This window comes from Pseudoclavibacter sp. RFBJ3 (assembly GCF_002931375.1).
GTDB lineage: Bacteria > Actinomycetota > Actinomycetes > Actinomycetales > Microbacteriaceae > Pseudoclavibacter.
Window position 1 is genome coordinate 1 of record NZ_PSXZ01000006.1, and the last position, 57,671, is coordinate 57,671.

Below are 57,671 nucleotides of genomic sequence, written 5' to 3' on the forward strand. Positions count from 1 at the left end.
CGCGCTCATGCTCTCCGGCGAGACCAGCGTCGGCGCGTTCCCGATCGAGGCGGTGCGCACCATGGCGCGCATCATCGAGTCGACCGAGGCGCACGGCCTGGACCGCATCCCGCCGCTGGGCACGAAGCCCTTCACGCAGGGCGGCGCGATCACCCTCGCCGCGTCCGAGGTTGGCGAGTTCCTCAAGGCGAAGTACTACTGCGTGTTCACGGAGTCCGGTGACTCGGTGCGGCGCATGGCGCGCCTGCGCACCGAGATCCCCGTGCTCGGGTTCACCCCGTCGCCGCACATCGCTCGTCGCATGAACCTCTACTGGGGCGTCAAGGCCGCCATCGTGGAGCGCGTCACGCACACCGACGAGATGATCGGGCAGGTCGACAAGTACCTCATGGAGAACGGCCTCGCCCAGGCGGGCGACGTCGTCGTGGTCGTCGCCGGCATGCCCCCGGGCCGTGCGGGCACCACCAACGACCTCCGCGTGCACCGCGTGGGCGTCGATGACGACCGCGTCGTCCCCGCGTACGAGGGCAAGCACACCCGCTAGCCGCACGCCGCCGAGAGGCCGGTGAGGACCCAACGGTTCTCACCGGCCTCTTGTCGTCGGTGAGAACCCGCGGCGGCCCCACGTTGGGTATCGTTTCACCATGTCGATCGTCGAGGCGCGGAGCGAGTCGTGAGTCCGGTGCAGGGGTCCACCGCGCTGGACGTCAGAGATGCGCTTGTCGCCGCCACGGAATGGCGACCGGATATCCTCGGTTCCGGCTTCTCGGCCCTCGACCTGCCGCTCAAGCCCGACCATGAGGGCCAGGTCGTCGCGACGCTCGTTCGCGGGCCGCGGGCGGACCGCTTCGCGCGGGGCCCAGCACGTGGAGCTGACATCCTCTACGTGCACGGCTGGTCCGACTACTTCTTCCAGAAGCACCACGCGCACTACTGGGCGAACGAGGGCGCACGCTTCTTCGCGCTCGACCTGCGCAAGTACGGGCGCAGCCTCCGCGACTACCAGACCCCCGGATTCGTCACCGACCTCGCGACCTACGACGAGGAGCTGGAACGCGCCCTCGAGGTCATGGGGCATGGGCCAGGTGGGCACCGCCGGGGCAGGCATCCGCTCATCCTGATCGGCCACTCCACGGGTGGCCTCACGCTGAGTCTCTGGGCGGACCGGAACCCCGGTCGCGTGGATGCGCTCATCCTGAACAGCCCGTGGCTCGAGCTGCAGACCAGGGCCGCAGTGCGCACGGCGCTGACTCCGCTCATGACGCTCGCGGCCCAGCTGCGCCCCACGGACACGTTCAACAACATCGACTTCGGCTTCTACACGCGGGCGGTGAAGAAGGAGCTGGGTGGCGAGTGGGAGTTCGACGACCGCTGGCGGCCGACGCCGAGCTTCACGGTGCGAGCTGGCTGGCTCCACGCGATCCTCGCCGGCCACGCGGCAGTCGCCGTGGGGCTCGACATCCGGGCCCCCGTCCTGACGCTCCTGTCATCGCGGAGCACACTGTCGCCGATCTGGCATGAGTCGATGCGCACCTCCGATTCCGTGCTGCGCGTCGACGACATCGCGCGGCGCTCGCTCAATCTCGGCGACACGGTCACGGTTCGTCGCCTGGACGGCGCGCTGCACGACGTGCTGCTCTCCGCCCCGCCGGTGCGGGCTGAGGCGTTCGCGGCCATGACTCGGTGGCTCAAGGCGTACCTCCACTGATCCGCAGCGGGAACAACAGCGGCCGAATCGCTGTTGGACCGCGTGTGCCCCAACGTCGAAAGGTCAGCATGAGCCGTCTTCTGTCACCCGTCACCCTGCCGAGCATGGAAGGTGGCGGCCTGCCGTTGCGCAACGCCACGTTCCTCGCACCGATGTGCCAGTACTCGGTGACGCGCCGGGACGGTCTTCCCACGTCCTGGCAGCTCGTGCACCTGGGTGCGCGCGCGAGCGGCGGGTTCGGGCTGGTCTGGACGGAGGCGACAGCGATCGTCCCCGAGGGCCGCATCTCGCCGGAGGACACGGGAATCTGGAGCGACGAGCACACGGAGGCGTGGCGCCCCATCGTCGACTTCCTGCATGAGCAGGGCGCTGCTGCCGGCATCCAGCTCGGCCATGCCGGCGGCAAGGCATCCGCCTACCCGGCTCTGCCGGAGACGGCACGAGGCACCGTTCCCGCGGACGAGGGCGGTTGGAGTGCGCAGGCCCCGTCGAGCACCGATGCCTTCGGGCTCGCGGCGCCTGCCGAACTCACCGTCACGCAGATCTCGGACCTCGTGACCGACTGGGGCAGGGCGGCCCGCCGCTCCGACGACGCGGGTTTCGACGCACTGCAGATCCACGCGGCTCACGGCTACCTGCTGCACGAGTTCCTCTCACCGCTCTCGAACGAGCGGACCGACGAGTACGGCGGCTCGTTCGAGAACCGCACTCGCTTCGTCCTCGAGGTCGTCGCCGAGGTGCGGCGCAACTGGCCAGCCGAGAAGCCTCTCGCGATCCGCTTCTCCGGCGAGGACTGGGTGGAGGGCGGCTGGACCATCGCCGAGACCGTCGACCTCGCGAAGCTCGTGCACGAGCTGGGCGTCACCGTGTTCGACCTCTCCAGCGGCGGCATCGGCGCCTTCACCGGCCCGGTCGGCCCCGGCTACCAGGTGTCGCTCGCCCGGGCGGTCCGCGAGGCGCTCCCCGCGGAGACCGCATTTGTGACGGCGGTCGGCCAGATCACGGAAGCGCGCCACGCCGAGGCGATCCTGGTGGGCGGCGATGCCGACGGGATCACGATCGGCCGAGCCGCGCTCGCCAACCCGAACTGGCCGGTGCACGCCGCGGTGCAGCTGGGAGACGGGCAAGTCGGTCTCGTCGCGCCCCAGTACTGGCGCGCGACCATGGGCTAGCTGTACTGCTAGCGGCGCTGACCCGCATCACGCCGTTCCGTTCTTCATCCGCGCCGACGTGGCGGCGGAGGTCGGTACGCCAACGCCCCCAGTGCTCGCATGCATCCATTGACCGTCCGAGCCAAGGGCGTCACGGGAGGCGACGCACGTGAGTACGAAGCACTTCGGCGGCGAATCGTGCGGCTTCCTCGCTTCCGAAACTCACGTGAAAATCCGGATTCGACTCGTACTGGTCCGCGATGCCGAGCACCATTGCGGTAGACCTCTCCGTGTCGCCAGCATGCGTTGGTGTTCCAGGGATCTGGGCGAACCAGTCCAGGTGAGCGGTCGCCTGCGTCCGGGCCGCTGCGGAATCGGGCTCGTGACCTGCTTCCTGCAGTTCTCGCCAGCGCGCCAGAAGAGCCTCCGTGTCAGCTTTCCACGCGCGTTGTTCGCGAACGGACTTGCCGTGCCACCACTGATGAGAGGCGTCGAACGCGTCGCGCCCCCAGCGCTCGACGACCTCGGCTTCGTAGGCGTCGTTGAAGCCCTGAAGCATGACGTCCATGCGAGGCTCACGGCCTTCCTGGCGCATCGCCAACGTGTGCTGAACCGCGGCAATGCGCCGCTCAAGCGTCGCCTTGTCCGCATTCAGCTGCTCCAGGTGAGTCTGCAGCGCTTCTCGCTCTGCGAGCGGTGTCTCGGGCGCATCCAGCACTGCAGCGATCTCAGTCAAGGCCATCCCCGTCTCGCGAAGCAGAAGGAGACGTTGCAGTCGAGCGACCGAAGTGGGCCCGTAGTAGCGGTAGCCGTTCGACCCGACGCGGTCCGGATGGAGCAACCCGATGCGATGGTAGTGGCGCAATGCAGCGCCGCTTATGCCCGCTCTCTCGGCGAGCTCCTTGACCGTCCATTCCATACGCACTCCTCAGAGTCTCTCGACCGTCAGCTCCGCTCGGAACCTGCAAGACCGAGGCGAGGCAGAGCCCGCAGCAAGATCTCCGCCGCAGGGGTCCGCACGTTCTGCGCCGCCGTCGTGCCTGTGGCCTCGACGTACGCTGCAACGATTCGTGCTCCAGCGGCGTAGCCCGCTCCAGTGGGCAGACCCACCGGGGAACCCCCCATCAGTCTCGCCGTGGCATCACCGAGAACCCAACCGGCAAACTCCTGCATTCCGGTGATTTCAAGCCCGGTCGCGACCTTTGCGAGCACTTGGTCATCAGAGCGAGTCGCGTCGGTGACGAAATGGGTGTGTCCAGCGCCGCCGTAGAGTTCCGTCGCGAAGGTGTCCGCGAGTCCTTCGGAGATGACGTGCTCTCCTACCGTCACCGTGGCAGGGTTCCAGGCAATGCCGCCTGGCGAGTAGCGGATATTGTGATGGAGCTCATGGACGGCGATGGCTTCGAGTCGGTCGAGGACACGCTGAGTGGGCCACACGGTGATAGCTATGAAGCCGCTGATCCCGCCGAACCCTGACAAGCCCTGAACCTCGTTGAGGAAATGCTCGCTGGTGGGATCGCCGAGCAGGAGCAGCACCGTGAGATCCGGCACGAACACGCTCGGGTCCGCGGCCTTCAGCGCGGCTGCTCCCGCCTCCAGGGCCTCGGCCACACGGGTCCACGCAGCGGCGTCCACCAGCATCTGCAACCCCTCACGCAGCTGGTCCGAGGACTTCTCCCAGTCGAAGCCGAAGTTCTGACGGTGAATCGACGCCATATCCAGTTGGTCGGGAATGAAGTGGTACATGCCCGCCATCGGCGCCCACATCTTGCGCACGAGGTCCGCGCGCTTATGAGGGGTCTCATCCAGAACCCGCGCCATCGCAGAGGCGCTGTCAATCAGTGAAATGGTCATGGCATTCGACTGTAGACATTGACCTAGGTGCAAGGTCAACCATCGCGTCGATGCGTGTCCCCGGCCGGTGCTCCTCGGCCGTGTCTGAGGTGTCGAGCTAGCTGCGGGGCTCGCGCGCCCCCTCGGCCCTGGCTGTGGTCGAGTCGTCGAGAAGTCGGGTGAGCGTGTCTTTGAGCGCCTCGAGTTCGGGGAGGGTCCACCCGAGCTCCGCGACGACCTTGACCGGCACCTCCTCGGCCTTGGCCCGCAGCTCGAGGCCCGGGGGAGTGAGTCGAATCTCGACGGCTCTCTCGTCGTCTGGTCGCCGGCTGCGGGTGACCAGGCCAGAGGTCTCGAGTCGTTTCACGAGCGGGCTGAGCGTGGCGGGTTCAAGATGCAGGGCCCTCGCGAGCTGACCGAGTGTCTGTCCGTCGTTCTCCCAGAGCCCGAGCATCACCAGGTACTGCGGATGCGTGAGACCGAGCGGCTCGAGGATGGGTCGGTAGAGCGAGATGACGCTCCGGCTGGCCGCGGCCAGGGCGAAGCAGAGCTGCTTGTCGAGTGCGAGGAGATCCACGGGTCCAGACTAGTCGCGCACACAGACCGCGAATAGTTCGTACACTAACGATCATGGCCAGCGACAGACTCCCGAACCCCTACAAGGGTCAGCCCGGATGGTGGAATCGGCTCAACCAGCTGCTGTTCCCGTTCATGGGGCCGGCACAGGTGGGCACCGGGGGAGTCGCGCGAACGGATCCCGTCCGAGCACCCGCGTCCTGCCGGGACTGCGGACACCCGTACTCCGAGCACGAGATCAGGCGAGGCATCGGCGCCAATCAGCCGAGCAGCATCCTCTGCCCGAGCGACGAGCGACGCGAGCCAGGTTCGAAGCGGACCTCCGCGTAGCTACTCCGGGCAGGCGCAGATCGCGCCGAAGGCACCTCGGACGTCGGCGGAGAGCGCTTCGGGGTCGGAGGTGCCACCCGCGGCCGCCGTGAAGAGCAGCCCGACGAACGCGAAGTACAGCGCCCCCGCTCGCGCGGCGGCGTCTTCCTCGGCGGTGCACCCGCGCTCGGTGATCACGGTGCGGAACCTCTCGGTGAGGCCGGTCGCCAGATCCGAGAAGAGCCCCGCTTCACGCCCGCCCGAGATGAGGATGGACGCGTAGGCGCGCGCAAGCTCGTCATGGCGCGTGAACAGCGCGACGAGCGGTGCCGTGAGACCCACGAGCCTGTCCGGGCAATTGCCCCCGGCGTCCGTCCCGGCGATATCGGCGAACGCGGGGCGCTGAGTTCCTGCGGGACGAGCCTGATCGACGACAGCAGACCGCTCGGCGACTTCCGCCTCGACGAGGAGATCGAAGACACGCACCAGCAGCGCGCTCTTGTCGCCCACGGACATGACCGTGCCGACACTCACGCCCGCCGCCTGCGCGATTCGGCGGATGCTCGTACCAGCGAACCCCTTCTCGACGAAGAGGTGTGCGGCCACATCGACCACGCGGGAGTGCGTGAGCCGCTTGACCTCTGCGCGTGGTGTCGACATGCCCGAAGGCTACCTCGAACAAGTTCAGTGAACGCGTTCACACACGCCGACGTCCCGGCTGGAGAGAATACTGCTGACGCGGCATGGCGACTCTGGGGACGGGACTACCGGAGAATGCGGTCGACGAACTCGTCTATGGCGGCATCGACGGACAATCCAGTATCGATCGGTGCGGTGAGGTGGTCGAGCATCAATCCGTCGATGGCGTAGTGGAACAGGGCGATCTCCGTCTGCCCTCCTGGCAGGCCAGAGTCTTCGTTGAACGCGACATCATCCCGGAAGGCTCCCTGCCGCCACGCTCCGAGCGCCTTGGCGACGGCAGGACGCCGTCCGGCTTCTAGCCGCAGCTCGAAGAGGGCGAGCGACACATGTGGGTCAATACCGAGGCGCCTGACGACGTCACGCAGGTAGTCGGCGAAGAGCTCCCGGTCGGGTGGCCGAGCGCTACGCGAGGAAACAGCCTCGGGATCGGGTGTCAGCCTCTCTCCGATGCGGTCGACGAGCGCGGAGATGAGATCGTCCCGGGTCGGGAAGTAGTTCGAGGCTGTGCCGCGGGGCGTGCCTGCGGCGGCGTCCACGGCGCGGTGGGTGAGACCACGGGCGCCTTCTTCGGCCAGCACGCGAATCCCGGCGTCGGCAAGTGCTGTGCGTCGTTCTTCGTTGCGGGCCATGCCGCCCATGGTAGCTAGACCACGACTCCTGTTGTACTTTAACTACGACACTTGTCGTGATTGGAGATGCTGTGAGGAACCTCGTCTACTACGTCGCCGTCAGCATCGACGGATACATTGCTGACCCAACCGGCGGGTTCGATGCGTTCCTCGTCGATGGCGACCACGCATCTGTGGTGTTCGGTGAGTATGCGGACGCGCTGCCCGCGCACGCGCAGGCCGCACTGGGAATCGAACCGCCCAAGACGCGATTCGACACGGTGATCATGGGGTGGAACACGCTGGCCCCCGCGCTCGATATCGGAATCGACAGTCCCTACCCCCATCTGCGTCAGATCGTTGCGAGCCGCCGGGCACACGACCTCGACCCGGAGATCACCGTCACTCACGATCCGCTCGCCACGATCCGCGGCCTGAAACGGGAAGACGGCTTGGACGTCTGGCTCTGCGGTGGTGGGGAGCTCGCCGGCGCACTCCTCCCGGAGATCGACCGCCTCGTCTTGAAGCGCAATCCCGTCATCTTCGGCTCCGGCATCCCCATCTTCGGGAGTGCCCCCTACGAGCCGCGTGCGTTCACCTTGACCGGAACCCACTCCTTCGAGTCGGGTGTCGTGGTCGAGGAATACGTCTCCAGCGGCAGAGCGTGAGCATCGTGATCGCGCGGACGTCGCCCCCACCGCTGTGTCAACGACGTCCTGGTTTCAGACCCCCAGCGCGACCGGCCAAGTCTCCCGAGTCCCTGTCGACGACCTCACGCAGCGGGCAGCGACTCCAGCATGTGCTCCCAGGCACGATGCACATCGGCCGAGACCAGCCCGAGCTGCGTCACCACGGCCACGCAGCGAGCGCGCTCATCATAGAGCTCCAGCGTCGACGTGCGACCCAGCGGCCCCCAGGCCGTCACGAGCAGACACGAGCGCACCGCGCCGAGATCGAGCTCGATGACGCCGTCCCCGAGCGAGACGACCAGGAGCGCGCCGACACGTTCCACGAGGTGCACCAACCCCGCGCCCAGCTGCAGCACAGCACTCGACGGAACACCCACGCAGACCGGCAACCCGACCGAGCTCAGGTGCTCGAACACCGCGGGGAGCAGCGAGGGATCCACGGCGCGGCTGTTGCCGACGCCACCGACACCGCAGCCAGAGCCAGCAGCGTTCCCGCGCACCAGCGCGGCGTGTCGATCGAACCCACCCGCATCGAGGATCGCATCCAGCTGCGCGAGCTGATCGCCGTCGCGCCAGTTCGCCGCGGCCTCCCCAGCCAGCTGCAGGATGCGCAGCTGCGCCTCGCTCGGCGGCCGAGAACGTCCGAGGCGCGCGAGCAGCCGGGCGTCCTGGGCAGAGTGGACAAGCACCCGGTGCACGAGGCGCCCGTCGATGGAATAGACGTACAGACTGGGGAGCGCCCCCTGCACGCCCTCCTCGTGGGCGATCACCGCGACGCCGAGCGACGCCGGACGAACCCGCAACGTGATCCAGGCGGACGGCGCGCGCAGCGCCCGACCGCAAGCCGTCGGCAGGTCGTAGCTGCCGATCTGGTGGATCGTGCACGCGCCATTGCTGGTGGTCGCCGTCGCTGTGCCGAACCCGACAAGACCGTAGGCGAAGGCCTCCGGCGACAGCGTCACCTTGCGGAGCATGGTGTGCGGCGACGACAGCAGCCGATCGAGCGTCCCAGCGTTGAGCGCGCTCACCTGCCGGGAGTGGGCCGCGCCGACTGCGCCATCCCGCCCGAGACCTCGGAGCCCACCGCCGCGACGCCGCGCGCACGGGCAGTCCCCGTTCGCCCCGCAGACCTCATCCCTGCCCGCGGTGTCCTCCGGCAGCATGGCTCAGTACACGTCCCTCACGTAGCGCTTCTGGCGCTTCAACGCGGCAACGTACTCTGCCGCGCCTTCAGCCGTCACTCCTCGCTCCTGCGCGACCACCGCGTGGAGGGCGTCGTCGACGTCTCTCGCCATGCGCGATGCGTCACCGCAGACGTAGAAGTGCCCACCCTCCTCGAGCCAGGCGTAGAGCTCGGCGCTGTGCTCGAGCATCCGCGTCTGCACATAGATCTTCTCCGCCTGGTCGCGCGAGAATGCCAGGTCGAGGCGTTCGAGGACCCCGCGCTCGGTGAGCCCCGCGAGTTCCTCCTCGTAGATGAAGTCGCTGTCGCGGTGCTGGTCGCCGAAGAGCAGCCAGTTGCGTCCGGATGCGCCGCGCGCCTCACGCTCGTGCAGGAAGCCGCGGAACGGGGCGATCCCCGTGCCTGGGCCGACCATGATCATGGGGGCGTCGTCATCCTCAGGCACGCGGAACGCCGCGTTCGGCTGCAGGAACAGGTGCACGGGGTCGAGGTCGCCGACACGGTCGGCGAGGAACGTGGAGCACACGCCGCCGTACCGGCGCGCCTCGCTTCCGTACCGCACCGAGGCGACGGTGAGGTGGATGCGGTCCGGGCTGGCGAGCGGGCTCGACGAGATCGAGTAGGCACGGTGCTGCATGGGCCGCAGCAGCGACGCGAACTCATCTGCGGTGAAGCTCACTCCCTGCGCAGCCCGGAGCACGTCGAGCGTGTCCCGGCCCCACAGCCAGCTGTCCAGCTGGGCTTTGTCGCCGCGCTGCACGAGCTCCGCGACGGCTCCGCTCGGCTCCCGAGCGGAAAGCTCCGCGAGCAGGTCCTTCGAGGGGGCCGTGATGTCGAGCTCTCGCTCGAACGCCGTGCGCAGCGTCGAGCCGCTCTCGAGCGCTTCGTCACCGGAGAAGCCGAGGTGCCCGAGCAGCTCGTCGACGAGACCGGGCTCGTTGACCGGCACGACCGCGAGGGCGTCGCCCGCCGCGTACGTGATGCCGCTGTCGCCGAGATCGAACTCGTAGTGGCGGATCTCCTTCGAGCTTCGTGGCCCGGAGAGGACGCGGTTGACGGCGAGGCGCGACGGGTACGGCGTCTTCTTGTTCCACGGCGAGCGCACTCGGGCCGGCGCAGCGGCAGCGGCTGGCGCCGGAGCGGCGGTGTTCGGCTGGAGGGCCGCGAAGTGCTCGACCACCTCCGCGATCCACTCGGCGGCCGCATCCTCGTAGTCGACGTCGCAGTCCACGCGCGGCACGACACGCGTCGCCCCGAGCTGCTCGAGGCGCGTGTCGATGAGCTTCCCGGCCTGGCAGTAGTCGTCGTAGCTGCTGTCTCCGAGCGCGAGGACCGCGAACTTCGCCGACTCGAGGCGCGGAGCACCGTCAGCGGACAGCTCCTCCCAGAAGAGCTCGGCGTTGTCCGGCATCTCACCCTCGCCGTACGTGGACGTGACGACGACGATGTTGCGTTCGCCGTTCAACGCCTCGGGGGAGACCGAGTCGAGCGGGGCGAGCGTCGCCGCGAGGCCTGCGGCTCGGGCCGCAGCCGCGAGGTCCTCGGCCACGAACTCGCAGTTCCCGGTCTGCGTGCCGATGAGGATCTCGAGCGTCAGCGTCGCGGCCTGCACCTCCTTGTCGGCGGTGGGGATCGCGGCGAGTCCCGCCATGAACCCGGAGAGCCATGCCTGCTGCTCCCTGGTGAAGGGGGCGTCGACGGGGATGAACGGCGCGCTCATGCGAGGCCACCCGCCGTCGGAGCGAGACCAGCGGCCGCGGCCGTCGGCTGCTGGCGCTTCTCGGTGACGACGAGCTCGCGGGCGATGTCGACCATCGCCGCGGTCGCGAGGATCTCGTCCGTGCCCACCGACTGGAGGAGCCGGCGGTTCTTCACGTTCTGGTGCATGATCCACCCCGTCGTTCCTGGCGCGTCGATGCTGCGCACGTTGCGCAGGCGGAGGGCGTCCTTGTAGTCCTCGAGGCGCTTCGCGGCGATGAGGGCCGCGAGCTCCGCGTCCTCGAACCGGTCGAGTTCACCGCGCAGGTACTTGTTCACGCGCTGCATGACGAAGAAGTCCTCGGTGAGGATGAGCTTCCGGACCGCGTCGACCACCCTGGGGTCGTCGGGCCCGCTGGCGTCTGGCACTCGGGTGAGGGCGATGTCCTGCGAGATGTTGAGCACCGCGTAGGAGGCGAGCAGGGCGAACCTGTCGTCACGGTCGGACTCCGAGCCGCCGGGGGTGCGCCCGCCGATCACCGGGTGACCGCCACGGTAGGCCTCCTTGAAGAGGCGGATGCGCTGGGTTGCGATGGAGGTGGAGAGCTCGTCGAGCAGCTCTTTGCGTCCCTTCGCGGCGAGGATCTTGTCGGCGTCCTGGTAGAGCAGGAGCGCCCGCGGCATACCGCAGAAGAACCTGCTGCGCTCGGACTCCCAGTCGCGGAGGATCTGCGCCGCGAGGGGCGAACCGGTCGCGTCGAGGTGCCACTGCAGGAGGAGCTTGACCGCGGCCTCGTGGAAGTCGCCGTGGCTGGTGTCGGTGATGGGGAACACGAGCAGGGAGTCGGCGCTCACATTCTCGCGCGTCGAGCCGTCGGCGTCGTACTGGTAGACGAACCCGCCGCTCATGCCGTTGCCGAGGCCCTTGCCCGCGCTGCCGAGATTGAGGACGGCCCCGTTGGTCATGTACTCGCAGCCGAAGTCGCCGATGCCCTCGACGACCGCTGTTGCGCCGGAGTTGCGCACTGCGAAGCGATCGCCCGCCTCGCCCTGCACGAACGTGCGTCCGCCCGTCGCACCGAAGAGCGCGAAGTTGCCGATGAGCACGTTCTCGCCTGGCTCCGAGCCACCGCCGCCGGGGGAGAGCACGACGATGGTTCCGCCGCCTTGGCTCTTGCCGACGCCGTCGTTCGCGGTTCCCGTGTGCACGAGGCGCATGCCGTCGTTGCTGAAGGCCCCGTAGGACTGTCCGGCGGATCCCTGCGTCGTGACGATGATGCTGCCGTCCACGAGCGAGCGCCTGCCTCGCTCGTCCTCGACGACTGCGGGGAGCCCTGCGACCGTCTCGGCATCGAGCTCGTAGTTGAGCATCCGCTCGATGTCGATCGACAGCTGACCGCCGACCGACTTGAAGCGGTTGCCCATCTCGACGCCTTCGATGAGGATCGACGGCTCTGCTCGGTCGACGAGGGCGGCCCGGATCTGCTCGACGAGGGAGTCGTCGATGCTGAAGTCCTTCTCGAGGTAGATGGGGTTGGCGACGATCTTCTCGGGAACCTTCGCAAGCATGTCGCGAACGTCGAGGTCCCCGACGCTCGCGGGGTGCGCGAGGAGCTGCAGCAGGTCGCCGCGCCCTCGTGCCTCCCCGAGCGAGCGCAGCCCCAGCGAGGCGAGAATCTCCCGCACCTCGTGCGAGATGTTGAGGAGGTACTGGGCGAGGGCGCGCGGGTCGCCGTCGAACACCTCGGGGTTGGTCGTGAGTCCTGCGGGGCACTTGATGTTGCAGTTCTTCGCCATGACGCAGCCGAGCATCATGAGCGCTGTCGTGCCGAATTCGAAGCTGTCCCCGCCGAGGAGCGCGGAGGTCACGACGTCGCTTGCCATCTGGTGGGCACCGGAGCAGCGCAGGACGACCTTCTGCCTGAGTCCGTTCGCGAGGAGCGCCTGGTGGACTTCAGCGACGCCGATCTCCGCCGAGCGTCCCGCGTACTTGAGGCTCGTGACGGCGGCCGCCCCCGTGCCTCCCGTGTTGCCGGCGACGTTGATCACGTCGGCGCCCGCCTTGGCGACGCCGACGGCGATCGTGCCGATGCCCTCCGACGAGACGAGCTTCACGACGACCCGCACCCGGGCGGCCTTGCAGTCGTGGATGAGCTGCGCGAGGTCCTCGATGGAGTAGGTGTCGTGGTGCGGCGGCGGCGAGACGAGCTCGACGCCTGGCGTCCCGCCTCGGGCCGCAGCGATGTCGACCGTGACCTTCGGCGCCGGCAGCTGGCCGCCTTCGCCGGGCTTCGCGCCCTGCCCGATCTTGATCTCGAGCTCCTGCAGCATCGGGTCGGCGAGGTAGCCAGCCCAGATGCCGAAGCGGCCGGACGCGAACTGCTTGATGCGCGAGCCCCGGATCGTGTTGTAGCGGGTGATGTGCTCGCCGCCCTCGCCGCAGTTCGACATGCCGCCGACCATGTTCGTGCCGTGCGCGACGGACTCGTGGGCGGTCGCGACGAGCGCCCCGTGGCTCATGGCGCCGGATGCGAGGGTGCGGGCGATCTCGTGCGCGGGCTGCACCTCGTCGAGCGAGATGCTGTCCGGCGCCGTCCTGAGCAGGCTCAGGATGCTCGGTGCGCCCGGGGTGACGCGCACCTCGAGCTTCGAATCCGTCGCGGTCGTCTCGGTGATGGCGTCGCCGTCGAGGGCCGTGAGGACCTGCGCGAGCGCGTCGTATCGCGTCGATTCGTCGTCGAGGGGCCCGGTGAGCTTCAGCTCGTAGGTGGAGTTCTCCGTGTGCTCGATCTCGAGGCCGCGCACGCGAACGTCGCTGTTGCCCTCGAGCGAGAAGCGGCTGAGCTCCCGCGCGAACTCGGAGGGCGTCGAGGCGAGGCGGACGTCTGCGGGCAGCGAGAGCACGTCGCGGAGCGCCGAGGGGCGCCGTGTGCGCTCCTGGATGGTGTTGGTGACGAAGTCCCGGTAGCCGGGGGTGATCTCGAACGCGTCGATCTGCTCCGGCGTGAGCGCGCCGTATCCGCTGTACGTGTACGCCTTGTCGTCGAGTCCGAACGCGTCGCCGAGCTGGCCGAGGGTGAGGAGTCGCAGCGAGTCGTGCCCTGGGTGCGGCTCGTCGCTCGCGGCGGGCGTTTCCGGCGCCTTCGTGGCCTCGAGGATGCGCGGCTCCTCGGTCATGTCGATGAACCCGCGCACCGCGGTGGTGCCGAACGAGTGGCCGGCTCCTTCCTGGCGCTCCTTGAAGAGGCCGAGGAGGGGGATCTGCTTCTCGTCGGCGACCGCGACGGCCCGCTCGTGCCACTCGGCGACCGCGAGGGCGATGCGCTCGAAGCGCACGCCGCCGACCGGGGCGGCGAGGTGGGGGAAGTAGTCGGCGAGGACCGGGTCCTTCGTGTCGAGGTAGTTGGGCTCGAAGAACTCGCCGCCGATGTAGCTCTCGACGGTGCACAGGCCGACACGGCCCATGGTCTTCATGAGCGACTTCTCGGCGGCCTTCGCGAAGCGGGCCACGGCGAGGTCCGTGTCCGTGATCGTGTCGATCGAGGCGGCGCCGCTCGGGTAGCGCTCCTCGGCGCGCAGGCGCACGCAGAGCGGGTAGACCGCGGCGGCGCCGAAGCCGAGCGCGGCGGCGATGTGGTGCGAGGAGGGCAGCTGGCCGCTCTCCGCGATGATCGACACCCGCAGGCGCAGGCCCTCGCGGATGAGCCGCTGGTTGACGGCCGCGATGACCAGGATGAGGGGGATCGCGGCCAGCTCGCGCGACACGTTGCGGTCGGTGAGCACTGCGATGCCGCCCTGGGCGCGCGCGAACGTGGTCACGGCGTCGCACACGCGCTCGACGGCGTCGCGCAGCGAGGCGGCGTTGGCGGGGGCGTCGCCCTGCACGGGCGCGTAGAGGATCTCGAAGCGCTCGAGCGGCGCGAGGCGCTGCTCGCGGAGCGCGACCATGTTGAGGTGGCTGAGGATGGGCGAGGGCACGACGATCTGCCGCGTCTGGTTGCCGCCGTCGGGCTTGGCGCCGAGTGCGACGCGCAGCGTCATGCCGTCGGCCTCCCGGATGCTGTCGAGCGGCGGGTTCGTGACCTGCGCGAAGCGCTGCGAGAAGTACTTCGCGAGCCCGCCTTCCTGGTCGGAGAGCGCGTTGATGGCGTTGCCGTAGCCCATGGCGGAGATGCGCTCGGTGCCGTTGGCGAGCATCGGGTCCATCATGAACTTGAAGCTCTCCTGGTTCAGCGAGTACGCGACGTACCTGCCGGCGGGGGAGAGGTCCCCGTCGTAGCCGAGCGTGTTGCTTCCCCGGTCGATCTCGGGCAGCTCGATGTCCTCGATGTTGACGCGCGCGGCTTCGAGGTCCGCGCTGTAGTCGCGCCGGAGGGCGAGCTGCTCGAGCGCCTCCCACGTGCGGAAGCTGCGCCCCTGCGTGTGGTCGAAGTAGAGCATCCCGCCCGCTTCGATGCGACCGCGGCGCACGATGCTGCCCGGTGCGAACTGGATCTGCCCGGCCTCTGAGCTCACGACGAGGTAGTCGTCGGTCTCGACGGTGCGCAACGGGCGCAGCCCGAGGCGGTCGAGGCGCGCGCCGATGATGTCGCCGTTGCTGAAGACGAGTGCTGCCGGTCCGTCGTTCTTCTCCTCGTAGAGGGAGAAGAACTCGAGCATGTCCCGGACCTCCGGGGTGAGCGTGCGGTCGTTCTCCCACGCAGGCGGCATGGTCGAGACGACGGCCTCGACGAGCTCGAGCCCGTCGTCGAAGACGCGGCTCTGCAGGGTCTGGTCGAAGCGGCTGCTGTCCGACTGTCCAGGTGGATGCACGATGACGCGTCCCCGCGCGGTCGCGAGCGCGTTCTCGGAGAGGCGGTTCTTGCGGTCGGTGTTGAGCTCTCCGTTGTGCGCGAGCATGCGGAATGGCTGCGCCATGCTCGGGTGCGGCTCCGTGTTGGTCGAGAAGCGCGTGTGGAAGAAAAGCGTGCGAACCGACTGGCGCTCGTCGAGCAAGTCGGTGAAGTAGGGGATGACCTCGTTCGAGTTGAGGCGGCCCTTGAGCGTCTGCGTGCGGGCGCTCAGCGACAGCGGGTAGAGGCCCTGAAGCGGGGCGTTCGAGTAGGCGATGCCCTCGATGTCGAGCAGCGCGGCGTTGGCCGCGGCGTCCATCTCGGCGCGGCTCCACCCCTCGGCCGCGACGAAGATCCACTGGACGATGGGCAGCTGGTAGTGCGACGCCGCAGGGCGTGCGACGGTGGCGTCGACGGGCACGTCGCGGACGAGGATCGGCTCGATGCCGTGCGCGCGCAGCGTGCTGGAGATGAGCTCGTGCGCCACGTCGAGCTGCTCGACGTCGCTCGGCATGAAGAAGTTGCCCACGCCGAAGAGGCCCGACTCGAGCGCGCGCCCGACGAGCGAGCTGAAGAACTCGACCGACAGGTCGACGTTGATACCGGCGCCGTCGCCGACACCTTCGGCGGACATGCCTCCGCGGTGGGGAATCGCGCAGAGCGCCTCGTTTCCGAGCCGGATCACATCATGGTGCTGCACGCCGTCCTTGCGCGTGATGAAGCCGACGCCGCAGTCGCTCTTCTCGAGCTCGGGACGGTACAGACCAACGGTTTTTTGCGACACGAAGATGCCTCCAAGGGACAGCAGCGAGGGGAAAGGCGACGCGAACACTGCAACATTGGAGGTTTCGTCTGCGGGAGTCGTCACTTGGTGCGGTGCGGGGTTCCCAGCGGCATAGCGGTATACGTACGGTAAGGGTTGCCTAAAGCTGGCGCAAGGCCACGCGCCGATGATCGATCGACGGATTTCGCGGTCACGGCACTCGGACAGGTGGTTCCGACTGCCCACGTCCTCCCCTGCATCCGCGTCCTCGTTCTCCGGCTGAGATGATGGAGGCATGAGCGACGTCAAGACATACATGCGAACTGCCTCCGCGGAGGCCGACGCCGGCGAGGACACCCTCGCGGAGGTCACCGACAGGCTCGTGCAGCGCCTCGTGGAGGCCGCTGCCGCCGACGGCATCACGATCCCGGAGGGCGAAGTCGAGGTCGACGTGCTCGTCGACGACACGTTGAACCTGTGGGACGCGACCGCGACCTGGTCCGGATCCGGTGCAAGCGCCGCGGATGCTGAGGCGACGGTCACCGACATCGGCTAGCGCCGAACACGACACACGCGCGAAGCCCCGGTTCGGCCAGTGAATCACTCGCCGAACCGGGGCTTCCCTCTGTGCACGGACTGCGGACTTCGGACTCCCGTCGAAGGACGGTTGCCGGCTCGTCTCGGCGACGCGCCGTCACCGAGACTCGATCACCGGCCGGATACGGCCCGGGAATCGAGCACGGACGACGCGATCACTCGCCGTGGCTGCGCCTCCGCCTGAGGAGCAGCATGGCTCCCAGCCCGAGGAGTGCCGTCGCGCCGAGAAGCCCCGGCGCGAGGGTGTCGGAACCCGTCGACGCCAGCTTTCCCTGATCTCCGGCCTCGGGCGGAGTGCCGTCTTCGACGGTGACCACGGTGGGGGTTCCGACCGGCGTCTGCGTCGGCGCGTCTGTCGCGCCTGGAGAGGACATCGGCGGTGTGGCTGACGGCGCCAGCGATGTCGTGGACGTTGGAGTCGGGGTTGGGGCCTGCGTGGGAGGAGCGACGGACTGCGTGGGGACAGGCAGCCCAGTCGAAGGATCGGTGGGTCCGGCCGTGGACGTGGCTGTCGGCGCAGGTGTCGGTGCGACGGTCTCCGTCGGCGACGGGCTCGCCGTCGGAGAAGGCGCCGTGCTCTCCGTTGGTGAGGGCGTCGCGGTCGCGGTCGGCGGGGTCGCAGTCGGGGTCGCGGTCGCGGTCGCAGTGGGGGTCTCGCTCGCAGTCGGCGTCGCGGTCGCAGTCGGCGTCGCGGTCGGCGACGGGGGCGCGGTCACCGTCGGCGAGGGTGACCGCGTTGGAATGGGTGCGCTCTGGTCGAGGACGATCATCGGTGGCAGCCCGGCAATGATGGGATGGTCTGATGACAGCGTCGTGACGTTGCCGGACTCGTCCGTGAACGAAGCTCCGACAACTCGGTACTCGCCTGTCGACCACGCAGGAGACCCGGGACTGAGGGGAGGCATAGGCTGATACACCTTCGCACCGGCGGACCCGTAGATGATGTCGCCCAGCCGGTCGCGGTCGTTGCCAGCGATCTCATAGCGCTTTCCCCACTCGGCGTCCAGGTAGAACGTGGCGTCCACGAGCGCGCTCTCATCGCGGATCGTCCAGTTGATGAGCTCGACCTCGTCGCCCATTCGTATTGTTGACTGCTCGAATCCAGCCGAGAGCAGCTCCGGTGCGGTGACGTCTGGTCCGCCAGCGTCGACAACCGTGAAACTCGCCGCAGAAGCCAGTGCGTCGCTGTTGGCCGCCGTGGCGACAGGGCTGGCGCTCCCATGCTCGTCTTCCGAGAACACGCTGAGCACGCGGTACTCCCCAAGCGCCCAGGTGGAGTTGTTGACGGTGAGTCGCAGCGACCCGGAGACGAGGTCTCCGTCCCTGGAAGTGGTGTTTCGGTCGAAACCTCGAGCCTCGTATTCGCGCCCGTCGGGGCCGACGATGGTCATTATCAGCCTGACGACTCGGCTCGATTCACGCATCGTCCAGTTGAACCAGATGACGTCGCTCTGGCGGACTTCGTCCGGCGCGACCACCTCGAGGGCGACGAGCTCGGGGTATTCCTGGTCCCCGTCCGTGCCGACGTCGATCTGGAGCCTGGGCAGGGCCTGGATGATGGGACTGAAGTCCTCGGACGCGTATCCGAATACGCCCAGCACATCAAAGAAATAGAGTTCGCTTACCCGCCATTCGCCTGCCGCCCACTCTGAACCGCCAGTCGTGCACGTTGTCGTGCCGCTGACGATGTCTCCGTCTCGCACCGCGACGACAGCATCGAACTGTCCACATGACTTACTTTCCCGAGACGAAGTCCCCTCCCCGGTCTCAAGAGCGATGCCGCCTATTCCGATGTCGTGGGGATGGCGCACGCTCCAGTTGATCCGGATCTCGTCCCCGCCTCCGACAGTCGTGGGTGTGACGAGCTCGGCGGATATGAGTTCGGGTCTGATGTCGAACTCGTTGCCTTGGTCCGCAGCCGCCGGAAGGGGTGGCAGCAAGACCACAGAGAACAGCAGCGCGGCGAGGCAGGCGCAGAGGAGGGCAGAGAGCTTCTTCATGTGTCTCCGTCGACAGAGGGCGGGGGTCCGCAAAGACTAGTGCGGATGTGCAAACGCTCGGGGCCGCGCTCTCCGCTGAACCTCGCTCACATCTCTGCGACTGTGGGCAAAGTGTGGGCAGAGCACGCATCCGGGGAATGACGAAGGCCCCCAGTTGCCAGTGAATCACTGGGAAGTGGGGGCCTTCAGAACCGTGCCGGCTGTGGGATTCGAACCCACACGCCCTCTCGGACAGAGCATTTTGAGTGCACCGCGTCTGCCATTCCGCCAAGCCGGCGCTTCACCTCGGACACAGTATCGTAAGCTCACTACGTGACTGAACAGGAAACCTCTCAAGCCCCGCGACGTGTTGTCGTCGCCGAAGACGAGTCGCTCATCCGGCTCGACATCGTGGAGATCCTTCGCGACAACGGCTTCGACGTTGTCGGAGAGGCCGGCGACGGTGAGACCGCGGTCGCCCTCGCGAAGGAGCTTCGCCCCGACCTCGTCATCATGGACGTCAAGATGCCGCAGCTCGACGGCATCTCTGCCGCCGAGCAGCTGTCGAAGGACAGCATCGCCCCGGTTGTGCTCCTCACCGCGTTCAGCCAGAAGGAACTGGTCGAGCGCGCGACGGAGGCGGGCGCCCTCGCGTACGTCGTGAAGCCGTTCACGCAGAACGATCTGCTCCCGGCCATCGAGATCGCACTGGCTCGCCACGCGCAGCTCATCGCGCTCGAAGCCGAGATCTCCGACCTCAACGAGCGCTTCGAGACGCGCAAGCAGGTCGACCGCGCCAAGGGCCTCCTCACGCAGAAGATGGGCCTCAGCGAGCCAGAGGCGTTCCGCTGGATCCAGAAGGCATCCATGGACCGTCGCCTCACGATGCAGGAGGTCGCGCAGGCGGTCATCCAGCAGCTCTCGGCGAAGAAGTAGCCGAGCCCCGATCAGCAGAAGCCCTCACCGCGTTGACGCGGTGAGGGCTTCTTCGCATTCGCCTGACGCTATTTGGCGGTGCGGATGAGGTTCGTGATGCGGACCGTCGAGCAGCGCTTGCCCGCCTCGTCGGTGATGACGATCTCGTGCACCGTCATCGATCCGCCGAGGTGCACGGCCGTGCACTCGCCCGTGACCCAGCCGCTCACGGCGGAGCCCGTGTGGGTCGCGTTGATGTCGATGCCGACCGCGAACCTTCCCGGGCCGGCGTGCACGTTCGCGGCCATGGACCCGAGCGACTCGCCGAGCACGCAGTAGGCGCCACCGTGCAGGAGGCCGATCGGCTGCGTGTTCCCCTCGACCGGCATGACGGCCACGGCACGCTCGGGGCTCAGCTCGACGCAGAGGATGCCCATGCGCTCGGCGAGCGCCCCGAAGCCTCGGCCGTAGGTCACCTCGTGCTGGTCGGGGATGCTGAGCCCGTTGACCGTCGTCGGCGTTTCCAGGTGCGTCATCAGGCTTCCTCCTCGAAGAACGCCCCACAACACGCGCGCATCGGCGCAGTGTCTGGGGCGGCAAGTAGGCTGACCGTGTGTCAGCGCAAAATCAGCCTACCCTCATGGTCATCGACGGCCACTCGCTTGCCTTCAGGGCGTTCTTCGCCCTGCCGGTCGACAGCTTCGTGAACGCCGAGGGGCAGCACACGAATGCCATCCACGGCTTCGTCTCGATGCTCCTCAACCTGCTGCAGAACGAGAATCCGAGCCACATCGCCGTGGCGTTCGACATCTCCCGCAGCTCGTTCCGCACCCGCGAGTACCCGGAGTACAAGGCGGGTCGGGAAGCGACTCCCGTCGAGTTCAAGGGCCAGGTCCCGCTGCTCCGCGACGCACTGCACGCCATGGGCATCACGACGATCGTGAAGGAGGACTTCGAGGCCGACGACATCCTCGCGACCCTCGCCAGGCAGGGGCGCGAGCAGGGCTTCAAGGTCCTCGTCGTCTCTGGCGACCGCGACTCGATCCAGCTCGTCACCGACGACGTCACGCTGCTCTACCCGTCCACGCAGGGCGTGACGAAGCTCACGCGCTACGACCCGGCCAAGGTCGAGGAGCGCTACAGCGTCCGCCCGGAGCAGTATCCAGACGTGGCGGCCCTCGTCGGCGAGAAGAGCGACAACCTGCCCGGCGTGCCGAAGGTCGGCGAGAAGACCGCGGCCAAGTGGCTCGCCCAGTACGGCTCCCTTCAGGGCATCCTCGACCACGCGGACGAGATCGGCGGCAAGGTCGGCGAGTCGTTCCGCGAGCACCGGGAGAACGCGGTGCGCAACCGGAAGCTCAACCGCCTCGTCGACGACGTCGAGCTGCCCGTCGCCCCCGAGCAGCTGTCCCGCGGGGCGATCGACGCGGATGCGGTTCGCGAGATCTTCACGAAGCTCCAGTTCCGCACGCTCCAAGACCGCGTCCTGAAGCTCGCCGACGAAGCTGGCGACGACATCACGCCAGCGGAGGCCGTCGCGGCGCCCGTGCGCCCCGAGCTCCTCGATGAGGAACTCGAGCAGTGGCTCGCGAAGGCGGTCGAGGCGACTCCGGAGGGTCTCGGACTCACGGTCTCCCACGGCACCGACGGCACCGTCGTCGCGGTCGGCATCTCCACCGCCGCCGAGGCGACCGAGCTGCACTGGATTCCGGAGCGCCTCGACTACGCCCCGTTCGAGGCGTGGCTCGCAAGCGACGCCCCCAAGCTGATGTTCGACGCCAAGCCGCAGCTGAAGGCGCTCACCATCGCGGGGCTCGACGTCGGCGGCCAGGTCAAGGACGGCCAGCTCGCCGCCTGGCTCTACCGCCCGCAGAACGCGCCGAAGCGTCTCGCCGAGCTCGTGCAGATGCGTCTCGACGAGCAGCTGCCCGAGTCCGACCCGAACCAGCTCCAGCTCGAGGACGAGTCCTCGCTGGTCGCAAGCGACGCCTGGTACACGCAGCGCGCGACGACCGCGGCGCTCGAGATGCTCGAACCGGGCACCCTCGACGTGTTCACGAGCATCGAGACGCCCCTGCTCGCGACTCTCTCCAGCATGGAGCTGCAGGGTGTCGCCATCGACCGGGAGTTCCTCCAGGGCCTCGCCGACGACCTGTCCGAGCGCATCCGCACGTACGAGCAGGAGGCGTTCGACGCCATCGGCGGCACCGAGATCAACCTCGGATCGCCCAAGCAGCTGCAGGTCGTGCTGTTCGAGACCCTCGAGATGCCGAAGACGCGCAAGACGAAGACCGGCTTCTCCACCGACGCAGAGTCGCTCGCCGATCTCGAGCGGAACAGCCCGCACCCCTTCCTCGGCGCGCTCCGCAAGCACCGCGACTCGGTCAAGCTGCGGCAGATCATGGAGTCGCTGCTCAAGGCGGTCGACGACAGCTCGCGCATCCACACGAGCTACCACCAGATCGGCTCGGCGACCGGCCGTCTCTCGTCGAACGACCCCAACCTGCAGAACATCCCGATCCGGTCCGACGAGGGACGCCGCATCCGTCGCGCGTTCGTGCACGGGCCCGAGTTCGAGTCGCTCCTCACCGCCGACTACTCGCAGATCGAGATGCGCATCATGGCGCACCTCTCCGGCGACGCCGCGCTCATCGAAGCGTTCAACGCGGGGGAGGACCTCCACCGCTTCGTCGGCTCTCGCGTGTTCGGCGTGGAGCCGGCCGACGTCACGCCGGCCATGCGCTCCAAGGTGAAGGCGATGTCGTACGGCCTCGCCTACGGACTATCGGCGTTCGGCCTCTCGAAGCAGCTCCAGATCGAGGTCGCCGAGGCCAAGAAGCTGATGATCGACTACTTCGAGCGCTTCGGCAAGGTGCGCGATTACCTCCGCAACGTCGTCGTGCAGGCGAAGGAGGACGGCTACACCGAGACGATCTTCGGCCGCAGGCGCCCGTTCCCCGACCTGCACTCGACGAACCGCATCGCCCGCGAGAACGCCGAGCGTCAGGCGCTCAACTCGCCTATCCAGGGGTCGGCCGCAGACATCATCAAGCGGGCGATGAACTCCATCGAGGAGCGCATCGGCGCCGAGAAGCTCTCATCGCGGATGCTCCTGCAGGTGCACGACGAGCTCGTGTTCGAGGTTGCCGCTGGTGAGGGGGAGACGTTGGAGGCGATCGTGCGCGAGGAGATGGCCGGCGCAGCCGACCTCACCGTGCCGCTCGAGGTGCAGATCGGCCGGGGACCGAACTGGGACGACGCCGGCCACTAGCCGCCACCGTCCGCCCCATCCGCGGCTCCCTGTAGCAGGCACACGGGGCTCGCCTCTCGGTGATTCTTTCGAGGGGCGAGCTTAGGCTTGGGGGATGACGACTTCCGCTCAGCACCACCAGAACACCAGTCAGACACGACCGCAGACCGACATCGACCGGCTCGCGGAGGCCTGGGTCGCCACAGAGATCGAGCTCTCTCCCGAGCGTCGCGTGGAACTCGGCGCAGACGGCGACAAGGCCGAGTACGGCGACTACTCCTCGGCCGCGGCGCCCCGCAAGCGCGCCGCGATCGTCGATGTGCTCAGCAAGCTCGACACGCTGACCGAAGCCGACGAGGTCGACCGGGTCACCGCGCTCGAGCTCCGCCGCAGCCTTGGCCTCGAGATCGAGATGATCGATGCCAGACTCCACCTGCGCGAGCTCTCGAACATCGCGTCTCCGGCGCAGGACATCCGCATGGTGTTCGACCTCATGCCGCGTGAGACCGTGAGCGACTTCGAGGACATCGCGCGGCGCTTCGAGAACCTCCCCGCCGCGGTCGAGGGCTACACGGAGCGTCTCAGCGCGGGCATCGACGCCGGCGTCGTGCCAGCGAAGCGCCAGGTCCGCGAAGTTGCGATGCAGACAGACGAGTACGCGGCCAGCGGCAACTTCTTCGAGCAGCTCGCGGCATCGAGCCCGGCGACCGGCGAGGTCTCGGACGAGCTCCGCCAGCAGCTTCGTCACGGTGCGCAGCTCGCTTCCGCGGCGTACGGCACGTTCACGACGTTCCTCCACGAGGAGCTCCTCCCCGCTGCGAGCAACACGGACGCCGTCGGACGCGAGCACTACGCGCTGGCCTCGCGAGGCTTCCTCGGCGCGGCAGTCGACCTCGACGAGACCTACGAGTGGGGTCTCGCCGAGCTGGCGCGCATGAAGGCCGAGCAGGAGGCCATCGCCAACGAGATCCTTCCTGGTGCGACGGTCGCAGAGGCCATCGCCCACCTCGAGCTCGACCCCGCCCGCAAGCTGCACGGCACGCCCGCCCTGCAGGCGTGGATGCAGGAGACGAGCGACCGCGCGGTCGCCGAGCTGGCCGAGAGCCACTTCGACATCCCCGAGCCGATGCGTCGACTCGAGTGCATGATCGCCCCGACCGAAGAGGGCGGCATCTACTACACGGGCCCATCTGAGGACTTCACGCGTCCGGGACGCATGTGGTGGTCGGTCACCCCCGGCGTGACGGAGTTCGACACGTGGCGCGAGCTCACGACGGTCTACCACGAGGGCGTCCCGGGTCACCACCTGCAGATCGCCCGTGCGACCCTCAACCGCGACCAGCTCAACACCTGGCGTCGCAACAACTGGACCTCCGGGCACGGCGAGGGCTGGGCGCTCTACGCCGAGCGCCTCATGGAGCAGCTCGGGTACCTCGACGAGCCGGCAGACCGCCTCGGCATGCTCGACGGGCAGCGGATGCGCGCGGCTCGTGTCGTCCTCGACATCGGAGTGCACCTCGGCAAGACGGTGCCGGAGGGCGACAAGGTCTGGGACTACGAGTACGCGCTCGATTTCATGCGTCAGCACGTGAACATGCCTGACGGCTTCGTGAAGTTCGAGGTGAACCGCTACTTCGGCTGGCCGGGCCAGGCGCCGTCCTACAAGATCGGGCAGCGGATCTGGGAGGAGCTCCGTGCAGATGCCGAGGCTCGTGCCGGTGACGACTTCGACCTCAAGGCGTGGCATTCGCGTGCCCTCGACCTCGGTGGACTCGGCCTCGACACGCTCCGCGAGGTGCTGAGCACCGACTGATCGGAGCTCCCGTCGGCCGGCCGCTGCTTGCCACGGGAGAACTCAGGCGGAGTCGCCTAGGCTCGCGGCAGCGGGTGCATCGACGCACTCGCTGCCGCGAATCCGAGGAGGCTGCGAGGTGCATCCGCAGAGTGGCGAGATAGCCGGCCTTGACCAGGCTGCCGCAGCATCCGCACACACCCTGATCGACGCGCATGGCAGTCTGGGCGCCTCCGCTGAGCTCCGCTCGGCGGTCGCCGGACTCCGCAGCGTGGTCCGCGACTCCTGGCTGAGATCGCTGCAGCTGCTCGGCAGCCCTGCGAACGCACGGGCCCGGGATCTCGACCAGTTCGAGCCGCTTGCCGCGGCGCGGGAGCGCAGCCCCCTGCAGCGTGTCCTTCCCGTGCTCGATCGTCTCCTCGTGGAGCCGGCGCGCGACACTGGCTTGATCGTCGCGATCACGAACGAGCAGGGGCGACTGCTCTGGGTGCGGGGTGACAGCGCCACACTCCGTCGGGCCGAGCGCATGGACTTCGTCGAGGGCGCCGACTGGTCGGAGGCCGCCGTCGGGACGAGCGCCCCAGGGACAGCGCTCGCCTCGGGTCGGGACGTCCAGATCGCAGGCGCTGAGCACTTCGCGCCAGCCGTGCAGCTGCTCAGCTGCACCGCAGTGCCCATCCGCGACCCGTTCTCCGGCATCGCGGTCGGTGCCATCGACCTCACCGGTGATGAACGAGCCGTCGGCCCGCACTCGCTTGCCCTCATGCGCGCCGCCGTCGCGGCCGCGGAGGCGGAGATGCGGCTCGCCGTGCTGCTCTCGCGCCACTCGACGCAGCCGGGAGTTCACCCAGAGACACCCGCGACGGCGAGCACCGTCGCGGCGGGCAGGATCAGCACGCTCGGCGTCCACCGCGCCAGGCTCACCACCGTCGATGGTGCACCGGTCGAACTGAGCGGTCGGCACGCTGAGATCCTGACGCTCCTCGCCGCACGGCCCTCGGGTCTCACCTCGGGCGAGCTCGCGCTCCGAATCTACGGCGAGAGCGCCAAGGAGGTCACGCTCAGGGCGGAGATCGCGCGGCTGCGGCCGGTGCTCGCTGAGCGCGGTCTCGACCTCGTGCCCCGCCCCTACCGGGTGGCGCAGGGCCTTGCGAGCGATGCCGTCGACGTGCTGGACCTGCTGGAGGCAGGTGACGTGGCCGCGGCCGTCGAGTCCTACCGCGGGGAGCTGCTGCCCACGTCGGAGGCCCCCGGTATCCGCGAGCTGCGCGCGGAGCTTTCGGCGACCCTCCGAGATCAGGTCCTCAGCTCCGCGGAGCCGGCCACGCTCCTCAGGTATCTCGAGCTGCCGGAAGTCGCGCAGGACGCGCAGGCCTTCCGCACGGCGCTCACGGTCCTCCCACCCCACGCGCCCGCCCGGTCGAGGCTCGTGGCGAAGATCGAGGCCCTCGAGTCCTGAGTGCCCTGCGCGGAATCGCGGCCGCCTCGAGTGCAACCCGATTGCAACGTCGGGGCTCCTACGCTTCCAGGGAAGAGTTCCCTCGGACAAAGGAGTCCTCATGACTGTTTACGCGAAGCCGGGCACAGACGGGTCCCTCGTCTCGTTCAAGCCCCGCTACGAGCACTACATCGGCGGAGAGTGGGTGCCGCCTGTCAAGGGCGAGTACTTCGAGAACATCACACCGGTCACGGGTCAGCCGTTCACCGAAGTGGCGCGGGGAACCGCCGAGGACATCGAGGCTGCACTGGATGCGGCCCACGCGGCGGCCCCTGGCTGGGGCAAGACCAGCCCTGCGGAACGTGCCATCATCCTGAACAAGATCGCCGACCGCATCGAGGAGAACCTCGAGTACATCGCCGTCGCCGAGACCTGGGACAACGGGAAGCCGATCCGCGAATGCCTGGCGGCCGACATCCCGCTCGCCATCGACCACTTCCGGTACTTCGCCGGCGCCATCCGGGCCCAGGAGGGCACGCTGAGCCAGCTCGACGAGAACACCACGTCCTACCATTTCCACGAGCCGCTCGGCGTCGTCGGCCAGATCATCCCGTGGAACTTCCCGATCCTCATGGCGGTCTGGAAGCTGGCCCCCGCGCTCGCCGCCGGCAACGCGATCGTCCTCAAGCCCGCTGAGCAGACGCCGACCTCGATCCTCGTGCTCTTCGAGCTCATCGGAGACCTCCTGCCCCCCGGAGTCGTCAACATCGTCAACGGCTTCGGCGCGGAGGCGGGCAAGCCGCTCGCCTCGAGCTCCCGCATCCGCAAGATCGCGTTCACGGGGGAGACCACGACTGGGCGCCTCATCATGCAGTACGCCTCGCAGAACATCATCCCCGTCACGCTCGAGCTGGGCGGCAAGAGCCCGAACATCTTCTTCGAGGACATCGCGCTCCGCGACGATGCCTACTACGACAAGGCGCAGGAGGGCTTCACGCTGTTCGCCCTCAACCAGGGTGAGGTCTGCACCTGCCCCTCGCGTGCCCTCATCCAGGACTCCATCTACGACCGCTTCCTCGAGGACGTGACGGAGCGCACGCGCAAGATCGTCCAGGGCAACCCGCTCGACACCGATACCCAGGTCGGGGCTCAGGCGTCGAACGACCAGCTCGAGAAGATCCTCAGCTACCTCGAGATCGGCCGCCAGGAAGGTGCGAAGGTGCGCATCGGCGGCGCTCGGGCCGAACTCGAGGGCGACCTGGCCGGCGGCTACTACGTGCAGCCGACGATCTTCGAGGGCCAGAACAGCATGCGCATCTTCCAGGAGGAGATCTTCGGCCCGGTTGTGGCCGTCACCAAGTTCTCCGACTACGACGATGCGATCTCGATCGCGAACGACACCCTCTACGGGCTCGGCGCCGGCGTCTGGTCGCGCATGGGGAACACCGCCTACCGCGCCGGCCGCGACATCCAGGCCGGACGAGTCTGGGTGAACCAGTACCACGCCTACCCGGCGCACTCCGCGTTCGGCGGGTACAAGTCCTCCGGCATCGGCCGCGAGAACCACCTCATGATGCTCGATCACTACCAGCAGACGAAGAACCTGCTGGTGAGCTACAGCGAGGACAAGCTGGGCTTCTTCTGATTCGCCGCGCGCTGATGCCGCGCGCCTGACTCAGACTGCACGCACAGAGCGCTGACCCGCGGGGATCACTCCTCGCGGGTCAGCCATGCGACGATGACGTCGCCGATCAGGCCCCGCTGGTGGTCCTGACGCGACGGGTCCTGCAGCTGCACGTCGAAGAGGTACCCGAACGTGTACTGGTTCGCGAGCAGGAAGACGCAGTACGAGCTGATGAGCAGGTGCACGTCGAGCGCGTCGACGTCTGCCCGGAACACCTGCGCCTCCCGCCCCCGTTCCAGCAGCCCGTCCAGGAGCGTGAGGGCGGGGGTGCCGAGCTCTCGCAGCGAGTCGAGCTGCCGGATGAACCGACCCCGGTGGATGTTCTCGATCGCGACGAGGCGGATGAAGTCCGCGTGCTCTCGGTGGTGGTCGTAGGTGATCTCGGCGAGCTTCCGCACCGCTTCCAAGGGGGCGAGTCCATCGACCTGCAGCTTCTGCTCGGCCACGCGGATGCCACGGTAGGCCTCCTCGAGCACCGCAAGGTAGAGCTGCTCCTTGCTGCCGAAGTAGTAGTAGATCATCCGCTTGGTCGTGCTGCTGCGCTTCGCGATCTCGTCGACGCTCGTGCCCGAGTAGCCCGTCTCCGCGAACGCCGATGTCGCTTCAGCGAGCAGCTCGGCCCGGGTTCGCTCAGCGTCTCGCTGCTTCACCCTGTTCTCGGTCATCTGTGTATCTTCCCGCGTGGTGCAGCTGAGCCGCAAACCGGACCGGGGTACTGGCTGCGCCGTATCCGTCGTAGGCGCCGCGGCGCTCGACGATCTCGAAGAAGAGCCCGTCGATGGTGGGGGTGTAGAAGTGGACGAACGCGCCCTGCTCATCGCGGTCGTAGAGGAGGTCGAGTTCTCGCAGCTCGTCGAGGGCCACGTGCTCGAGGCCGAAGCGCGCCTGGAGGTCGTCGTAGTAGTTGCTGGGTATGGGCAGGAAGGGCAGGCCGCGCCCCCGCGCAGCTCTGGCAGCGGCGACGGCGTCGTCGACGCGGATCGCGATGTGTCGGGGCTGGAGGGGCGCAGTCGGCGGGGCCAGGTTCATGGCGAGGCGAACCGCCCCGTCCGGTGTGCGCATGACCTGGCTGCGCACGAGACCCCGTGGGCCAGGAAGCTCCGCAACGGGCTCCGCGTCGAGCGCGAGGACGCTCCGGAAGAAGAGCACTGCCTCATCGAACTCCTGCCACGGGTAGGCGATGTTGAGATGGTCGACGACCCCGTGCAGGGACGAGGCCGTGCTGTCGTCTTCGGCGCCGCCCACGAATTCCGGCAGCCAGGAGTCGCCCGCCGACCGTGAGTTCCAGGCGACCTCGGTCCCGTCGGGGGCCTCCACACCGCGCAGCTCGTACTCGCCGGCGGAGCTGCGTCGGAAGACGGCGGGCGCGCCGATGGCGTGGGCACGCCCGGCTGCCGCACCGGCGTCTGCGACCTCGACGCCGAGCCCCGAGAGCCGCGCGTCCTTGGTCCGCCGCTGCTCGTTGAGGATGATGCGCGCGGCACCCGCCTGCCAGAGTCGCACGGGCTTGGTGCGGTGTCTGCCACCGAAGGCGAAGCCCAGCTGCTGGAGGGTCGCCTCGACCGCGGAGAGGTCCTCACCGGCGATCTCGACGAAGTCGATGGCCCGTGGAGGCTGGGGTGGGGCGAGCTGCTGGTCGTCCCAGCCGTTGAGCGCCGCCGAGCGGTCGAACAGCCACCGGAGCGACCTGAGCGCATGAGCGGCGGTGCGCTTGGCATCCGTCTGGCGGAACGTGTCGTTGAAGACCTCGAGGGAGAGGGGGCCGCGGTACCCGGCGCGGAGCATGTGCGAGAGGAACCGGGTGAGGTCGAAGTCGCCCTCGCCTGGGAAGAGCCGGTGGTGGCGGCTCCAGGACAGGACGTCGAGGTCCATGTCCGGTGCATCGGCGAGCTGCAGGAAGAAGAGCTTGTCTGCATCGATGCGCTCGATAGCGGCCGGATCGTGTCCTCGCGACAGCACGTGGAAGCTGTCAAGGCAGACGCCGAGGTTCGGTCGATCCGCGAGGCGCACGAGTTCCCACGCGTCTCGGTAGTCGTCGACGTAGCGGCCCCAGGCAAGCGCCTCATAGGCGATGTCGATGCTGTACTCGGCGGCGAGATCTGCGAGCATTCCGAGCTGGTTGGCGGTGGTGGTGCGGTCCGAGATGGTCGCGGTGCCGACGTTGCTGCAGAGCAGGATCATGGAGGCTCCGAGGCGTCGCATGACCTCGAACTTGGCCTTCGCGCGCCGGAGGTTGTCCGCGAGGGTCGCATCGTCGACGCCCTCGAAGTCGCGCAGTGGCTGGAACAGGTCGATGGTCAGGCCGAGGCGGTCGCAGAGCGCGCGGATCTCCTCGGGCGATTCGTAGGCGGCGGTGAGGTCTGCATCCATGATCTCGATGCCGTCGAAGCCTGCTTCGGCGCAGGCGTGCAGCTTCTCGACGAGAGTTCCGGCCAGACAGACGGTGGCTATGGAGGTACGCATACCGCAATGTACCAAATGGTTAATTAAGTCACCAGACGCCCTGCAGCGCACTTGACAGGCGTGTGCGACAACGTGAACGATGTACTCACCGTTTAGTACATTAGGCGGTCTGGGACAAAGGAGTACCTTGATCAACCATCGCGCCACCCTCATGGGACTCGTCGGGACGGGAGTGACCCCGTCGCTGACGCCGCCCATGCACATGGCGGAGGCACGCGCGCAGGGCATGGACCTGCTCTTCCGCCCGCTCGACCTGACGACCCTCGACCTCGAGCCCGAGCGACTCCCCGAGATCCTCGACTGGGCCGAGCGCCTCGGCTTCGACGCGCTCAACATCACCCACCCGTGCAAGCAGAGCGTCATCCCGCTGCTCGACCGGATCGACCCGCTCGCGCGAGCGCTGGGCGCGGTCAACACCGTCCTCCTCACCCCGAACGGACGCGTGGGCTACAACACCGACACGACAGGCTTCGAGGGCGCCTTCCGCGGCGGCCTCGGGGGAGTGCAGACGAACTCGGTTGTCCTCCTGGGCGCGGGCGGAGCGGGCTCGGCAGTCGCCGATGCGCTCATCCGAGTCGGCACACGCCTGCTCACGATCGTCGACCTCGATGAGCAGCGCGCTGAGCAGCTCGCGCAGGACCTCGCCGAACGGCACGCGACTGCAGCAGGCGGACCCCGCATCCGAGGCGGGAGCGTGGGCGCACTGCCAGAGCTGCTCTCGACGGCAGATGGAGTCGTGCACTGCACACCCGTCGGGATGCACGACCACCCCGGGATCCCCTTCCCCGCCGAGCTGCTCCGACCCGAGCTCTGGGTGGCCGACATCGTCTATCGCCCGCTCGAGACGCAGCTGATCCTCGCGGCGCGAGCACTCGGGTGCCGCACGCTCGACGGCGGCGCTATGGCCGTCGGCCAGGCGGTCGACACCTTCCGCCTCGTGACGGGCAGGGATGCAGACGCCACCCGGATGCACCAGCACTTCCAGAGCCTCGTCAACGACGAAGAGGCACGATCCGAGACATGGAGGTCTCAGAAATGACCGAAACCACGACCGCCAAGCGGACCCCCGTGAAAGCTGCCGCGGCCAGCTTCATGGGCAGCGCCGTCGAGTACTACGACTTCTTCATCTTCGGATCCGCGGCCGCGCTGATCTTCCCGATCATCTTCTTCCCGGACGACGACAACGCCGCACTCGTGATGTCGCTCGCCACGTTCGGCTTCGCCTACATCGCGCGCCCGATCGGCGCCGTGGTGCTCGGCCACTTCGGTGACCGGATAGGACGCCAGCGGGTCCTCATGTTCACGCTCGTGCTCATGGGCCTGTCGACGTTCATCATCGGCTGCCTGCCGACCTTCGACCAGATCGGCTGGTTCGCGCCAGCCCTGCTGGTGCTCTGCCGCCTCATGCAGGGGCTCTCCGCCGCAGGCGAGCAGGCCGGCGCTGCGTCGCTTTCACTCGAGCACGCTCCCGACAACCGCCGCTCGTTCTTCACCTCGTGGACGCTCACCGGAACCCAGGGTGGACAGATCCTCGCCGCCCTCGTGTTCATCCCGGTCCTGAGCCTCCCCGACGAGATCAAGTACAGCTGGGGCTGGCGCGTCCCGTTCTGGCTGAGCGCCGTCGTCGTCATCGTCGCGTTCTTCATCCGTCGCACCCTCCATGAGACGCCGACGTTCCAGGATGCGAAGGCGCAGGGCGAGATCGCCCGGATCCCGCTCATCCCGCTCATGCGCGACCACTGGCGCGACGTCCTGCGCGTCATCTTCTGCGCGTTCATCGCCGCCGTCTCGACCGTGTTCGGCAACCTCGCGCTCGCCTACGGCAAGGAAGTCGGGCTGGCGGAGAACCTGACGCTCTGGCTGGTGGTGGTCGCCAACATCGTGGCCCTGGGCACGCAACCGCTCTTCGCGATCCTCGCCGACCGGATCGGACGCAAGCCCGTCTTCGTCTACGGCGCGATCTCGTCCGCCGTTGTCATGCCGTTCTACATGCTCTCCATGTCGCCGGGGAACACCCTGCTCACCTTCGGGCTCGCCATCCTCGTGTTCTCGTTCGGCTACGCAGCCGCCAACGCCGTCTGGCCCTCCTTCTACGGCGAGATGTTCAGCGCCCGCGTCCGCTTCTCTGGCATGGCGATCGGCACCCAGCTCGGCTTCCTGATGGCCGGCTTCGCCCCCTCGATCGTTGCGGCCCTCGGCGGCGTGCAGGAGGGCGGCTGGGTCGTGATCTCGGCGTTCACCGGCGTCATCTGCCTCATCGCCGCGATCTCGGCGCTCACCGCGAAGGAGACGAAGAGCGTGCCGACGGACACCCTCGGCTTCCGCGTCGTGGCATAGGCGCTGCCCCCGGAGCGGCTCAGATTCTCGCGAACACACCTTGACCACAGTCTCACGACGTACGGTCACGGAACCAGCGAGGTCCGGGCACGCTCCGGGCGCCGCACTCTGAAGGAGGGAACTGACATGCACAAGGAAGTGCAGACCGAGCCGAGACCCGAAACCAGGGGAGCCGGGCTCATCGCGGAGCCGGCCGTGCCTGGCGAGACCTTCTCGAGGGTCGCATTCACCCAGGACGCGGTCGACATGATCTCATCGCTCGGGCGCCGCCACGGGCCGCTCATGTTCCACCAGTCCGGCGGCTGCTGCGACGGCTCATCGCCGATGTGCTACCCGGCGGGCGACTTCCTCACGGGCGACGCCGACGTGCTCCTCGGCACGACCGAGATCCCGGATGCGGGCAACGTGGAGTTCTGGATGTCGCGAGAGCAGTTCAGCTACTGGCGGCACACGCGCCTGACGATCGACATCGTCCCAGGACGGGGCTCGGGCTTCTCGCTCGAGGCACCGGAGGGCAAGAGGTTCCTCATCCGGTCCCAGCTCATGAACGAGGACGGCAGCGACGCGACCTCGCTGGCGGCATCCTGATCCGAACTCGCCAGGGAGCGCAGGCGGCGACTCGCCGCGAAACTCGGGGGAACTCGCCGCGCGCGGCACTTGCCTCCGCTTGACCTTGCCGACTAGGCTGACAGAGCACTTTTCTGTGTGCACGTATCCGTATTCCCGGATGAACCCCGTTGCCCTTGGCTTCACGCCCCGAGCAGCGCATCCGGGCCGACTTATAGCCCACCTGGAGCATTACCTACATGACCACCACCACGACCGAAAAGGCAACCAAGCAGGTCGCCATCAACGACATCGGATCTGCTGAGGACTTTCTTGCCGCGGTCGAAGAGACGCTGAAGTTCTTCAACGACGGGGACCTCATCGAGGGCACCGTCGTTCGCATCGACCGCGACGAGGTCCTCCTCGACGTCGGTTACAAGACCGAGGGTGTCATCCCCTCGCGCGAGCTTTCGATCAAGCACGACGTCGACCCCACCGAGGTCGTTCAGGTCGGCGACACCGTTGAGGCACTCGTTCTCCAGAAGGAGGACAAGGAAGGCCGTCTGATCCTGTCCAAGAAGCGTGCTCAGTACGAGCGCGCTTGGGGCGACGTGGAGAAGATCAAGGAAGAAGACGGCGTCGTCACCGGCACCGTCATCGAGGTCGTCAAGGGCGGTCTCATCGTCGACATCGGCCTCCGCGGCTTCCTCCCGGCCTCGCTCATCGAGCTCCGCCGTGTCCGCGACCTCACGCCGTACCTCGGTCAGGAACTCGAGGCCAAGGTCCTCGAGCTCGACAAGAACCGCAACAACGTCGTCCTGTCGCGTCGCGCTCTCCTCGAGCAGACGCAGTCCGAGACCCGCTCGAACTTCCTCAACAACCTCCAGAAGGGCCAGGTCCGCAAGGGTGTGGTCTCCTCGATCGTCAACTTCGGTGCGTTCGTCGACCTGGGTGGCGTTGACGGCCTCGTGCACGTCTCCGAGCTCAGCTGGAAGCACATCGAGCACGCTTCCGAGGTCGTCGAGGTTGGCCAGGAGGTCACCGTCGAGATCCTCGAAGTCGACCTCGACCGCGAGCGTGTCTCGCTGTCGCTGAAGGCAACGCAGGAAGACCCGTGGCAGGTGCTTGCTCGCACGCACGCCATCGGCCAGATCGCACCGGGCAAGGTCACGAAGCTCGTTCCGTTCGGCGCGTTCGTCCGCGTCGCAGACGGCATCGAGGGCCTCGTGCACATCTCGGAGCTCTCCAGCGGACACGTCGAGCTCGCCGAGCAGGTCGTGTCGGTCGGCCAGGAGCTGTTCGTCAAGATCATCGACATCGACCTCGACCGTCGCCGCATCTCGCTCTCGCTCAAGCAGGCGAACGATGGCGTCGACCCCGAGGGCACCGAATTCGATGCTGCGCTCTACGGCATGGTCTCCGAGTACGACGCCGAGGGGAACTACACGTACCCCGAGGGCTTCGACCCCGAGACCAACGAGTGGAAGGAAGGCTTCGACACGCAGCGCGAAGCCTGGGAGCAGGAGTACGCTCTCGCCCAGACTCGCTGGGAAGCGCACAAGAAGCAGGTCGCCTCGGCAGCCGAGATCGAGCAGAACGTCAGCGCAGTCGCGCCGTCGAGCTCCTCGAACTCGTTCACGAGCGAAGCAGCTGGCGCAGGAACGCTTGCCGACGACGAGTCGCTTGCAGCCCTCCGCGAGAAGCTCGCAGGGAACTAGTTCCCAGCAGCCTCACTGCACCGAAGGCCGGTCCCATCTCTGGGGCCGGCCTTCGGCCGTTCCGGCGGCGCCGCGACGTCGGCTTCGTCGTGCTGCGCAGAGACCTATCGCCCGGCTGGAGAACCAGCCGGGCGATAGGTCTGTGCAAGCGTCAGGAGGAGAGGCCAGGGGCCGGGGGAACTGGGGGAGCGGCTGGCCTGGTCCGCGCGGCGCGCGCATCCCGGACTCGCTTGAAGCTGCGGAAGAGCACCCAGGCCAGCACGCCGATCAAGGCGAGCATGACCACGACGAACAGCGGCACGAGGATCGCGGAGAACAGCAGCCCGACGCTGAGGGCGTCCTCGCCGACGCTGAGCACCGGTGCGGCGGCTCCCGCAGTGACGACGTTCGCGGCGGCTCTCGTGCTGCTCTTCGTGAGGTGCGTCAAGAGCGCCACCCCGATGCCGATGACCACGGGAACCCACGCATTGCTCGTGAAGAACGATGCCGGGTCCTGGATGGCAGCGGTGGAGCTCGCAGTGCCTGCACCGAAGACGATCCCGCCGGAGGTGGGGCGGATGACCGTCTGGATCCAGTCGTTGACGTGGTCGAGTGCCGGGACCTTGTCGGCGACGAGCTCCAGCACCAGGAGCACGCCCACGATGATGAGCACCCAGTCATTGCTGAGCCACGCCCAGCCCGCCGGCAGCGCGATGAGGTCGGTGAATCGGGCGAGGAGCCCGATTCCCAGGAGCGGGATGAACGCGTTCAGTCCGCTGGCCGTCGCGAGCCCGAGACCGGTCAGAATTTCAAGCATGATGTGAGTGCCTCCTGGCCCTCAGTCTGGCATGCGGATGGGTCGAGCGCGGCTTGGGGAGAGCGCACTGCGCTCGCTGCCTCAGCGCAGTAGCGTTGGCTTCACGGCAATGCCCGCAGCGGGCATCCGCAGATGAGAGGACGGCACATCATGGTCACCATCGCTCTGACCGGAGGCATCGGCTCGGGAAAGACGACCATCGCCAAGCGCCTCGAGGAGCTCGGCGGCGTGATCCTCGATGCGGACGTGTTCGCGAGGGAAGCCGTGGCGGTCGGCTCGCCGGCGCTCCGACAGATCGAGGCTCGCTTCGGACACGGTGTCATCCTCGACGATGGCGCCCTCGACCGCCCTGCCCTCGGCGCGCTCGTCTTCGGCGACGACGAGGCCCGCGGCGCCCTCAACGACATCGTGCACCCGGAAGTCCGTCGCCTCACCGGCGAGCGACTCGAGGAGGTGCTGCGCGATGACCCCGCCGCTCTGGTCGTCCACGTCATCCCACTGCTCGTGGAGTCGACGAGCAACTACGACTACGAGGAGATCTGGGTCGCGGATGCCCCCGCGGCTGTTCGAGAGGAGCGGCTGGTCGAGAGCAGGGGGATGTCCCTTGCCGAAGCCAGGGCGCGCATCGCCTCGCAGGCGAGCGACGAGGAGCGGCGGAAGATCGCCGACGTGCTCATCGACACGAGTGCGCCGCTCGATCAGACGCTCGAGCAGGTCGACGAGGAGTGGAGACGCCTCGCCGCCGTCGCGCTGCGCGCACCGGAGACGCAGACCTACGGGGTCTGATGCGCTGACGAGACAGGGCGGGATGCGGTCCTGGATGCCCCCGTCGTCGGTGCCTCAGCTCAGGTCGACCCATTCGGTGCCGAGCGGGACGAGCGTGCCCTCACCAGCGGTGATCGAAGCGACCTCGGAGGCGAGGCCGCGTCTCGCATCCGCCGCGTCGGGAACGGCGAGGCTCAGCAGTGCCGTCGACCCCGCATACTCCGTTCCCGTGACGAGCACTCCGCGAGTTCGGAGCTCGTTCTCCCACCGGCCAGCGGTGGCGTGCGGCGCCTCGAGCCCGAAGATCGCCCTCGACTCGCGCTTCGCGAGCCGAGCCAGCTGGAGCGTGGAGGACACGGACTCCGAGTAGGCGCGCACGAGCCCGCCGGCCCCCAGCAGCACACCTCCGAAGTACCGCGTGACGACAGCCACGACGTCACTCAGGTCCGCTGACTCGACCTCGCCGCGCACTCGCTCGTGGAGCACGAGGGCTTCGAGCATGGGGACGCCCGCTGTTCCCGAGGGCTCACCGTCGTCGTTGGATCGCTGCACCCCTCGGCGGGCACCGAGCACAAAAGCGCTGCAGTGGTGGCGAGCAAGACGATGCGCGGAGCGACGGTCGGCGATGACCTGCCTGGCCTGCTCTTCGCTCTCGACGCGCTCGAGGCGGCAGATGAACCTGGACCGACGGATCTCGATCTCGTGGTCGATGGGAGTCCGTGCAGCGAGGACCCCGTAGCTCGGTGCAGCCGCGGGACCCCGCTCGTGCAGCTGGGTGCCCTCGGACTCTTCGCGGCGCATCGGGGCAGTCTACGTCCGCTCCTTCGCCGACCTGCACGTCTTCCGACCAAACGTTCAGACCGGGCTGACAGTGTTGGTCATCCCGCAACGAACGGGACTCACTGATCGGGAGACGCGAGACGCGCTCCCAAGAGAGGACTGACATGACCACGACAGCCTCAAGCCAGCACACCGAGAACGGCGAGTACACGGTTCCCGGACTCTCGCTCGACAAGGGACACGAGATCGGCGAGCTGCTCCAGCTCCGCCTCCACGCGCTGAACGACCTGCACCTGACGCTCAAGCACGCGCACTGGAACGTCATCGGGCGCGACTTCATCGGCGTGCACGAGATGCTCGACCCCCAGATCGAGCTGGTCCGCGGCTACGCTGACGAACTCGCAGAGCGCATGGCGGCTCTGGGCGTCCCCCCGAACGGGCTCCCCGGAGCACTCGTCGAGGCCCGCACCTGGGGCGACTACGAGGTCTTCAGGGCCGGCACGCGCCAGCATCTCGAGGCACTCGACCACGTCTACGTCGGTGTCATCACCGACCATCGCGAGGCGATCAAGCGGCTGGACGACCTCGACCTCGTGACGCAGGACCTCGTCATCGGCCAGGTCTCCGAGCTCGAGAAGTTCCAGTGGTTCATCCGGGCCCACCTCGAGAACACGCAGGGCGTGCTCTCGAGCGAGGACTAGTCCGCGTCGGCTGCACCTCACTTCGGGGCCTCCGTGATCGCGCAGAGCGCATCACGGAGGCCCCGAAATGTCGCAGCCGCCACGTACACTTGTTCTATGCAAGCAACACGCAGCGTACGTCCCTTCGAAGTCGTCAGCGAGTACACCCCAAGCGGCGACCAGCCGAAGGCGATCGCAGAGCTTGCCAGTCGCATCAACGCGGGCGAGCCCGACGTCGTGCTCCTCGGAGCCACGGGAACCGGAAAATCGGCGACGACGGCCTGGCTCATCGAGAAGCTCCAGCGCCCGGCGCTCGTCCTCGCCCACAACAAGACGCTCGCCGCGCAGCTCGCCACCGAGTTCCGCGAGCTCATGCCGAACAATGCGGTCGAGTACTTCGTCTCGTACTACGACTACTACCAGCCAGAGGCGTACGTCCCCCAGACCGACACCTTCATCGAGAAGGACAGCTCCGTCAACGAGGAAGTCGAGCGCCTGCGCCACTCGACCACCAACTCGCTGCTGAGCCGGCGCGACGTCATCGTCGTCTCGACGGTCTCCTGCATCTACGGACTCGGCAAGCCGGAGGAGTACTTCAACTCCATGCTCGCCCTGCACGTCGGCGACCGTATCCCACGGCAGGAGCTGATCCGCCGCTTCGTGACGATGCAGTACCAGCGCAACGACGTCGCGTTCCAGCGCGGCACCTTCCGCGTCCGCGGCGACACGATCGAGATCATCCCCGTCTACGAGGAGCTCGCGATCCGGATCGAGATGTTCGGCGACGAGATCGAGGCCCTGACAGCGCTCAACCCCCTCACGGGTGACGTCGTCAGGTCCATGGACTCCGTGAGCGTCTTCCCGGGTTCGCACTACGTCGCAGGAGCCGACGCCATGCAGCGGGCGATGGGCCAGATCCGCGACGAGCTGGATGACCGTCTGGGCGTCTTCGAGCGCGAGCAGAAGCTCCTCGAGGCGCAGCGGCTCCGCATGCGCACCTCATTCGACCTCGAGATGATGGAGCAGATCGGCTTCTGCTCCGGCATCGAGAACTACTCGCGCCATATGGATGGCAGGGCGCCGGGTGAGGCTCCCCACTGCCTCATCGACTACTTCCCCGACGACTTCATCACGGTGATCGACGAGTCCCACGTCACGGTGCCGCAGATCGGCGCGATGTACGAGGGCGACGCCTCGCGCAAGCGCACCCTCGTCGACCACGGCTTCCGCCTGCCGAGCGCTCTCGACAACCGCCCCCTGCGCTGGGACGAGTTCAGCGACCGGGTCGGCCAGACCGTCTACCTCTCGGCGACTCCCGGCAAGTACGAGCTCGCTCAGGCGGATGGCTTCGTCGAGCAGATCATCCGCCCGACGGGCCTCGTCGACCCGCAGATCGTCGTCAAGCCCTCGAAGGGGCAGATCGACGACCTCCTCGAGGAGATCCGACTCCGCGCGGATCGCGACGAGCGTGTCCTCGTCACGACGCTGACCAAGAAGATGGCAGAGGAGCTCACCGACTTCCTCGGCGAGAACGGCGTTCGCGTGCGCTACCTGCACGCAGACGTCGACACGCTGCGACGAGTCGAGCTGCTCTCGGAGCTGCGCGCAGGGCTCTACGACGTCCTCGTCGGCATCAACCTGCTGCGTGAGGGACTCGACCTGCCAGAGGTGTCGCTCGTCGCGATCCTCGATGCAGACAAGGAGGGGTTCCTGCGCTCCAGCACGTCCCTCATCCAGACCATCGGCCGCGCCGCCCGAAACGTGACAGGCGAAGTGCACATGTACGCCGACCGCATCACCGACAGCATGGCGAAGGCGATCGAGGAGACCGACAGGCGCCGAGACCGGCAGCTCGCCTACAACGCGGAGCACGGCATCGATCCGACGCCGCTTCGCAAGAAGATCGCCGACATCACCGAATCCCTCATGCGCGAGGGGCAGGACACCGAGAAGCTCCTCGCCTCCCGCGGCAAGGGAGACAACAAGCGTCAGACGACACCTAAACTCAAGCGCGAGGGCCTGGCCGCCTCCGGCGCCCGGGAGCTCGAGAACCTCATCTCCGACCTCAACGCGCAGATGCTCGACGCGGCCTCAGAGCTCAAGTTCGAGCTCGCGGCGCGTCTGCGCGACGAGCTCTCAGCGCTCAAGCAGGACCTGCGAACCATGGAACGTGCCGGTCACGTCACCAAGGGCTGAGCACGGCCGCCCGCCGAAGACGGGCGCACAGAGCATCCACACGAAGAGAGAACCCGAAAGAGCTATGGCCGTCCTTCCTCCCACTTCGCAGCTGCGCGTTCAAGGCGCACGCGTGCACAACCTCAAGAACGTCGACCTCGAGATCCCGCGCAACAGCCTTGTCGTGTTCACGGGCCTCTCCGGTTCGGGCAAGTCCTCGCTCGCCTTCGACACGATCTTCGCCGAGGGACAGCGACGCTACGTCGAGTCCCTTTCCGCGTACGCGCGCCAGTTCCTCGGTCAGGTCGACCGGCCGGACGTCGACTTCATCGAGGGCCTGAGCCCTGCGGTCTCCATCGACCAGAAGTCGACCAACCGCAATCCGCGGTCCACCGTCGGCACGATCACCGAGATCTACGACTACCTGCGACTGCTCTGGGCACGCATCGGCGTCCCCCATTGCCCCGTCTGCGGGGAGGTCATCCAGCGACAGACGGTCCAGCAGATCGCCGACCACCTCATGGAGCTCGAGGAGGGCACGAGGTACCAGGTGCTCGCGCCCGTCGTGCAGCAGAAGAAGGGCGAGTTCGTCGACCTCTTCCAGTCGCTGTCCGGACAGGGCTACGCTCGGGCGATGGTCGACGGGGAGCGCGTCCAGCTCACCGAACCGCCGAAGCTCAAGAAGTCGTTCAAGCACGACATCTCGGTCATCGTCGACCGTCTGGTCGCGGCCGAGGACGTGCTCGGTCGACTCACCGACTCGCTCGAGACCGCCCTGCGCCTCGCCGATGGTCTTGTGCAGATCAACTTCGTGGATGCGGAGGGAGACGACGCCTGGACCACCTTCTCCGAGCAGCTCTCCTGCCCCAACAACCACCCGATCGCGCTCACGGAGATCGAGCCGAGGACGTTCTCGTTCAACGCCCCGTTCGGCGCCTGCCAGACCTGCGACGGCCTCGGCACGCGCATGTCCGTCGACCGTGACCTCCTGATCGGAGACCCGCTCGCCTCGATCGCCGACGGGGTCATCCTGCCGTGGAGCTCGCAGGGCAAGAGCCTCTACCAGTACTACGAGCGGCTGCTGCTCGGCCTGTCCGAGCAGATCGAGTTCAAGCTCACGACGCCGTGGAAGAAGCTCCCGGAAGAGGTGCGCGAGGCCATCCTCGAGGGGCGCGAATACGAGGTCAGGGTCAAGTACCGCAACCGCTTCGGCCGCCAGATGACCTACAGCTCCGGCTTCGAGGGCGTCATGCCGTACATCGAGCGCCAGTACGCCGAGGCCGAGACCGACGCGACCCGGGCACGCTGGGCCCAGTACCTGCGCGAGATCCCCTGCTCGGCCTGCAACGGCGCGCGTCTGCGCCCGGAAGTGCTCGCCGTCAAGGTGCACGGTCGCTCGATCGCCGACGCGACGACGCTCAGCCTCGCCGACTGCCTCGACTTCATGAACACCGTCGAGCTCACCGACCGCGAGGCGAAGATCGCAGCGCAGGTGCTGCGCGAGATCCGGGCTCGGCTCGACTTCCTCATCGAGGTCGGCCTCAGCTACCTCGACCTCGCACGCGCGGCTGGCACGCTGTCCGGCGGCGAGGCGCAGCGCATCCGACTCGCGACGCAGATCGGATCCGGGCTCACCGGAGTGCTCTACGTGCTGGACGAGCCCTCGATCGGGCTCCACCAGCGAGACAACCGCAGGCTCATCGAGACGCTCGTGAAGCTGCGAGACCTCGGCAACACGCTCATCGTGGTCGAGCACGACGAAGACACCATCCGCACCTCGGACTGGATCGTCGACATCGGGCCAGGCGCAGGCGAGCACGGGGGAGAGGTCGTCCACAGCGGATCCGTCGCCGACCTCGAGAAGAACACCAGATCGATCACCGGCGACTACCTCTCGGGACGCATGGGCATCACCACGCCCAAGAAGCGTCGCAAGTACGACAAGAAGCGCGAGCTGACGGTCGTGGGCGCCAGGGCCAACAACCTCAAGAACGTCCAGGTGAGCTTCCCGCTCGGCATCCTCACCGCAGTCACTGGCGTCAGCGGCTCCGGCAAGTCGTCCCTCGTGAACGACATCCTCTACCGCGTCCTCGCCGCCAAGCTCAACGGCGCACGCGCCGTCGCGGGCAAGCACACGCGCATCACCGGGGTCGACCAGCTCGACAAGGTCATCCACGTCGACCAGAACCCGATCGGCCGCACCCCGCGATCGAACCCCGCGACCTACACGGGCGTCTTCGACCGCATCCGCACCCTCTTCGCCGAGACGAGCGAGGCCAAGGCGCGCGGCTACCTCCCCGGCCGCTTCAGCTTCAACGTCAAGGGCGGCAGGTGCGAGGCCTGCTCTGGCGACGGCACGCTCAAGATCGAGATGAACTTCCTCCCCGACGTGTACGTCCTCTGCGAGGTGTGCGGCGGGTCCCGCTACAACCGGGAGACGCTCAGCGTGCACTACAAGGGCAAGAACATCGCAGAGGTCCTGCAGATGCCCATCTCGGAGGCGGCTGACTTCTTCGAGCCCATCACGGCCATCCACCGCTACCTCTCGACCCTCGTGGAGGTCGGCCTCGGCTACGTGCGGCTCGGGCAATCCGCCACGACGCTCTCCGGTGGTGAGGCGCAGCGAGTGAAGCTCGCGACCGAGCTGCAGCGGCGCTCCAACGGGCGCAGCGTCTACGTGCTCGACGAGCCGACCACGGGCCTCCACTTCGAAGACGTCCGCAAGCTGCTCAAGGTCCTCGGCGGCCTCGTCGACAAGGGCAACACCGTCATCGTCATCGAGCACAACCTGGATGTCATCAAGTCCGCGGACTGGCTGATCGACATGGGCCCAGAAGGCGGCTCCGGCGGAGGAACCGTCGTCGGCGTCGGAACCCCGGAAAAGATCTCCGGCATCTCGGACAGCCACACGGGCCAGTACCTGAAGGAGATCTTCGAGCGGGAGGCAGCTGCGCGCTGATGGCGAACGTCCTGCCATATCGCCCCGCGACGGGCGACATCCCCACGAGCCCCGGGGTCTACAGATTCCTCGGGGACGACGACCGCGTGCTCTACGTCGGGAAGGCGAAGAACCTCCGCGCGCGGCTCAGCAACTACTTCGCGCCGCTCGAGCGCCTGCACGAGCGAACACGGCACATGGTGACGACGGCGACCCGCGTCGAGTGGACCGTCGTCCGCACGGAGACCGAGGCCCTGCAGCTCGAGTACACCTGGATCCAGGAGTTCTCGCCGCCCTTCAACGTGAAGTTCAAGGACGACAAGAGCTACCCGTTCATGGCGGTGACGCTCGGCGACGAAGCGCCCCGCGTGCTCGTGACTCGCAACCCCCGCATCCGCGGGGCGCGCTACTTCGGGCCGTATCCCAAGGTCTGGGCGGTGAACGAGACCATCGACCTCATGGTCAAGGCCTTCCCGATCCGCACCTGCAACGACTCGAACTACAAGCGAGCCATGCAGAGCGGCCGACCGTGCTTCCCCGGGCAGATCGGCCGCTGCGGGGGACCCTGCAGCGGACGCGTCACGATCGAGGAGCACCGTGTCATCGTCAACGAGTTCGTCCGCTTCATGGAGAGCTACGACCGCAGCCTCCTGACGACCCTGCAGGACGAGATGAAGCTCGCGGCCACCGAGATGAGGTTCGAGGACGCGGCGAAGCTCCGTGACCGAATCGGCGCGCTCGAGAACGTGCTCGAGAAGAGCGCCGTCGTGCTGCCGGACAACGTCGACCTCGACCTGTTCGGCATCGCCGAGGATGAGCTGAGCGCCTCCGTGCAGCAGTTCACCGTGCGGGGCGGACGCATTCGCGGAGTCCGCAACTGGGTGCTCGACAAGGAACTCGACACCGACATCGGCACGATCATCGACCAGACGATGCAGCGCGTGTACGGCAAGGATGGGCTCTTCCCGCCAGGCGAGATCATCGTGCCGGCTCTGCCCGAAGACGCGGACGCGCTCTCCGAGTGGCTCGAGTCCACACGGCAGGCCAGAGTCAAGCTGCGCACCGCGGTGCGGGGCCCGAAATCGGAACTGCTCAAGACCGCGACGATCAACGCCATGGGAGCACTCGCGCAGTACAAGCTCAAGCGCAGCAGCGACTACGTCGCGAGATCCGACGCGCTGACCGAGCTGCAGAACGCGCTCGGTCTCGGCGAGGCCCCCCTGCGAATCGAGTGCTACGACATCTCCCACCTCCAGGGCACCGGCATCGTCGGCTCCATGGTGGTCTTCGAGGACGGACTCGCACGCAAGTCGCACTACCGTCGCTTCAACATCGCCTCGTCGACCGACGACACCGATTCCATCCACCAGGTGCTCACGCGCCGACTGGCCTACCTCCGCGACGACGCCAGTCCCGCCGAGATCGTGGAGGACACTGCCCTCTCCGCGGGCCCCGTGAAGGCGGCCGCCCAGGAGTCCACTCGAGCCAAGTTCGCCTACCGGCCTCAGCTCCTGCTCATCGACGGCGGCGTCCCGCAGGTCAACGCCGCGCAGCGGGCCCTCGAGGAGTCGGGGGTTCGCGGCATCGCCGTCGTCGGCATCGCCAAGCGCCTCGAAGAGCTGTGGCTGCCAGACGACGACTTCCCGGTCATCCTCCCGCGCGGCTCTGAGGCGCTGTTCCTGGTGCAGCGACTCCGCGACGAGGCGCACAGGTTCGCGATCCGCCACCAGCGCTCGAAGCGCAAGGCAGACATCGGCACGGTGCTCGCGGACATCCCCGGCCTCGGGCCGACCCGGGTCGCCGCACTGCTCAAGAAGTTCGGCTCCGTCAAGCGGCTGCGCGCGGCGACCGTCGAGGAGCTCACGACCGTGCAGGGCATCGGCGAGGCGACGGCCAGTGCGATTTCGGAGCGGTTCGCACTCGATCAATCGACAGAAGCGTGAGAGACGCACGCTCGGGCTATGTAGGCTGGTGTTTTAGTCCATGGGAGGTGACCTGCGCATGAGTTCGGCGGAGATCGACGGCGAAGGACGCCAGCACATCATGATCGTCACGGGCATGTCCGGTGCAGGGCGATCGACAGCTTGCAAGGCGTTCGAAGACCTCGACTGGTTCGTGGTCGACAACCTTCCCCCGCAGATGATCCGGCCCCTCATCGAGGTTGCCGGCAAGGCTCGGGACTCCCTTCCGAAGCTCGCCGTCTCGGTCGATGTGCGCGGCGGTCACCTGCTCGAGGAGTTCACGGCTCTCGTCGGCGGACTGCGCGAGACGCACGAGGTCGACGTGCTCTTCCTCGATGCGACAGACGGCACCCTCGTCCGGCGGTTCGAGGCAGTACGGCGCCCGCACCCGCTGCAGGGCAACGGGACGATCCTCGACGGAATCGCTCGAGAGCGCAGCCGCCTGCAGGACATCCGCGAGGCGAGCGACATCGTCATCGATACCTCTGAGCTGAACGGCCACCAGCTCGTGACCCGCATCGTGAAGCGATTCGGCGAAGCCGACCAGAACAAGGTCGCCGTGACCGTCCAGAGCTTCGGCTTCAAGTACGGCATCCCGACAGACGCAGATCTTGTCGTCGACATGCGCTTCCTCCCGAACCCGTTCTGGGAGCCGGAACTGCGCGCGTTCAACGGTCGCGACAAGCGGGTCTCCGACTACGTCTTCGACCAAGAAGGTGCGGACGAGTTCCTGACCCACTACATTGAGATGCTTGACCCCGTCCTGCGGGGCTACGAGCGGGAGAACAAGCGGCACGTGACGCTCGCCGTCGGATGCACCGGCGGCAAGCACCGCTCGGTCGCCATGACCGAGCGCATCGCGAGCCTGCTCCGCGAACGCGATGACACGATCATCAGCGTCCGGCACCGCGACCTCGGTCGCGAGTGACGCTCGTTCCATCTCGCACTCGCGACGACGATTCGTCGCGCCCACTCACTCTGATCCCTGGAGGTACCCCGGTGACGCTCACCGCCGATGTCAAGCACGAGCTTCTGCGCACTCGCGCGGCCACAACCCAAGCTCGTGCTGCCGAGGTCGCGTCGCTCCTGCGCTTCGCGGGCGGTCTGCAATTGATCTCCGGACGCATCGCGGTCGAGGCTCAGCTCGATTCGGAGATGCTCGCGCGTCGTCTGGGCCGCGAGCTCCTCGAGCTCTACGGCGTCCGGGCGAAGATCTCCATCGTCGCCGGCTCTGGGGCCCGCCCGGGGGAGAGCTACCTCCTCCGCGTGCTCGAGAACGGCGAGACGCTCGCCCGCCAGACTGGCCTCATGGATGCGCGCCGGCGAACCGTCCGCGGTCTCCCGAACCGTCTGACGACGGGCAGCCAGGACGACCTCACCGCCGTCTGGCGTGGCGCGTTCCTCGCCGCTGGCTCACTGACCGACCCGGGCCGGTCCGCGTCGCTCGACATCATCACGCCGAACTCGGAGACCGCGATGGCCCTCGTGGGAGCGGCCGGACGCCTCGGGGTGTCCTCCAAGGCCCGCGAGGTCCGCGGCGTGCACCGTGTCGTCATCCGAGACGGCGACGCCATCAGCGCGATGCTCACCGTCATCGGTGCCCACGCGACCGTGGAGAGCTGGGAGAGCCTCCGCCAGCGTCGTGAGACCCGCGCCACCGCCAACCGTCTCGTCAACTTCGACGACGCGAACCTGCGTCGTTCCGCCCAGGCCGCTGTCACGGCCTGCACCCGCGTCGAGCGTGCGCTCGAGATCCTCGGAGAGGGTGCGCCCGACCACCTCAAGTACGCCGGGCAGCTTCGCCTCGCGCACCGGGAAGCCTCACTCGACGAGCTCGGCCGCTACGCGGACCCGCCCATGACGAAGGACGCGGTCGCGGGCCGCATCCGTCGCCTGCTGGCTCTCGCCGACAAGCAGGCCTCTGACCGTGGCATCCCGGGCACTGAGTCCAATCTGCCCGTCCTCGACGAGCTCTGATCCCCACGCCGAACAGCTCACCCCATTTGGTCACCTGGGCGCACGCCCATGGGACTAGGCTGACGATGTTGAACGGGCTCGCCGAGCAGACCGTTCCCCCGAACTCGGTGCGATGGTGCACCCGGCCCTCCAAGGCCACACAGTCCTGTCAAATCGGAGAAACAACAGGAAAAAGGAGCATCACGTGACGAAAATCGCCATCAACGGTTTCGGACGCATCGGACGCAGCTACGCACGCGCACTGCTGCAGGATGACAACAACCTCGAGCTCGTTGCAATCAACGACCTGACCGACAACAAGACGCTTGCACACCTCCTCAAGTACGACTCCACGGGTGGCAAGCTGAAGAACGACATCTCGTTCGACGAAGACGCCATCTACGTCGACGGCAAGAAGATCACGGCGACCGCAGAGCGCGACCCCGCGAACCTGCCGTGGGCCGAGCTCGGTGTCGAGATCGTCATCGAGAGCACGGGTCACTTCACGGACCCCGACAAGGCTCGTGCGCACATCAGCGCAGGCGCCAAGAAGGTCATCCTCTCGGCTCCGGCCTCCGGACCGGCACCGACCTTCGTCTTCGGCGTCAACCACACCGAGTACGACCCCGAGAATGACGACGTCATCTCGAACGCATCCTGCACCACGAACTGCCTCGCGCCGCTCGTGAAGGTCTTCAACGACAAGTTCGGCATCGAGTCGGGTCTCATGACCACGGTTCACGCCTACACGTCCGACCAGAACCTGCAGGACGGCCCCCACAAGGACCTCCGCCGTGCGCGCGCAGCAGCGCTCAGCATCATCCCCACCTCGACGGGTGCGGCGAAGGCCATCGGCCTCGTCATCCCCGAGCTGGCGGGCAAGCTCGACGGCTTCGCTCTGCGCGTCCCCACCGAGACCGGCTCGATCACCGACCTCACCGTCGTCTCCAAGACGCCTGTGACCGTCGAAGAGGTCAACGCCGCGTACAAGGAAGCTGCTGAAGGCGAGTTCAAGGGCCTTCTCATGTACAACGAGGAAGACATCGTGTCGCGCGACATCGTCGGGGAGAACCACTCCTCGATCTTCGACGCACCGCTCACGAAGGTCATCGGCAACCAGGTGAAGCTGTCGTCCTGGTACGACAACGAGTGGGGCTACACGGTCCGTCTCGTCGACCTGACCGAGTACGTCGCAAGCAAGCTCTAACCACTTCGGCAAAAGAGGAAGGAACGCCAACATGGCGCTTCGCACAATCGAGACCCTTGGCTCCCTCACGGGAAAGAAGGTCATCGTTCGCTGCGACCTGAACGTGCCGCTCAAGGAGGGCGTGATCACCGACGATGGTCGGATTCGCGCCTCCCTCGGTACGCTCCGCCTCCTCCTCGACCAGGGTGCGCAGGTCATCGTGATCTCGCACCTTGGTCGGCCCAAGGGGGCACCAGAACCGCAGTACTCGCTCGCGCCGGCAGCTGCCAGGCTCGGCGAGCTGCTCGAGATCGATGCCCCGCTTGCAGCCGACACCGTCGGCGAGGATGCAGAACGCCGTGTTGCCGGGCTCGAGAACGGCCAGCTCGTCGTCCTCGAGAATCTGCGTTTCAACCCGGGGGAGACGAGCAAGGACGACGCTGAGCGCCGCGCCTTCGCAGAGCAGCTCGCGAACTTCGCGGACGCATTCGTCTCCGATGGCTTCGGGGTCGTGCATCGCAAGCAGGCTTCCGTCTACGACCTCCCACAGATCGTGCCGAGTGCCGCGGGACTCCTCGTGGCGAACGAGCTCGAGGTCCTCGAGCGGCTCACCTCCGCGGTCGAGCGCCCCTACGCGGTCGTGCTCGGCGGCTCGAAGGTGTCCGACAAGCTCGGCGTCATCGAGCACCTCCTGCCGAGGGTCGACTCGATCCTGATCGGCGGGGGAATGCTCTTCACGTTCCTCGCCGCTCAGGGACACAAGGTCGGCGCCTCCCTGCTCGAGGTCGACCAGCTCGACACCGTCCGCCGGTATCTGGCGGACGCCCAGGAGCGTGGCGTCTCGATCGTGCTCCCGACGGACATCGTGGTCGCCGCCTCGTTCTCGGCGGATGCCGATCACGAGGTCGTCCCCGCCGATGGCATCGAGGGCAGCGCGTTCGGCGCAGACGGAATCGGGCTCGACATCGGCCCGGAGACGGCCAAGGCATTCGCCGCGGCCATCCGCGAGTCGAGCACCGTGTTCTGGAACGGCCCCATGGGCGTGTTCGAGTTCCCCGCATTCGCGGAAGGCACTCGCACCGTCGCTGAGGCACTCACCAAGGTCGACGGCCTCTCGGTCGTTGGCGGCGGTGACTCCGCGGCAGCCGTGCGCACGCTCGGCTTCGCTGATGACGAATTTGGCCACATCTCTACTGGTGGTGGTGCGAGCCTCGAGTTCCTCGAAGGCAAGCAGCTGCCCGGATTGCAGGTTCTCGGATGGTAACGACTCGCACCCCGCTCATGGCGGGCAACTGGAAGATGAACCTGGACCACCTCCAGGCCATCGCGTTCACGCAGAAGCTCGCCTGGGCGCTGAAGGACGCGAAGCACGACTTCGACGACGTCGAGGTCGCTGTCTTCCCGCCCTACACCGACCTCCGAAGCGTGCAGACGCTCGTGGACGCCGACAAGCTGTCGCTCAGCTACGGTGCCCAGGATGTCTCGGCGCACGACTCCGGTGCCTACACGGGGGAGATCTCGGGAGCTTTCCTGAGGGCTCTCGCGTGCAAGTACGTCATCATCGGTCACTCCGAGCGACGCACCCTGCACGCGGAGACCGATGAGGTCGTCGGCAGCAAGGTCAAGGCTGCGATCAAGCACGGTCTCGTGCCTGTCCTGTGCGTCGGCGAGACGTCCGAGGACCTCGAGAAGTTCGGCGCAAGCGCCGTTCCCGTGGCTCAGCTCAAGGCAGCGTTGGAGGGCATCGAGGGAACACCTGACCTCGTCGTCGCCTACGAGCCGGTCTGGGCGATCGGTTCCGGCCAGGCGGCAACGCCCGAGCAGGCGCAGACCGTCGCGAACGCTCTTCGCGTCGCTCTCGAAGAGCTCCTGGGCGAGTCCGTGGCGTCAGCCACGCGCATCCTCTACGGCGGCTCGGTCAAGTCCGACAACATCGCCGGCTTCATGCGCGAGCCCGACGTCGACGGCGCACTCATCGGCGGCGCGAGCCTCAAGGTCGACGAGTTCAGCGCCATCGCGCGGTTCCGTCAGCACGTCGGTTCCTAGTCGCAAACGCGAACCATCTATACTCGGACGTGGCCTGTTCACTCAGGCCACGTCCGAGTCCGTTCATCTGAGAGGGATTCCGTGGATATTCTCCTCGTCATCCTGCAGGTCGTGCTGGCCATCACCAGCGTCCTGCTGATCCTGTTCATTCTGTTGCACCGCGGACGAGGCGGCGGACTCTCCGACATGTTCGGTGGCGGCATGGGCTCCAATCTGGGCGCTTCCGGCGTCGCGGAGAAGAACCTGAACCGCATCACGGTGACCCTCGCGGTCATCTGGCTGCTCGCTATCGTCGCTATGGGCATCATCACCCGCATTCAAACGGTTGTGGTGAGCTAATGGCCCAGGGGGGATCTGCGATCAGGGGATCGCGTGTCGGTGCCGGTCCTATGGGGGAGACAGATCACGGGGTGCACGCTGCGCGCGTGTCGATCTCGTACTGGGACGCGCACGGCAACGAGACCGTCAGGCACTACTCCGCGGAGATCGCGGAGGACGACATCCCCGATCTCATCGACTGCCCGATCTCCGGCCTTCCGGCCGGACGTGACCGGGAGAACCCGCCGGCAGCCGTAAAGGTCGCGCCGTACAAGACACACCTGGCGTACGTCAAGGAACGACGCACGGCCGAGGAAGCGGAACGCCTCCTCGAGGAGGCGCTGTCGAAGCTGCGCGAGCGTCGCGGCAAGACGACTTCGAAGTCCTGAGCACCTCAGCTTCACACGGCTGAGCAACGAACAACGGCCCCGTCCGAGAGTCTTCTCTCGACCGGGGCCGTTGTTCGTGCGCCGAACTGGCGCCTAGCCGAGTGCCTCTGCGGCTGCGGCATCAAGCAGCAGCAGCGTCTCGAGGCGACCGGTCGCGGCCCCGAGTGGTGATTCCTTCGCGGTGACTCCCTCGGTGGCGGCGAGGCGAACGGCGTCTGCCTTCTCGGCACCGGTGACCACGGCCCAGACACGCGCGGATTCGCGGATGGCCGGGAGGGTGAGCGTCACCCGTTCGGGAGGCGGCTTCGGCGAGTCACGGATACTGTTGACAAGCGCCGAGGTCTCCTCGAGTCCCTCCGTTCCGGGGAAGAGCGACGCGGTGTGTCCGTCTCCGCCAGCACCGAGCAGCACGAGGTCGAGCGACGGGATGCCGCCGGGGACCCCGTCGGCCGGCGGGACGAGTGCACGCAGCTCAGCCTCGTAGGCTGCGGTGGCATCCTCGAGGGACTCTCCGCTGTCGCTCGCGAGCGTCGCGTGCAGGCGTGCCTGCTCGAAGCCGGCCGCGCCCTTCAGCGCCTCGGCGACCGCGACGACGTTCCGCTCGTCGTGGCCCGTCGGAACGAATCGCTCGTCGGCGAACCAGACGTGCACGCGCGACCAGTCGAGGCCCGCGCGCTCCACCGCGGCGACGAAAGCGGGGAGCACTTTCGTCGCGACGGAGCCGCCGCTCACGGCGATGTGGAGCTCCGCCGTCGTGGAACCCAGCAGCCGCGCGAAGCGCTGCGCCGTGTGCTCGGCAACCGCCGAGACGGAGGGCTCGACGTGCCTGCTTCGAGCGGCCTGTGTCATGCCTGCACTCCCTCGTTCTCCGCCGACTCGTCCGTCGTGGAAGCGGTCTCTGCGACCGCGAGCTCCCGGGCTTCCGTCTCGGCGGCCTCGGCGAGCACCTCGCCGAAGACGCGGTCGGGACCAAGCGAGCGGAGCTCCTCTGCGAGAACATCCGGGAGATCCCTCACGGGCATCGGGATCTTCTGCTCCGGCTGACCCGGCTGCGTGAGCACGACGGCGGAGTCGCTGACCCGCTCGAACGTGACCACGCCGCTCGGGCGGGTGAGCTTGATCGCACGGAGCTGAGCTCGGCCGAGCTCTCGCTCCGTCGCCTGGGCGAGCCGGACCGGGACCTGCAGCGCCAGCTGCAGCCAGGCCGCCATCAAGAGGGTTGACGTGTGCGAGGGACGCCCGATGACCTCGACTTCCTGGATGGGCTCGTACGGGGGCTGGTCGAGCACCGCGGCGATCTGCGCGCGCCAGCTGGTGAGCCTGGTCCACGCGAGGTCGCTGTCGCCGTCGCAGAAGCCCTCTGCGAGTTTCGTGACGGTCTCACCGCCGTTGCTGGCGCTGCCGGAGTCGACGATGCGCAGCTGGGCGATGCGACCGAGCGACGAGGCGCTCGGGGCGCCGAGCGCGGAGTCGGGCCACCAGGCGACCACCGGGGCGTCCGGCAGAAGCAGTGCCTGCACCAGGGTCTCGGGATCGTCCGCCGCCGGTCCGGAGACGTGCAGCACGATGACCTCACTCGCCCCGGCGTCTCCGCCGACTCGGATCTCCGCGTCCATGTTGGAGGTCTTCGCGGTGCGGTCGACGACGTGGATGACGATGACGCGCATGGGGTGCTCGCCTGAGGCGGAGTTGGCTGCGGCGATCGCGGCCTCGCCTCGCCGCTCGCCGGTCGAGATGACGAGCGTGAGCACGCGCCCGAGCGCGACTGCTCCGCCTTCTTCTCGCATCGACACGAGCCGCTTCGAGACGGCTGAGGTCGTGGTGTTGCCGAGTTCGATGATCACGGGCGCCTCCAGGTGCGGCCATCGCGGGCGAGGAGGGCTGTGGCCGAGGCCGGACCCCAGCTGCCGGGTTTGTAGAGTTCGGGTTGTCCCTGCGTCGCCCAGTACTCCTCGACGGGGTCGAGGATCTTCCAGGAGAGCTCGACCTCCTCGTGGCGCGGGAAGAGGGGCGGGTCGCCGAGCAGCACGTCGAGGATGAGTCGCTCGTAGGCTTCCGGGCTTGACTCGGTGAACGCGTGGCCGTACCCGAAGTCCATGGTCACATCGCGGACGTGCATGCCGGATCCTGGAATCTTCGAGCCGAAGCGGATGGTGACGCCTTCGTCCGGCTGCACGCGGATCACGAGGGCATTCGGCCCGAGCGACGTCCGCTGCGCCTCCTCGAACAGGTACAGCGGACCCTGCTTGAAGGTGACGGCGATCTCCGTCACGCGGCGGCCAAGGCGCTTGCCCGTCCGAAGGTAGAACGGCACCCCAGCCCAGCGGCGGGAGTCGAGTTCCACGCGAAGGGCGGCGTAGGTCTCCGTGGTCGACTGCGGGTTCATGCCGTCTTCCTCGAGGAAGCCACGCACGAACTCGCCACCCTGCCATCCGGAGCCGTACTGGCCTCGGGCGGAGGCGAGCGACAGGTCGCGGGGGAGCCGGACCGCTGCGAGCGCCTTCTCCTTCTCCTGGCGGAGGTCCTTGGCGTTGAAGGAGAGCGGCTCTTCCATCGCGGTGAGCGCGAGCAGCTGCAGGAGGTGGTTCTGGATGACGTCGCGTGCGGCGCCCACTCCGTCGTAGTATCCGGCGCGACCGGACACGCCGATGTCCTCCGCCATGGTGATCTGCACGTGATCGACCGTGTTGGCGTTCCAGAGCGGCTCGAACATCGAGTTCGCGAAGCGCAGCGCGAGGATGTTCTGCACCGTCTCCTTGCCGAGGTAGTGGTCGATGCGGAAGATGGCGTCGCTCGAGAAGACCGACTCGACGATGCTGTTCAGCTCGCGAGCCGACGCGAGATCGTGCCCGAACGGCTTCTCGATGATGACTCGGCGCCAGGAATCCTCTCGCTCATCCGCGAGTCCCGAGCGTCGCAGCTGGGTCGTGACTTCGGGGAAGGATCGCGGCGGGATCGACAGGTAGAAGGCGTGGTTGCCTCGCGTGCCCTGGTCCTCGTCGAGCTCGTCGAGCACTGACTTCAGCGAGTCGAAGGACTCATCGTTGTCGAACTCACCCGAGACGAAGCGCATGCCCTTCGCGAGCTGCGTCCAGACCTCCTCGTTGAACGGGGTCCTCGCGTGCTGCTCGACGTTCTCCTTGACGAACGCACGGAACTCGTCGTCCGACCAGGGCCGGCGCGCGAAGCCGACGAGTCCGAACGAGGGGGAGAGGAGTCCGCGGTTGGCCAGGTCGTAGACCGCTGGCAGGAGCTTCTTGCGGGACAGGTCGCCCGTTACTCCGAAGATGACGAGGCTCGACGGTCCTGCGATGCGGCGGAGTCGCCCGTCGTCGATGGACCTGAGGGGGTTGTTGTCAGCGCTGATGTCGACTGGCGTCACAGCGTCGCCTCCTTTTTTGTGTAGGCACGAGTGTTCTGTTCTCCGGGGAGACCCGGAGACGGGGCGGGGACGCGAGGGGTCTCGCATCCCCGCCCCGATGATCGATCAGCGCGAGATGGCTCCGAGGAGCGCGTCGAGCCCGTGTCCGCCTTGCCCGAGGTCGATCCGCAGGACTGGCTGCGAGTGCGACTCGAGCACGGAGGCGTCGCCGGCAGCCTGCGCGGAGATGAGCGTCCCGAAGGTGAAGGGGCGCTCTGGGATCTCCAGGTCGTGCGGCTCAGCCGAGGTGATCTGGAGGAACGCCCCGACCTTCGGGCCGCCCTTGTGGAACTGGCCGGTGGAGTGCAGGAAGCGAGGGCCCCAGCCGAAGGTCACGGGGCGGCCTGAACGCTGCGCGAGCTCGTCCCGGAGCGCCTCGAGTGCCCCGAAGCGGTTCCGGTCGACGTAGGCCTGAACCGACAGGTAGCCGTCCGACGGGATGAGCTCCACGAGGGCGTCGATGGCGCCGCTCAGCGTGCTCTGCCCCTCGACGACGGACTGGGTGCCGCGCACCTCGACGCCGTCGACCGCGAAGGCCGCCGGAGTCGGCTCCGGCGTCGCCTCGAGCAGACCGCGTGCTGCGACCTTGGCCGATTCGACATCGGGCTGGTCGTACGGGTTGATCCCGATGACGGCTCCCGCGACGGCGACTGCCGTCTCCCACAGGACGAACTGGCCGCCGAGGGTGCCGGAGACGGCGATGTCGTCGCCGCCAGCCGGGGTCGCCTCGGCGTCGTCGACGACCCGAACGAGCTGCAGGTCAGCGGGGCGCGCGGCGACTTCCGGCGCGCGGGAGGTGAGGACCACGGGGAGGATCCCGAGGTCGTCTTTCCCCGTCGACTCGGCGATGAGCTGCTCGACCCAGTCGCCGAAGCCGACGATGGACGTGCCGTCGTCGAGGACGCCGAGGAATCGCTTGGCGGCGATCGCCGCGCCGAGGACGAGCGCGGGGTTGCTCTCGTCGTCGACCGAGACGACGGTCGCCGCGACGCCTGCGTCGTCCAGGAGGCCGGCGATGTCGACGCCCGCGAGCCCGGAGGGGACCAGGCCGAACGCGGTGAGTGCCGAGAAGCGGCCACCGACGTGAGGGTCGGCCAGGAACACCCGGTAGCCGGCCTCACGTGAGGCGGCTTCCATGGGCGAGCCCGGGTCGGTCACGATCACGATGCGGCTGGCCGGGTCGATGCCCGCCGCCTCGAAGGCGTGGGCGAACGTCCGGCGCTGCGAGTCGGTCTCGACCGTCGAGCCGGACTTCGAGGAGACGATGATGGCCGTCTTCTCGAGGCTCTCCTCGACGGCGGCCCGGACCTGAGCCGGGTCGGTCGAATCGAGGACCACGAGCTCGACGCCGGCGGTGCGCGTGATGATCTCCGGAGCGAGCGACGATCCGCCCATTCCGCAGAGCACGAACCGCGTCACGCCGGCATCCGCGAACTCGGCCTTGAGAGCCAGGATGCCCTCAACGAGGTCGCGGGAGACCTCGTGCGCGCGAGTCCAGCCGAGTCGAATCGCGGATTCGGCCTCAGCAGCGGCTCCCCACAGGGTCGCGTCCTGCGCGAACAGGCGGGAGGCGAAGCGATCGCCGACGAGGGCGCCGACCTTCTCGGCGGCGGCAGCGGAGGCCGCGCCCGAGGTGCTGACCTTGATGCCCACGGCCCGGACCTACGCCTTCGCCGCTGCAGCCTGGAGCTGCGAGTCGACGGTTGCCTTGAGCTCCTGCCAGGAGACGATGAACTTGTCGACGCCCTCGGTCTCGAGCTGCTCGGTCACCTCGACGTAGCTCACGCCGATCGACTCGAGCGCGTCCAGCGTCGTGTTCGCGGCGTGCGCGGTGCCGGCGACGGTGTCACCGGTGATGACGCCGTGGTCGGCGACAGCCTCGAGGGTCTTCTCCGGCATGGTGTTGACGGTGTCGGCCGCGACGAGCTCCGTGACGTAGAGGGTGTCGGGCAGCGCGGGGTCCTTGACACCGGTGGAGGCCCAGAGCGGGCGCTGCTTGTGCGCACCTTCCTCGAGCAGGAGCTTCGCGCGCTCGCTCGAGAATTCCTCCTCGAAGGCCGCGTAGGCGAGGCGTGCGTTCGCGAGAGCCGCGAGGCTCTTGAGCGCGATCGCGTCGTCGGTGCCGATCGCGACGAGACGCTTGTCGATCTCCGCGTCGACACGCGACACGAAGAAGGAGGCGACGGAGCGGATCGTCGACAGGTCGTGTCCACGCTCACGCGCCTGCTCGAGCCCGGAGAGGTACGCGTTGACGACCTCCCGGTACCGGCTCAGGCTGAAGATGAGGGTGACGTTGACGCTGATGCCCGAGGCGATGACCTCGGTGATCGCGGGCAGGCCCTCGACGGTGGCCGGGATCTTGATCATGGCGTTCTTGCGGTCGACCGTGGCCCAGAGTCGCTTGGCCTCGTCGATGGTCGCGTCGGTGTCGCGAGCGAGCTCGGGGGAGACCTCGATCGAGACGCGCCCGTCGAGTCCGTTGCTCGCCTCGTAGATCGGCAGGAAGAGGTCGCAGGCCGAGCGCACATCGTCGGTCGTGATGTCGAAGATCGCCTCGTCGACGCTGGCACCGCGGGCCTGGAGCTCGGCGACCTGCGCGTCGTATGCCTCGCCCTTGCTGAGCGCGCCGGCGAAGATCGTCGGGTTCGTGGTCACGCCGACGATGCCCCGCTCGGCGATGAGACGCTCGAGGGCGCCCGACTCGAGGCTGGAGCGGGAGAGGTCGTCGAGCCAGATGCTGACGCCGGCCTCGGCGAGTGCTGCTGTTGGTGTTGAAGTCATTGCTGGTGTTCCTTCGCGTTGCTGGTGAAGAAGTGCTGGGTGCCGCTGCATGGGCGAACGGTGTGCCGCCCGTGGACGGCTAGCGCGCGAGCGAGTCGAGCGCCGCGTCGACGACGGCGTCCGCCGTGATGCCGTAGGCCTTGTAGAGCTCGGGCTGGTCAGCGGATGCGCCGAACGTCTCGATGGAGACGCTGCGGCCCTTGGGGCCGACGAACTGGAGCCAGGGGAGTGCGAGGCCTGCTTCGATGCTCACGCGAGCCTCGACGGCCGACGGCAGCACGTGCTCCCGGTAGGCGTCGTCCTGCTCGGCGAACCACTCGAAGCTCGGGACGGACACGACTCGCGTCGGGTGTCCCTGAGCCTGCAGGGTCTCGCGTGCCTCGAGTGCGTACTGCACCTCGGAACCGGTGGCGAGCACGATGACCTCAGGCGCTCCGCCGGCAGCCTCCGCGAGCACGTAGGCGCCGCGCTTCGTGCTAGCAGCCGAGCCGAACTCCTGCTCGTTGGCGTCGCCGGAACCGCGTGCGATGACGGGGAGGTCCTGACGCGAGAGGATGAGGCCGGTCGGGCCGCCTCGACGGCTCACGACCTCGAGCCAGGCGGCAGCCGTCTCCGGGCCGTCGGCTGGTCGAACGACCGCGAGGTTCGGGATCGCGCGGAGCGCGGTCAGCGACTCCACAGGCTGGTGCGTCGGCCCGTCGCCGCCGA

Annotated in this window: 47 protein-coding genes and 1 tRNA gene (1 of these 48 running past the window's edge); 27 read left to right on the forward strand and 21 right to left on the reverse strand. The window is 67.7% G+C overall.

Annotation, left to right across the window (positions count from 1 at the left end):
* The 3 genes from C5E07_RS07560 to C5E07_RS07570 all read left to right on the forward strand — a co-directional run.
* A partial coding sequence (locus C5E07_RS07560; protein ID WP_258063804.1) for a pyruvate kinase alpha/beta domain-containing protein occupies nucleotides 1-544 on the forward strand: 544 nt, incomplete at its 5' end.
* A 129-nt stretch (nucleotides 545-673) separates the two neighbouring features.
* Nucleotides 674-1,708: an alpha/beta hydrolase gene (locus C5E07_RS07565; RefSeq protein WP_258063805.1), complete on the forward strand. Its 1,035-nt coding sequence runs from the start codon at nucleotides 674-676 to the stop codon at nucleotides 1,706-1,708.
* A gap of 68 nt (nucleotides 1,709-1,776) precedes the next feature.
* Nucleotides 1,777-2,880, forward strand: a complete 1,104-nt coding sequence (locus C5E07_RS07570) for an NADH:flavin oxidoreductase/NADH oxidase (RefSeq protein ID WP_104299003.1) — start codon at nucleotides 1,777-1,779, stop codon at nucleotides 2,878-2,880.
* A gap of 130 nt (nucleotides 2,881-3,010) precedes the next feature.
* On the opposite strand, the gene C5E07_RS07575 is transcribed toward C5E07_RS07570, so the two are convergent.
* From C5E07_RS07575 to C5E07_RS07585, 3 genes are all read right to left on the reverse strand, one after another.
* Nucleotides 3,011-3,778 (reverse strand): MerR family transcriptional regulator, encoded by a 768-nt coding sequence (locus C5E07_RS07575; protein ID WP_104299004.1) that lies wholly within the window; start codon nucleotides 3,776-3,778, stop codon nucleotides 3,011-3,013.
* 26 nt (nucleotides 3,779-3,804) lie between these two features.
* Nucleotides 3,805-4,713: a DUF2268 domain-containing protein gene (locus tag C5E07_RS07580; RefSeq protein ID WP_104299005.1), complete on the reverse strand. Its 909-nt coding sequence runs from the start codon at nucleotides 4,711-4,713 to the stop codon at nucleotides 3,805-3,807.
* Between the two features lie 97 nt (nucleotides 4,714-4,810).
* Nucleotides 4,811-5,269: a MarR family winged helix-turn-helix transcriptional regulator gene (locus tag C5E07_RS07585; protein ID WP_104241249.1), complete on the reverse strand. Its 459-nt coding sequence runs from the start codon at nucleotides 5,267-5,269 to the stop codon at nucleotides 4,811-4,813.
* 53 nt (nucleotides 5,270-5,322) lie between these two features.
* On the opposite strand from C5E07_RS07585, the gene C5E07_RS07590 reads away from it, so the two are divergent.
* Nucleotides 5,323-5,598 carry a hypothetical protein gene (locus tag C5E07_RS07590; RefSeq protein ID WP_104299006.1) on the forward strand — a complete coding sequence of 92 codons (276 nt, stop codon included), beginning with the start codon at nucleotides 5,323-5,325 and terminating at the stop codon, nucleotides 5,596-5,598.
* Here C5E07_RS07590 and C5E07_RS07595 read toward each other — a convergent pair whose 3' ends face one another.
* Together C5E07_RS07595 and C5E07_RS07600 are read right to left on the reverse strand one after the other, a co-directional pair.
* On the reverse strand, nucleotides 5,599-6,237 hold the full coding sequence (locus C5E07_RS07595) for a TetR/AcrR family transcriptional regulator (protein WP_104299007.1): 639 nt from the start codon (nucleotides 6,235-6,237) through the stop codon (nucleotides 5,599-5,601).
* A gap of 104 nt (nucleotides 6,238-6,341) precedes the next feature.
* Nucleotides 6,342-6,908 carry a TetR/AcrR family transcriptional regulator gene (locus tag C5E07_RS07600; protein ID WP_104299178.1) on the reverse strand — a complete coding sequence of 189 codons (567 nt, stop codon included), beginning with the start codon at nucleotides 6,906-6,908 and terminating at the stop codon, nucleotides 6,342-6,344.
* A 71-nt stretch (nucleotides 6,909-6,979) separates the two neighbouring features.
* Here C5E07_RS07600 and C5E07_RS07605 point away from each other — a divergent pair, with 71 nt between their 5' ends.
* Entirely contained in the window at nucleotides 6,980-7,555 is a 576-nt protein-coding gene (locus C5E07_RS07605; protein ID WP_104299008.1) for a dihydrofolate reductase family protein, read from the forward strand.
* Nucleotides 7,556-7,659: 104 nt separating this feature from the next.
* On the opposite strand, the gene C5E07_RS07610 is transcribed toward C5E07_RS07605, so the two are convergent.
* The 3 genes from C5E07_RS07610 to C5E07_RS07620 all read right to left on the reverse strand — a co-directional run bounded on the left by C5E07_RS07610 (nucleotide 7,660) and on the right by C5E07_RS07620 (nucleotide 16,073).
* Nucleotides 7,660-8,604: a hypothetical protein gene (locus tag C5E07_RS07610; protein ID WP_104299009.1), complete on the reverse strand. Its 945-nt coding sequence runs from the start codon at nucleotides 8,602-8,604 to the stop codon at nucleotides 7,660-7,662.
* Between the two features lie 138 nt (nucleotides 8,605-8,742).
* Nucleotides 8,743-10,479, reverse strand: coding sequence for a sulfite reductase flavoprotein subunit alpha (locus C5E07_RS07615; protein ID WP_104299010.1), 1,737 nt, complete (start codon nucleotides 10,477-10,479; stop codon nucleotides 8,743-8,745).
* Complete coding sequence (locus tag C5E07_RS07620) at nucleotides 10,476-16,073, reverse strand: glutamate synthase-related protein (protein WP_258063806.1); 5,598 nt, start codon at nucleotides 16,071-16,073, stop codon at nucleotides 10,476-10,478. Before C5E07_RS07620 ends, C5E07_RS07615 begins: the two co-directional genes overlap by 4 nt.
* A gap of 274 nt (nucleotides 16,074-16,347) precedes the next feature.
* On the opposite strand from C5E07_RS07620, the gene C5E07_RS07625 reads away from it, so the two are divergent.
* Nucleotides 16,348-16,608 carry a hypothetical protein gene (locus C5E07_RS07625; protein WP_104241242.1) on the forward strand — a complete coding sequence of 87 codons (261 nt, stop codon included), beginning with the start codon at nucleotides 16,348-16,350 and terminating at the stop codon, nucleotides 16,606-16,608.
* Nucleotides 16,609-16,804: 196 nt separating this feature from the next.
* Here the strand turns inward: C5E07_RS07625 and C5E07_RS19920 are convergent, their stop codons facing one another.
* Both C5E07_RS19920 and C5E07_RS07635 read right to left on the reverse strand, forming a co-directional pair.
* Complete coding sequence (locus C5E07_RS19920) at nucleotides 16,805-18,250, reverse strand: LPXTG cell wall anchor domain-containing protein (protein ID WP_146080542.1); 1,446 nt, start codon at nucleotides 18,248-18,250, stop codon at nucleotides 16,805-16,807.
* Nucleotides 18,251-18,843: 593 nt separating this feature from the next.
* Nucleotides 18,844-18,926: transfer RNA gene (locus C5E07_RS07635), tRNA-Leu, on the reverse strand.
* A 35-nt stretch (nucleotides 18,927-18,961) separates the two neighbouring features.
* Here C5E07_RS07635 and C5E07_RS07640 point away from each other — a divergent pair.
* The gene (locus C5E07_RS07640) at nucleotides 18,962-19,564 is read left to right on the forward strand and encodes an ANTAR domain-containing response regulator (protein WP_104241240.1); all 603 of its coding nucleotides are present in this window, start codon (nucleotides 18,962-18,964) and stop codon (nucleotides 19,562-19,564) included.
* A 68-nt stretch (nucleotides 19,565-19,632) separates the two neighbouring features.
* Here the strand turns inward: C5E07_RS07640 and C5E07_RS07645 are convergent, their stop codons facing one another.
* The gene (locus C5E07_RS07645; protein WP_104241239.1) at nucleotides 19,633-20,079 is read right to left on the reverse strand and encodes a PaaI family thioesterase; all 447 of its coding nucleotides are present in this window, start codon (nucleotides 20,077-20,079) and stop codon (nucleotides 19,633-19,635) included.
* A gap of 104 nt (nucleotides 20,080-20,183) precedes the next feature.
* Here C5E07_RS07645 and polA point away from each other — a divergent pair, with 104 nt between their 5' ends.
* From polA to C5E07_RS07665, 4 genes are all read left to right on the forward strand, one after another.
* Nucleotides 20,184-22,814, forward strand: a complete 2,631-nt coding sequence (gene polA / locus C5E07_RS07650; protein WP_104299013.1) for a DNA polymerase I — start codon at nucleotides 20,184-20,186, stop codon at nucleotides 22,812-22,814.
* A 94-nt stretch (nucleotides 22,815-22,908) separates the two neighbouring features.
* Entirely contained in the window at nucleotides 22,909-24,606 is a 1,698-nt protein-coding gene (locus C5E07_RS07655; protein WP_104299014.1) for a DUF885 domain-containing protein, read from the forward strand.
* A gap of 118 nt (nucleotides 24,607-24,724) precedes the next feature.
* The gene (locus C5E07_RS07660) at nucleotides 24,725-26,044 is read left to right on the forward strand and encodes a helix-turn-helix domain-containing protein (protein WP_104241236.1); all 1,320 of its coding nucleotides are present in this window, start codon (nucleotides 24,725-24,727) and stop codon (nucleotides 26,042-26,044) included.
* 100 nt (nucleotides 26,045-26,144) lie between these two features.
* On the forward strand, nucleotides 26,145-27,668 hold the full coding sequence (locus C5E07_RS07665; RefSeq protein WP_104299015.1) for an aldehyde dehydrogenase family protein: 1,524 nt from the start codon (nucleotides 26,145-26,147) through the stop codon (nucleotides 27,666-27,668).
* A gap of 65 nt (nucleotides 27,669-27,733) precedes the next feature.
* On the opposite strand, the gene C5E07_RS07670 is transcribed toward C5E07_RS07665, so the two are convergent.
* A complete protein-coding gene (locus C5E07_RS07670; RefSeq protein WP_104299016.1) occupies nucleotides 27,734-28,372 on the reverse strand; it encodes a TetR/AcrR family transcriptional regulator in 639 nt (212 codons plus the stop codon).
* Entirely contained in the window at nucleotides 28,338-30,170 is a 1,833-nt protein-coding gene (locus tag C5E07_RS07675) for a sugar phosphate isomerase/epimerase and 4-hydroxyphenylpyruvate domain-containing protein (protein ID WP_104299017.1), read from the reverse strand. The genes C5E07_RS07670 and C5E07_RS07675 overlap by 35 nt, the downstream gene beginning before the upstream one ends.
* Nucleotides 30,171-30,300: 130 nt before the next feature.
* Between C5E07_RS07675 and C5E07_RS07680 the strand changes: the two genes are divergently transcribed.
* The 4 genes from C5E07_RS07680 (at nucleotide 30,301) to rpsA (ending at nucleotide 34,771) form a co-directional block, all read left to right on the forward strand.
* Complete coding sequence (locus C5E07_RS07680; RefSeq protein ID WP_219820069.1) at nucleotides 30,301-31,209, forward strand: shikimate dehydrogenase; 909 nt, start codon at nucleotides 30,301-30,303, stop codon at nucleotides 31,207-31,209.
* Complete coding sequence (locus tag C5E07_RS07685; protein ID WP_104299019.1) at nucleotides 31,206-32,507, forward strand: MFS transporter; 1,302 nt, start codon at nucleotides 31,206-31,208, stop codon at nucleotides 32,505-32,507. The genes C5E07_RS07680 and C5E07_RS07685 overlap by 4 nt, the downstream gene beginning before the upstream one ends.
* 126 nt (nucleotides 32,508-32,633) lie before the next feature.
* Complete coding sequence (locus C5E07_RS07690) at nucleotides 32,634-33,095, forward strand: DUF779 domain-containing protein (RefSeq protein WP_104299020.1); 462 nt, start codon at nucleotides 32,634-32,636, stop codon at nucleotides 33,093-33,095.
* Nucleotides 33,096-33,313: 218 nt separating this feature from the next.
* Complete coding sequence (rpsA, locus tag C5E07_RS07695; protein WP_104241229.1) at nucleotides 33,314-34,771, forward strand: 30S ribosomal protein S1; 1,458 nt, start codon at nucleotides 33,314-33,316, stop codon at nucleotides 34,769-34,771.
* A 151-nt stretch (nucleotides 34,772-34,922) separates the two neighbouring features.
* Here the strand turns inward: rpsA and C5E07_RS07700 are convergent, their stop codons facing one another.
* Nucleotides 34,923-35,567, reverse strand: a complete 645-nt coding sequence (locus tag C5E07_RS07700) for a DUF4126 domain-containing protein (protein WP_104299021.1) — start codon at nucleotides 35,565-35,567, stop codon at nucleotides 34,923-34,925.
* A 150-nt stretch (nucleotides 35,568-35,717) separates the two neighbouring features.
* Between C5E07_RS07700 and coaE the strand changes: the two genes are divergently transcribed.
* Nucleotides 35,718-36,353: a dephospho-CoA kinase gene (coaE, locus tag C5E07_RS07705; protein WP_104299022.1), complete on the forward strand. Its 636-nt coding sequence runs from the start codon at nucleotides 35,718-35,720 to the stop codon at nucleotides 36,351-36,353.
* Between the two features lie 54 nt (nucleotides 36,354-36,407).
* Here the strand turns inward: coaE and C5E07_RS07710 are convergent, their stop codons facing one another.
* Complete coding sequence (locus tag C5E07_RS07710) at nucleotides 36,408-37,133, reverse strand: YigZ family protein (protein ID WP_104241226.1); 726 nt, start codon at nucleotides 37,131-37,133, stop codon at nucleotides 36,408-36,410.
* Between the two features lie 143 nt (nucleotides 37,134-37,276).
* On the opposite strand from C5E07_RS07710, the gene C5E07_RS07715 reads away from it, so the two are divergent.
* From C5E07_RS07715 to C5E07_RS07765, 11 genes are all read left to right on the forward strand, one after another.
* Nucleotides 37,277-37,813, forward strand: coding sequence for a Dps family protein (locus C5E07_RS07715; protein ID WP_104241225.1), 537 nt, complete (start codon nucleotides 37,277-37,279; stop codon nucleotides 37,811-37,813).
* A gap of 96 nt (nucleotides 37,814-37,909) precedes the next feature.
* Nucleotides 37,910-39,988: an excinuclease ABC subunit UvrB gene (gene uvrB, locus C5E07_RS07720; RefSeq protein WP_104241224.1), complete on the forward strand. Its 2,079-nt coding sequence runs from the start codon at nucleotides 37,910-37,912 to the stop codon at nucleotides 39,986-39,988.
* A gap of 64 nt (nucleotides 39,989-40,052) precedes the next feature.
* Nucleotides 40,053-42,926, forward strand: coding sequence for an excinuclease ABC subunit UvrA (gene uvrA, locus C5E07_RS07725; protein WP_104299023.1), 2,874 nt, complete (start codon nucleotides 40,053-40,055; stop codon nucleotides 42,924-42,926).
* On the forward strand, nucleotides 42,926-44,848 hold the full coding sequence (gene uvrC / locus C5E07_RS07730) for an excinuclease ABC subunit UvrC (protein WP_104299024.1): 1,923 nt from the start codon (nucleotides 42,926-42,928) through the stop codon (nucleotides 44,846-44,848). Before uvrA ends, uvrC begins: the two co-directional genes overlap by 1 nt.
* A 58-nt stretch (nucleotides 44,849-44,906) precedes the next feature.
* The gene (gene rapZ / locus C5E07_RS07735) at nucleotides 44,907-45,794 is read left to right on the forward strand and encodes an RNase adapter RapZ (RefSeq protein WP_104242040.1); all 888 of its coding nucleotides are present in this window, start codon (nucleotides 44,907-44,909) and stop codon (nucleotides 45,792-45,794) included.
* 71 nt (nucleotides 45,795-45,865) lie between these two features.
* A complete protein-coding gene (gene whiA, locus C5E07_RS07740; RefSeq protein WP_068481866.1) occupies nucleotides 45,866-46,843 on the forward strand; it encodes a DNA-binding protein WhiA in 978 nt (325 codons plus the stop codon).
* 184 nt (nucleotides 46,844-47,027) lie between these two features.
* Nucleotides 47,028-48,029: a type I glyceraldehyde-3-phosphate dehydrogenase gene (gene gap, locus C5E07_RS07745; RefSeq protein ID WP_236558411.1), complete on the forward strand. Its 1,002-nt coding sequence runs from the start codon at nucleotides 47,028-47,030 to the stop codon at nucleotides 48,027-48,029.
* A gap of 31 nt (nucleotides 48,030-48,060) precedes the next feature.
* Nucleotides 48,061-49,272, forward strand: coding sequence for a phosphoglycerate kinase (locus C5E07_RS07750; protein WP_104299025.1), 1,212 nt, complete (start codon nucleotides 48,061-48,063; stop codon nucleotides 49,270-49,272).
* Complete coding sequence (gene tpiA / locus C5E07_RS07755; RefSeq protein ID WP_104299026.1) at nucleotides 49,266-50,054, forward strand: triose-phosphate isomerase; 789 nt, start codon at nucleotides 49,266-49,268, stop codon at nucleotides 50,052-50,054. Before C5E07_RS07750 ends, tpiA begins: the two co-directional genes overlap by 7 nt.
* Nucleotides 50,055-50,135: 81 nt before the next feature.
* Nucleotides 50,136-50,393 (forward strand): preprotein translocase subunit SecG, encoded by a 258-nt coding sequence (gene secG, locus C5E07_RS07760; RefSeq protein WP_104241218.1) that lies wholly within the window; start codon nucleotides 50,136-50,138, stop codon nucleotides 50,391-50,393.
* Nucleotides 50,393-50,761, forward strand: coding sequence for an RNA polymerase-binding protein RbpA (locus C5E07_RS07765; protein ID WP_104241217.1), 369 nt, complete (start codon nucleotides 50,393-50,395; stop codon nucleotides 50,759-50,761). The genes secG and C5E07_RS07765 overlap by 1 nt, the downstream gene beginning before the upstream one ends.
* 93 nt (nucleotides 50,762-50,854) lie before the next feature.
* Here C5E07_RS07765 and pgl read toward each other — a convergent pair whose 3' ends face one another.
* From pgl to tkt, 6 genes are all read right to left on the reverse strand, one after another.
* On the reverse strand, nucleotides 50,855-51,610 hold the full coding sequence (gene pgl / locus C5E07_RS07770) for a 6-phosphogluconolactonase (RefSeq protein ID WP_104299027.1): 756 nt from the start codon (nucleotides 51,608-51,610) through the stop codon (nucleotides 50,855-50,857).
* On the reverse strand, nucleotides 51,607-52,605 hold the full coding sequence (locus tag C5E07_RS07775) for a glucose-6-phosphate dehydrogenase assembly protein OpcA (RefSeq protein WP_104241215.1): 999 nt from the start codon (nucleotides 52,603-52,605) through the stop codon (nucleotides 51,607-51,609). The genes pgl and C5E07_RS07775 overlap by 4 nt, the downstream gene beginning before the upstream one ends.
* The gene (gene zwf / locus C5E07_RS07780; protein WP_236558410.1) at nucleotides 52,602-54,143 is read right to left on the reverse strand and encodes a glucose-6-phosphate dehydrogenase; all 1,542 of its coding nucleotides are present in this window, start codon (nucleotides 54,141-54,143) and stop codon (nucleotides 52,602-52,604) included. Before zwf ends, C5E07_RS07775 begins: the two co-directional genes overlap by 4 nt.
* Nucleotides 54,144-54,248: 105 nt before the next feature.
* Nucleotides 54,249-55,835, reverse strand: a complete 1,587-nt coding sequence (locus tag C5E07_RS07785) for a glucose-6-phosphate isomerase (RefSeq protein ID WP_104299028.1) — start codon at nucleotides 55,833-55,835, stop codon at nucleotides 54,249-54,251.
* A gap of 9 nt (nucleotides 55,836-55,844) precedes the next feature.
* Nucleotides 55,845-56,963: a transaldolase gene (gene tal, locus C5E07_RS07790; protein WP_104299029.1), complete on the reverse strand. Its 1,119-nt coding sequence runs from the start codon at nucleotides 56,961-56,963 to the stop codon at nucleotides 55,845-55,847.
* Nucleotides 56,964-57,042: 79 nt separating this feature from the next.
* Nucleotides 57,043-57,671, reverse strand: partial view of a transketolase gene (gene tkt / locus C5E07_RS07795; protein ID WP_104299030.1) — the 3' portion only. Its footprint extends 1,462 nt past the window's final position; 629 of the gene's 2,091 nt are visible here — the last part of the coding sequence; its start codon lies beyond the right edge, outside the window; it ends in the stop codon at nucleotides 57,043-57,045.

Excerpts from the sequence above, each read along its gene's own strand:
- C5E07_RS07570 (WP_104299003.1), top strand. The coding sequence starts at position 1,777 with ATGAGCCGTCTTCTGTCACCCGTCACCCTGCCGAGCATGGAAGGTGGC.
- C5E07_RS07575 (WP_104299004.1), bottom strand. The coding sequence starts at position 3,778 with ATGGAATGGACGGTCAAGGAGCTCGCCGAGAGAGCGGGCATAAGCGGC.
- C5E07_RS07580 (WP_104299005.1), bottom strand. The coding sequence starts at position 4,713 with ATGACCATTTCACTGATTGACAGCGCCTCTGCGATGGCGCGGGTTCTG.
- C5E07_RS07590 (WP_104299006.1), top strand. The coding sequence starts at position 5,323 with ATGGCCAGCGACAGACTCCCGAACCCCTACAAGGGTCAGCCCGGATGG.
- C5E07_RS07595 (WP_104299007.1), bottom strand. The coding sequence starts at position 6,237 with ATGTCGACACCACGCGCAGAGGTCAAGCGGCTCACGCACTCCCGCGTG.
- C5E07_RS07600 (WP_104299178.1), bottom strand. The coding sequence starts at position 6,908 with ATGGCCCGCAACGAAGAACGACGCACAGCACTTGCCGACGCCGGGATT.
- C5E07_RS07615 (WP_104299010.1), bottom strand. The coding sequence starts at position 10,479 with ATGAGCGCGCCGTTCATCCCCGTCGACGCCCCCTTCACCAGGGAGCAG.
- C5E07_RS07625 (WP_104241242.1), top strand. The coding sequence starts at position 16,348 with ATGAGCGACGTCAAGACATACATGCGAACTGCCTCCGCGGAGGCCGAC.
- C5E07_RS07645 (WP_104241239.1), bottom strand. The coding sequence starts at position 20,079 with ATGACGCACCTGGAAACGCCGACGACGGTCAACGGGCTCAGCATCCCC.
- polA (WP_104299013.1), top strand. The coding sequence starts at position 20,184 with ATGGTCATCGACGGCCACTCGCTTGCCTTCAGGGCGTTCTTCGCCCTG.
- C5E07_RS07655 (WP_104299014.1), top strand. The coding sequence starts at position 22,909 with ATGACGACTTCCGCTCAGCACCACCAGAACACCAGTCAGACACGACCG.
- C5E07_RS07665 (WP_104299015.1), top strand. The coding sequence starts at position 26,145 with ATGACTGTTTACGCGAAGCCGGGCACAGACGGGTCCCTCGTCTCGTTC.
- C5E07_RS07670 (WP_104299016.1), bottom strand. The coding sequence starts at position 28,372 with ATGACCGAGAACAGGGTGAAGCAGCGAGACGCTGAGCGAACCCGGGCC.
- C5E07_RS07675 (WP_104299017.1), bottom strand. The coding sequence starts at position 30,170 with ATGCGTACCTCCATAGCCACCGTCTGTCTGGCCGGAACTCTCGTCGAG.
- C5E07_RS07685 (WP_104299019.1), top strand. The coding sequence starts at position 31,206 with ATGACCGAAACCACGACCGCCAAGCGGACCCCCGTGAAAGCTGCCGCG.
- C5E07_RS07690 (WP_104299020.1), top strand. The coding sequence starts at position 32,634 with ATGCACAAGGAAGTGCAGACCGAGCCGAGACCCGAAACCAGGGGAGCC.
- rpsA (WP_104241229.1), top strand. The coding sequence starts at position 33,314 with ATGACCACCACCACGACCGAAAAGGCAACCAAGCAGGTCGCCATCAAC.
- C5E07_RS07700 (WP_104299021.1), bottom strand. The coding sequence starts at position 35,567 with ATGCTTGAAATTCTGACCGGTCTCGGGCTCGCGACGGCCAGCGGACTG.
- coaE (WP_104299022.1), top strand. The coding sequence starts at position 35,718 with ATGGTCACCATCGCTCTGACCGGAGGCATCGGCTCGGGAAAGACGACC.
- C5E07_RS07710 (WP_104241226.1), bottom strand. The coding sequence starts at position 37,133 with ATGCGCCGCGAAGAGTCCGAGGGCACCCAGCTGCACGAGCGGGGTCCC.
- C5E07_RS07715 (WP_104241225.1), top strand. The coding sequence starts at position 37,277 with ATGACCACGACAGCCTCAAGCCAGCACACCGAGAACGGCGAGTACACG.
- uvrB (WP_104241224.1), top strand. The coding sequence starts at position 37,910 with ATGCAAGCAACACGCAGCGTACGTCCCTTCGAAGTCGTCAGCGAGTAC.
- uvrA (WP_104299023.1), top strand. The coding sequence starts at position 40,053 with ATGGCCGTCCTTCCTCCCACTTCGCAGCTGCGCGTTCAAGGCGCACGC.
- uvrC (WP_104299024.1), top strand. The coding sequence starts at position 42,926 with ATGGCGAACGTCCTGCCATATCGCCCCGCGACGGGCGACATCCCCACG.
- rapZ (WP_104242040.1), top strand. The coding sequence starts at position 44,907 with ATGAGTTCGGCGGAGATCGACGGCGAAGGACGCCAGCACATCATGATC.
- C5E07_RS07750 (WP_104299025.1), top strand. The coding sequence starts at position 48,061 with ATGGCGCTTCGCACAATCGAGACCCTTGGCTCCCTCACGGGAAAGAAG.
- tpiA (WP_104299026.1), top strand. The coding sequence starts at position 49,266 with ATGGTAACGACTCGCACCCCGCTCATGGCGGGCAACTGGAAGATGAAC.
- C5E07_RS07765 (WP_104241217.1), top strand. The coding sequence starts at position 50,393 with ATGGCCCAGGGGGGATCTGCGATCAGGGGATCGCGTGTCGGTGCCGGT.
- pgl (WP_104299027.1), bottom strand. The coding sequence starts at position 51,610 with ATGACACAGGCCGCTCGAAGCAGGCACGTCGAGCCCTCCGTCTCGGCG.
- tal (WP_104299029.1), bottom strand. The coding sequence starts at position 56,963 with ATGACTTCAACACCAACAGCAGCACTCGCCGAGGCCGGCGTCAGCATC.